Origin of the sequence: Bartonella eidoli, from assembly GCF_036576145.1 — a bacterium.
Lineage (GTDB): Bacteria > Pseudomonadota > Alphaproteobacteria > Rhizobiales > Rhizobiaceae > Bartonella.
Map to the genome: position 1 here is coordinate 165,121 of NZ_JBAFWX010000003.1, position 57,671 is coordinate 222,791.

The 57,671-nt window shown below is 38.6% G+C and carries 51 protein-coding genes and 2 pseudogenes (1 of these 53 running past the window's edge); 20 read left to right on the plus strand and 33 right to left on the minus strand.

From position 1 onward, the window contains the following. From V5N68_RS03270 to V5N68_RS03310, 9 genes and pseudogenes are all read right to left on the minus strand, one after another. A pseudogene (locus V5N68_RS03270) lies at window positions 1-715 on the minus strand (cell envelope biogenesis protein TolA); the annotation flags it as partial. Window positions 716-744: 29 nt separating this feature from the next. After that, window positions 745-1,197 carry a protein TolR gene (gene tolR / locus V5N68_RS03275; protein WP_332065754.1) on the minus strand — a complete coding sequence of 151 codons (453 nt, stop codon included), beginning with the start codon at window positions 1,195-1,197 and terminating at the stop codon, window positions 745-747. Window positions 1,198-1,209: 12 nt separating this feature from the next. Further along, entirely contained in the window at window positions 1,210-1,923 is a 714-nt protein-coding gene (gene tolQ, locus V5N68_RS03280) for a protein TolQ (protein ID WP_332065755.1), read from the minus strand. A gap of 138 nt (window positions 1,924-2,061) precedes the next feature. Further along, window positions 2,062-2,499, minus strand: coding sequence for a tol-pal system-associated acyl-CoA thioesterase (gene ybgC / locus V5N68_RS03285; RefSeq protein WP_332065821.1), 438 nt, complete (start codon window positions 2,497-2,499; stop codon window positions 2,062-2,064). A 139-nt stretch (window positions 2,500-2,638) separates the two neighbouring features. Beyond that, entirely contained in the window at window positions 2,639-3,730 is a 1,092-nt protein-coding gene (gene ruvB, locus V5N68_RS03290; RefSeq protein WP_332065756.1) for a Holliday junction branch migration DNA helicase RuvB, read from the minus strand. Between the two features lie 2 nt (window positions 3,731-3,732). After that, window positions 3,733-4,368 (minus strand): Holliday junction branch migration protein RuvA, encoded by a 636-nt coding sequence (ruvA, locus tag V5N68_RS03295; protein WP_332065757.1) that lies wholly within the window; start codon window positions 4,366-4,368, stop codon window positions 3,733-3,735. Then, on the minus strand, window positions 4,365-4,874 hold the full coding sequence (ruvC, locus tag V5N68_RS03300) for a crossover junction endodeoxyribonuclease RuvC (RefSeq protein ID WP_332065758.1): 510 nt from the start codon (window positions 4,872-4,874) through the stop codon (window positions 4,365-4,367). The genes ruvA and ruvC overlap by 4 nt, the downstream gene beginning before the upstream one ends. A gap of 189 nt (window positions 4,875-5,063) precedes the next feature. Further along, window positions 5,064-5,588 (minus strand): DUF1465 family protein, encoded by a 525-nt coding sequence (locus tag V5N68_RS03305; RefSeq protein WP_332065759.1) that lies wholly within the window; start codon window positions 5,586-5,588, stop codon window positions 5,064-5,066. A 177-nt stretch (window positions 5,589-5,765) separates the two neighbouring features. Further along, a complete protein-coding gene (locus V5N68_RS03310) occupies window positions 5,766-6,908 on the minus strand; it encodes an OpgC family protein (RefSeq protein ID WP_332065760.1) in 1,143 nt (380 codons plus the stop codon). Between the two features lie 91 nt (window positions 6,909-6,999). On the opposite strand from V5N68_RS03310, the gene V5N68_RS03315 reads away from it, so the two are divergent. The 4 genes from V5N68_RS03315 to V5N68_RS03330 all read left to right on the plus strand — a co-directional run bounded on the left by V5N68_RS03315 (window position 7,000) and on the right by V5N68_RS03330 (window position 10,288). Continuing rightward, window positions 7,000-7,674 carry a thiamine phosphate synthase gene (locus V5N68_RS03315; RefSeq protein WP_332065761.1) on the plus strand — a complete coding sequence of 225 codons (675 nt, stop codon included), beginning with the start codon at window positions 7,000-7,002 and terminating at the stop codon, window positions 7,672-7,674. Then, on the plus strand, window positions 7,671-8,717 hold the full coding sequence (locus tag V5N68_RS03320; RefSeq protein ID WP_332065762.1) for a tetratricopeptide repeat protein: 1,047 nt from the start codon (window positions 7,671-7,673) through the stop codon (window positions 8,715-8,717). Before V5N68_RS03315 ends, V5N68_RS03320 begins: the two co-directional genes overlap by 4 nt. 198 nt (window positions 8,718-8,915) lie before the next feature. Continuing rightward, window positions 8,916-9,485 carry an elongation factor P gene (efp, locus tag V5N68_RS03325; RefSeq protein WP_332065763.1) on the plus strand — a complete coding sequence of 190 codons (570 nt, stop codon included), beginning with the start codon at window positions 8,916-8,918 and terminating at the stop codon, window positions 9,483-9,485. Window positions 9,486-9,496: 11 nt separating this feature from the next. Further along, entirely contained in the window at window positions 9,497-10,288 is a 792-nt protein-coding gene (locus V5N68_RS03330) for an inositol monophosphatase family protein (protein WP_332065764.1), read from the plus strand. A 119-nt stretch (window positions 10,289-10,407) separates the two neighbouring features. On the opposite strand, the gene V5N68_RS03335 is transcribed toward V5N68_RS03330, so the two are convergent. Beyond that, the gene (locus V5N68_RS03335) at window positions 10,408-12,198 is read right to left on the minus strand and encodes an ABC transporter transmembrane domain-containing protein (RefSeq protein ID WP_332065765.1); all 1,791 of its coding nucleotides are present in this window, start codon (window positions 12,196-12,198) and stop codon (window positions 10,408-10,410) included. A gap of 194 nt (window positions 12,199-12,392) precedes the next feature. Between V5N68_RS03335 and rpmE the strand changes: the two genes are divergently transcribed. After that, on the plus strand, window positions 12,393-12,614 hold the full coding sequence (gene rpmE / locus V5N68_RS03340; protein WP_332065766.1) for a 50S ribosomal protein L31: 222 nt from the start codon (window positions 12,393-12,395) through the stop codon (window positions 12,612-12,614). A gap of 628 nt (window positions 12,615-13,242) precedes the next feature. Here rpmE and V5N68_RS03345 read toward each other — a convergent pair. The 4 genes from V5N68_RS03345 to tkt all read right to left on the minus strand — a co-directional run bounded on the left by V5N68_RS03345 (window position 13,243) and on the right by tkt (window position 18,826). After that, complete coding sequence (locus V5N68_RS03345) at window positions 13,243-14,277, minus strand: class I fructose-bisphosphate aldolase (protein WP_332065767.1); 1,035 nt, start codon at window positions 14,275-14,277, stop codon at window positions 13,243-13,245. Between the two features lie 98 nt (window positions 14,278-14,375). Beyond that, a complete protein-coding gene (locus V5N68_RS03350) occupies window positions 14,376-15,572 on the minus strand; it encodes a phosphoglycerate kinase (protein ID WP_332065822.1) in 1,197 nt (398 codons plus the stop codon). 243 nt (window positions 15,573-15,815) lie between these two features. Further along, window positions 15,816-16,823, minus strand: a complete 1,008-nt coding sequence (gene gap, locus V5N68_RS03355) for a type I glyceraldehyde-3-phosphate dehydrogenase (RefSeq protein ID WP_332065768.1) — start codon at window positions 16,821-16,823, stop codon at window positions 15,816-15,818. Next, the gene (gene tkt / locus V5N68_RS03360) at window positions 16,820-18,826 is read right to left on the minus strand and encodes a transketolase (RefSeq protein WP_332065769.1); all 2,007 of its coding nucleotides are present in this window, start codon (window positions 18,824-18,826) and stop codon (window positions 16,820-16,822) included. Before tkt ends, gap begins: the two co-directional genes overlap by 4 nt. Window positions 18,827-19,116: 290 nt before the next feature. On the opposite strand from tkt, the gene V5N68_RS03365 reads away from it, so the two are divergent. Both V5N68_RS03365 and V5N68_RS03370 read left to right on the plus strand, forming a co-directional pair. After that, window positions 19,117-19,392, plus strand: a complete 276-nt coding sequence (locus V5N68_RS03365) for a DUF4164 domain-containing protein (RefSeq protein WP_332065770.1) — start codon at window positions 19,117-19,119, stop codon at window positions 19,390-19,392. A 15-nt stretch (window positions 19,393-19,407) separates the two neighbouring features. Further along, window positions 19,408-19,788 carry a cell division protein ZapA gene (locus V5N68_RS03370; protein ID WP_332065771.1) on the plus strand — a complete coding sequence of 127 codons (381 nt, stop codon included), beginning with the start codon at window positions 19,408-19,410 and terminating at the stop codon, window positions 19,786-19,788. A gap of 110 nt (window positions 19,789-19,898) precedes the next feature. On the opposite strand, the gene pyk is transcribed toward V5N68_RS03370, so the two are convergent. Then, complete coding sequence (gene pyk / locus V5N68_RS03375; RefSeq protein WP_332065772.1) at window positions 19,899-21,335, minus strand: pyruvate kinase; 1,437 nt, start codon at window positions 21,333-21,335, stop codon at window positions 19,899-19,901. Beyond that, the gene (locus V5N68_RS03380; protein WP_332065773.1) at window positions 21,332-21,826 is read right to left on the minus strand and encodes a DUF1036 domain-containing protein; all 495 of its coding nucleotides are present in this window, start codon (window positions 21,824-21,826) and stop codon (window positions 21,332-21,334) included. The genes pyk and V5N68_RS03380 overlap by 4 nt, the downstream gene beginning before the upstream one ends. A gap of 271 nt (window positions 21,827-22,097) precedes the next feature. Here V5N68_RS03380 and V5N68_RS03385 point away from each other — a divergent pair, with 271 nt between their 5' ends. Next, window positions 22,098-22,355: a DUF2312 domain-containing protein gene (locus tag V5N68_RS03385; protein ID WP_332065774.1), complete on the plus strand. Its 258-nt coding sequence runs from the start codon at window positions 22,098-22,100 to the stop codon at window positions 22,353-22,355. Here the strand turns inward: V5N68_RS03385 and V5N68_RS03390 are convergent. The 3 genes and pseudogenes from V5N68_RS03390 to V5N68_RS03400 all read right to left on the minus strand — a co-directional run bounded on the left by V5N68_RS03390 (window position 22,352) and on the right by V5N68_RS03400 (window position 25,366). After that, the gene (locus V5N68_RS03390; RefSeq protein ID WP_332065823.1) at window positions 22,352-24,184 is read right to left on the minus strand and encodes an ABC-F family ATP-binding cassette domain-containing protein; all 1,833 of its coding nucleotides are present in this window, start codon (window positions 24,182-24,184) and stop codon (window positions 22,352-22,354) included. The two genes, V5N68_RS03385 and V5N68_RS03390, sit on opposite strands and share 4 nt — an antisense overlap. A gap of 68 nt (window positions 24,185-24,252) precedes the next feature. After that, a pseudogene (locus V5N68_RS03395) lies at window positions 24,253-24,633 on the minus strand (YMGG-like glycine zipper-containing protein); the annotation flags it as partial. A gap of 97 nt (window positions 24,634-24,730) precedes the next feature. After that, window positions 24,731-25,366, minus strand: a complete 636-nt coding sequence (locus V5N68_RS03400; protein WP_332065775.1) for a thiamine diphosphokinase — start codon at window positions 25,364-25,366, stop codon at window positions 24,731-24,733. A gap of 184 nt (window positions 25,367-25,550) precedes the next feature. On the opposite strand from V5N68_RS03400, the gene V5N68_RS03405 reads away from it, so the two are divergent. Further along, window positions 25,551-27,047, plus strand: a complete 1,497-nt coding sequence (locus V5N68_RS03405; RefSeq protein WP_332065776.1) for a M48 family metalloprotease — start codon at window positions 25,551-25,553, stop codon at window positions 27,045-27,047. Between the two features lie 334 nt (window positions 27,048-27,381). Here the strand turns inward: V5N68_RS03405 and V5N68_RS03410 are convergent, their stop codons facing one another. Then, window positions 27,382-28,293: an RNA polymerase factor sigma-32 gene (locus V5N68_RS03410; RefSeq protein WP_332065777.1), complete on the minus strand. Its 912-nt coding sequence runs from the start codon at window positions 28,291-28,293 to the stop codon at window positions 27,382-27,384. A 593-nt stretch (window positions 28,294-28,886) separates the two neighbouring features. Here V5N68_RS03410 and V5N68_RS03415 point away from each other — a divergent pair. From V5N68_RS03415 to V5N68_RS03425, 3 genes are all read left to right on the plus strand, one after another. Next, a complete protein-coding gene (locus tag V5N68_RS03415) occupies window positions 28,887-30,410 on the plus strand; it encodes a hypothetical protein (protein WP_332065778.1) in 1,524 nt (507 codons plus the stop codon). A gap of 60 nt (window positions 30,411-30,470) precedes the next feature. Further along, window positions 30,471-30,809 (plus strand): ferredoxin FdxA, encoded by a 339-nt coding sequence (fdxA, locus tag V5N68_RS03420; protein ID WP_332065779.1) that lies wholly within the window; start codon window positions 30,471-30,473, stop codon window positions 30,807-30,809. A 299-nt stretch (window positions 30,810-31,108) separates the two neighbouring features. Then, on the plus strand, window positions 31,109-31,696 hold the full coding sequence (locus V5N68_RS03425; RefSeq protein ID WP_332065780.1) for a CarD family transcriptional regulator: 588 nt from the start codon (window positions 31,109-31,111) through the stop codon (window positions 31,694-31,696). A 452-nt stretch (window positions 31,697-32,148) separates the two neighbouring features. Here V5N68_RS03425 and rpmF read toward each other — a convergent pair whose 3' ends face one another. Continuing rightward, window positions 32,149-32,328: a 50S ribosomal protein L32 gene (gene rpmF / locus V5N68_RS03430; protein WP_332065781.1), complete on the minus strand. Its 180-nt coding sequence runs from the start codon at window positions 32,326-32,328 to the stop codon at window positions 32,149-32,151. A gap of 287 nt (window positions 32,329-32,615) precedes the next feature. On the opposite strand from rpmF, the gene V5N68_RS03435 reads away from it, so the two are divergent. Next, the gene (locus tag V5N68_RS03435; RefSeq protein ID WP_332065782.1) at window positions 32,616-33,518 is read left to right on the plus strand and encodes a polyprenyl synthetase family protein; all 903 of its coding nucleotides are present in this window, start codon (window positions 32,616-32,618) and stop codon (window positions 33,516-33,518) included. A 66-nt stretch (window positions 33,519-33,584) separates the two neighbouring features. Here the strand turns inward: V5N68_RS03435 and ispG are convergent, their stop codons facing one another. Next, a complete protein-coding gene (ispG, locus tag V5N68_RS03440; RefSeq protein ID WP_332065824.1) occupies window positions 33,585-34,826 on the minus strand; it encodes a flavodoxin-dependent (E)-4-hydroxy-3-methylbut-2-enyl-diphosphate synthase in 1,242 nt (413 codons plus the stop codon). A gap of 239 nt (window positions 34,827-35,065) precedes the next feature. Between ispG and V5N68_RS03445 the strand changes: the two genes are divergently transcribed. Then, a complete protein-coding gene (locus V5N68_RS03445; protein ID WP_332065783.1) occupies window positions 35,066-35,350 on the plus strand; it encodes a hypothetical protein in 285 nt (94 codons plus the stop codon). Window positions 35,351-35,578: 228 nt separating this feature from the next. Here the strand turns inward: V5N68_RS03445 and V5N68_RS03450 are convergent, their stop codons facing one another. From V5N68_RS03450 to V5N68_RS03485, 8 genes are all read right to left on the minus strand, one after another. Then, window positions 35,579-36,589, minus strand: a complete 1,011-nt coding sequence (locus tag V5N68_RS03450; RefSeq protein WP_332065784.1) for an HlyD family secretion protein — start codon at window positions 36,587-36,589, stop codon at window positions 35,579-35,581. A 2-nt stretch (window positions 36,590-36,591) separates the two neighbouring features. Continuing rightward, window positions 36,592-38,244, minus strand: coding sequence for an MFS transporter (locus V5N68_RS03455; RefSeq protein ID WP_332065785.1), 1,653 nt, complete (start codon window positions 38,242-38,244; stop codon window positions 36,592-36,594). A gap of 23 nt (window positions 38,245-38,267) precedes the next feature. Then, window positions 38,268-38,684: a F0F1 ATP synthase subunit delta/epsilon gene (locus tag V5N68_RS03460; RefSeq protein WP_332065786.1), complete on the minus strand. Its 417-nt coding sequence runs from the start codon at window positions 38,682-38,684 to the stop codon at window positions 38,268-38,270. Between the two features lie 53 nt (window positions 38,685-38,737). Beyond that, window positions 38,738-40,318, minus strand: a complete 1,581-nt coding sequence (atpD, locus tag V5N68_RS03465; RefSeq protein ID WP_332065787.1) for a F0F1 ATP synthase subunit beta — start codon at window positions 40,316-40,318, stop codon at window positions 38,738-38,740. Between the two features lie 19 nt (window positions 40,319-40,337). After that, the gene (locus tag V5N68_RS03470; RefSeq protein WP_332065788.1) at window positions 40,338-41,249 is read right to left on the minus strand and encodes a F0F1 ATP synthase subunit gamma; all 912 of its coding nucleotides are present in this window, start codon (window positions 41,247-41,249) and stop codon (window positions 40,338-40,340) included. 20 nt (window positions 41,250-41,269) lie between these two features. Beyond that, window positions 41,270-42,805, minus strand: a complete 1,536-nt coding sequence (atpA, locus tag V5N68_RS03475) for a F0F1 ATP synthase subunit alpha (RefSeq protein ID WP_332065789.1) — start codon at window positions 42,803-42,805, stop codon at window positions 41,270-41,272. Next, the gene (atpH, locus tag V5N68_RS03480) at window positions 42,805-43,389 is read right to left on the minus strand and encodes an ATP synthase F1 subunit delta (protein ID WP_332065790.1); all 585 of its coding nucleotides are present in this window, start codon (window positions 43,387-43,389) and stop codon (window positions 42,805-42,807) included. Before atpH ends, atpA begins: the two co-directional genes overlap by 1 nt. A 373-nt stretch (window positions 43,390-43,762) precedes the next feature. Further along, window positions 43,763-45,952, minus strand: a complete 2,190-nt coding sequence (locus V5N68_RS03485; RefSeq protein ID WP_332065791.1) for a primosomal protein N' — start codon at window positions 45,950-45,952, stop codon at window positions 43,763-43,765. A 341-nt stretch (window positions 45,953-46,293) separates the two neighbouring features. Here V5N68_RS03485 and fsa point away from each other — a divergent pair, with 341 nt between their 5' ends. Then, window positions 46,294-46,947, plus strand: a complete 654-nt coding sequence (gene fsa, locus V5N68_RS03490) for a fructose-6-phosphate aldolase (RefSeq protein WP_332065792.1) — start codon at window positions 46,294-46,296, stop codon at window positions 46,945-46,947. Here fsa and V5N68_RS03495 read toward each other — a convergent pair. Both V5N68_RS03495 and leuS read right to left on the minus strand, forming a co-directional pair. After that, window positions 46,944-47,525, minus strand: coding sequence for a hypothetical protein (locus tag V5N68_RS03495; RefSeq protein ID WP_332065793.1), 582 nt, complete (start codon window positions 47,523-47,525; stop codon window positions 46,944-46,946). The genes fsa and V5N68_RS03495 overlap by 4 nt on opposite strands. Then, complete coding sequence (gene leuS / locus V5N68_RS03500) at window positions 47,512-50,136, minus strand: leucine--tRNA ligase (protein WP_332065794.1); 2,625 nt, start codon at window positions 50,134-50,136, stop codon at window positions 47,512-47,514. Before leuS ends, V5N68_RS03495 begins: the two co-directional genes overlap by 14 nt. Window positions 50,137-50,296: 160 nt before the next feature. On the opposite strand from leuS, the gene V5N68_RS03505 reads away from it, so the two are divergent. From V5N68_RS03505 to V5N68_RS03525, 5 genes are all read left to right on the plus strand, one after another. Beyond that, window positions 50,297-50,989 (plus strand): YggS family pyridoxal phosphate-dependent enzyme, encoded by a 693-nt coding sequence (locus tag V5N68_RS03505; RefSeq protein WP_332065795.1) that lies wholly within the window; start codon window positions 50,297-50,299, stop codon window positions 50,987-50,989. Between the two features lie 220 nt (window positions 50,990-51,209). Beyond that, entirely contained in the window at window positions 51,210-53,168 is a 1,959-nt protein-coding gene (gene acs / locus V5N68_RS03510) for an acetate--CoA ligase (RefSeq protein ID WP_332065796.1), read from the plus strand. 180 nt (window positions 53,169-53,348) lie between these two features. Further along, window positions 53,349-54,008 carry a cell division ATP-binding protein FtsE gene (ftsE, locus tag V5N68_RS03515; RefSeq protein WP_332065797.1) on the plus strand — a complete coding sequence of 220 codons (660 nt, stop codon included), beginning with the start codon at window positions 53,349-53,351 and terminating at the stop codon, window positions 54,006-54,008. Continuing rightward, window positions 54,001-54,954: a cell division protein FtsX gene (locus V5N68_RS03520; protein ID WP_332065798.1), complete on the plus strand. Its 954-nt coding sequence runs from the start codon at window positions 54,001-54,003 to the stop codon at window positions 54,952-54,954. Before ftsE ends, V5N68_RS03520 begins: the two co-directional genes overlap by 8 nt. 3 nt (window positions 54,955-54,957) lie before the next feature. Next, window positions 54,958-55,644 (plus strand): YdcF family protein, encoded by a 687-nt coding sequence (locus V5N68_RS03525; RefSeq protein WP_332065799.1) that lies wholly within the window; start codon window positions 54,958-54,960, stop codon window positions 55,642-55,644. Between the two features lie 506 nt (window positions 55,645-56,150). On the opposite strand, the gene V5N68_RS03530 is transcribed toward V5N68_RS03525, so the two are convergent. Further along, window positions 56,151-57,671, minus strand: partial view of a MacB family efflux pump subunit gene (locus V5N68_RS03530; protein WP_332065800.1) — the 3' portion only. Its footprint extends 465 nt past the window's final position; only the last 1,521 of its 1,986 coding nucleotides appear in the window; its start codon lies off the right edge, out of view — the gene reads right to left on this strand; the stop codon is at window positions 56,151-56,153.

The following is a 57,671-nucleotide window of genomic DNA, read 5'->3' on the forward strand; positions in this document are numbered from 1 at the left end:
CTGGAGTGACCTCTTGGGGATCATCTTGTGGGACTTCTATCATCTCCTCTGGCGTGATCTCTTGAGGAACATCCTGGGAAGTTTCTGGAGACACCTCTGGAGTGACCTCTTGGGGATCATCTTGTGGGACTTCTATCATCTCCTCTGGCGTGATCTCTTGAGGAACATCCTGGGAAGTTTCTGGAGACACCTCTGGAGTGACCTCTTGGGGATCATCTTGTGGAACTTCTATCATCTCCTCTGGCGTGATCTCTTGAGGAACATCCTGGGAAGTTTCTGGAGACGCCTCTGGGATGACCTCTTGGGGATCATCTTGTGGAACTTCTTCTACAGGCTTTTCTGTATTTACTTCCAATGCATTTTCTTTTCCCGATGGCGTAGGCGTTATCTCAACGTAACGCATTTTTTCCTCTGGCTTTAAAGGCGCAAGACTATCTACCTTTCCATCTCCAAAATTCTGGGCATCATCTTCTTCTTGCGGTTTTATAGTTGGTTTTACTGCAGAAATATCATTAACATGAGCACCCAATGTCCCTTGTTGTAAAGAAAGGTCTTGATCAAGAGGAGCAAGTGCAACCGAAATAGCTTCTAAAGACTGTTGCTGTAAAGAAACGGGATGCGTAAAATGAATAACTGCAAAGCCAAGAAAAATCGCATGTACCACAAGGGATAAAAGCAGCCCCCGTTTCATACCATGATGAGAATCTTTGTCCATTTCTATACCTTGCGTTTTTCACCTTATAGTCACTGTGCCAAGCTAGCCAAAGCAACTTGTGAAAAACCTGCTTTTTGAATATCAGCAAGCAGCTGTAATACACGTTGATATTCGACCGTTTTGGCAGCACGCACAAAAATGCGCTGTTTTTTTCGAGCAGGATTGATAGCCAATTCTGCTTTGAGTTGTGCAATCAAAGCCTCAGGCGTATCGTAATAATCTTGATCAATAGCTAAGCGTCCTTGTTCATCAAGAGAAACCGTAAGTGGAGGTCTATCCATTGGCACAGCCCCAGCGTGACTATGAGGCAAATCAAGAGGAACACCATTAACCAAAAGAGGAGCAGAAACCATAAAAATAATCAATAAAACCAACATCACATCAACAAAAGGTGTTACATTAATTTCACTCATTAATTTGCTATGTGAATGATGCCGGTTTCGTTTATTTTTTCGAGGAGAAGAAGCAACAGAAAAACCCATAAATACTCTCCTTTATGATGATGAATGAGGTGTTCGTATTTCATCAATACGGCGTGACATAATTGTTAAAAACTCATCAGAAAAGCTTTCTATTTGCGCTATGATCCGAGTACTTTCATGAACCAACTTATTGTATGCAATCACTGCCGGGATTGCTGCAAATAATCCGATAGCAGTAGCCAAAAGAGCCTCTGCAATACCTGGAGCAACAATCGCCAACGAAGTATTTTGAGATGCCGCAATAGAAAGAAACGAGCTCATAATACCAATAACTGTTCCAAAAAGTCCAATAAAAGGGCCTGCTGATCCCAGTGTAGCTAGAAAGCCTAATTTTGCTTCTATTTTTGCACTTTCACGCCCTAAAGCAAGCTCCATAGCCTTCTCAATTCTACTCTGCAAACTGATTGAGGTATGGATTCCTTTAGCAAAGGATTTTTTCCACTCCCCCATTGCAGCTATAAAAACTGTTGATATGCTACTTGTTTGCTGATTTTTATATGCCGCATAAATATCATCCAAAGATCTTCCAGACCAAAATATACGTTCAAATTCTTTTATATCACGTTGTATTTTTCTATAAGTAAATATTTTATCAAAAATAATTGCCCAACTCCATATAGAAGCCACAAGTAATCCAATCATAACAGCTTTAACAATCCAATTAGCTTGCATAAACAAACCTAACACTCCTATGGTTTCTGGATTTGTCAGTTCTACGTGCGGCATAACTTTATCCCTCTAAATGAAAAACTTATCTATTTAAATTGAACCAAACAGCTAATATCTTACAGTTTTCAAATAAAAACAAACTTAAATCTGTTTACAAACGAACCATACAATCTTATTTTTTAATTGATATTACCATTAAGCAAGAACTTTTGAAAAATTTTTAGGCAAACGTCGCGGTCTCCCTTCCTCATTAATAAGAGCAATTTGAACTTTTGCAGTTACCAACATTTTATTATCATGAAGAATATATTGATCCATTAAAAAACGTGCCCCTTTAACACAATTAATCCGAGTTTTAATTGTTAAAAGATTATCAATTTGTGCAGGCTTTAAAAAATGCACTTCCATATGACGCACAACAAAAAATAGTTTTTCCGCTTGAGAATCTTCCGAAAACATATTGTTATTAAAGCCAATATCCCTCAAAAACTCTGAACGCCCTCGTTCAAAAAACTCTAGATAGCGCGCATGATATACTATACCTGAAAAGTCTGTATCAGCAACATAAACGCGTGCTTGAACATCGGAAACATGACCTGTAACGTCGCTTTCGAAAGGAGTTTCTCCAATCATCTGCCATCCCATAAATTTGTTTATATCATTGGATTATCTTTTATACTAAGCAATTGAGCGCGTTTTTGTGTTAAAATCGTGAAGATTGCAACACAAAAATAAATAGACTTCACTTTTAGTGCAAAACTATTTCAATATTTCAATCATCTACTTCATCCCATAACATTGTTTGTACTGGTACATTATCTTCTGCATCAGCCATTTGGGTTCGTTTTTGGGCAGTTGTTGCCACTGGAGGACAAAGCCCTAAATGAGCCCAAACTTTTTCTGTAATGGTTCTCCCACGAGCAGTTCGTTGAATAAAACCTTGTTGTAGCAGATAGGGTTCAATAATATCTTCAATCGCGTCACGAGGCTCTGATAAAGCTGCAGCAATCGTTTCAATTCCCACCGGTCCACCTAAAAACGTTTCAGCAATCAACAATAAATAGCGACGGTCAAGTGGATCAAGTCCTAAATGATCAACCTCGAGACGAGAAAGTGCTTCATCTGCAATGCCGCGATCAATTTTCTCCACGCGTTTAACCAAAGCAAAATCACAAACACGACGTAAAAGCCGCCCAGCGATCCGTGGCGTACCGCGTGCACGACGTGCAATTTCATGTGCTCCATCACCACTAATCTGTACAGAAAAAAGGCGTGCATTGCGTTGAACAATATATTCCAATTCCTCTATCGTATAAAAATTTAAGCGAATTGGAATACCAAAACGATCCCGTAATGGTGTCGTTAAAAGACCCAAACGTGTGGTTGCAGCAACCAATGTAAACTTTGCTAAGTCAATTTTAACAGAACGTGCCGCTGGTCCTTCTCCAATGATAAGATCGAGCTGATAATCTTCCATAGCAGGGTAAAGAATTTCTTCAACGGCTGGACTTAAACGATGAATTTCATCAATAAAAAGAACATCACGTTCTTCTAGATTTGTTAAAAGTGCCGCCAGATCTCCTGCCTTAGCAATAACAGGACCTGAAGTAGAGCGAAAATTCACTCCTAATTCTTTAGCCATAATCTGTGAAAGAGTTGTTTTTCCTAAACCAGGAGGTCCCACGAACAAAACATGATCTAACGCTTCTTGACGCGCTTTTGCAGCTTCAATGAATATTTTTAAATTTGCCCGCGCAACTTCTTGACCAATAAAGTCATCAAGTAACTGTGGCCTTAAGGAACGATCGGGATCATTAGGAAGGGGGACACTACCGAGAAGGCGTTGTTCTTCATCTTTATACATTTTTACCCTGAATTAAGTGGGAGAGAAAGCAATTTAAGACTATGGCGAATAAGCAATGCCGAAGAAAGAGTCTCCCCCTCCAAAGCATTAACTGCTGTTGCAATAGCACCAGCTGCTTGATCACGATCAAAACCAAGCTTTATCAAAGCTGACAGCGCATCATTGACCGGTTGATTTGTTTCTTCCCTCGCAAGAGCAGGAGAAGGAGCAGGAGAAGAAATCGTATTTTTACTGAATTTAGGAACTTTACTTTTCAGTTCTCTTACAATTCTCTCGCTAACTTTTTTTCCAACACCTGGTGCGCGGCTAATCATAGCAACATCATTTAATGAAATGGCTTGGGCCAGCTCATCCGGAGATAAAATGCCCAAGATTGTCAAAGCAACTTTGGCGCCCACACCTGGGACGTTTTGCAAAAGACAAAACCACTCCTGTTCAGCTTTCACAGAAAAACCAAAAAGGCGAATAACGTCTTCACGCACATGTGTTTCAATAAATAAACTTAGCGTTTCACCAAGAGTTGGGAGTGTAGAATGAAGCCGATTAGAAATAAAAACCATATAGCCTACACCCTGAACATTCAAAATAATATGATCATTAAAAATATGCTCAAGAGTACCTGTTAGTTTTCCGATCATGCCAAAATACCTGAACGAGAATATAGACCAGTGCGATGGGATGAATGACAAAGAGCAAGTGCAAGAGCATCAGCTGCATCACTGCTATCAAATTTAGCACGTGGAAGAAGAACTTTCACCATCATATGAATTTGTTCTTTATCTCCATGCCCAACACCAATAACGGACTTTTTTACTTTGTTTGGAGCATATTCAAAAACTGGAAGATTTGCTTGTGCTGGAACCAGAAGAGCAATAGCTCGTGCTTGACCGAGCTTTAAAGTTGCCATCGCATCTTTATTAACAAAGACATTTTCTACAGAAGCCTCATTGGGCATAAATTGATGCAAAACCCCTGAAAGTCCTTGATACAGTTGATATAATCTTGAAGACAAATCACACCGTGCATCAGACAAAACAGTCCCTGCCGCAACAAATTGAAGACGACTACCAGAAAGATCAATAACGCCCCACCCTGTCCGCCGTAATCCGGGATCAATGCCTATAATACGAATCGTCTCTGCCATGAATATAAGTTTATGTTATTTTTTTAGATTTGAATAGATACCGGTGTAAGCTTCTAGGATAGAGGAAAAAACGATACAAAGGAATAGGATAAATATAACATGAAAACAATGACAAAAATCGGCTTTATATGAAAAAGGCTACAAAAGCAGAAGAAATAAAAAAAGAGAAAAAACGGAATTTGCAATTTTTTAAGAACGCTGAAAAGCAGTTTTAAGCAATTCGATTTGTTTTCCCACTGGATTATCATCATCCAAAGCACGGGAAGATATGCGCTCTTTACCATAGTTCATGTAGTGCATCCGCTCCTCTAAACGAAGTGACCGAGCTACAAAATAGCGAAAAACTTCTGGCAACTCTTCCCAATGAGCGCTTTTTAATTTTAAGGTTGGTGTATGAAGCGATACTTTTGCGATTTCTTTCTTTATCTGTTCTGGTGCCATTTCTCCTTCACGCTCTGCACGCAGAAGAAGAAGTTGAGAAGCTATCTGCATCAACCGCGTACTTAAATACATTGCTTCTTTGGCATAGATTGCAGAACTTTCTGCTGAAAGAGAACGCGCAGCCAATTTTCCTTCTGTATCAATATATACTGCTGTTTCTTCAATGAGAGTCATCGTCTCTTCATAAAGGCGATTGAACGCATTTTCAAAAGCATCGTGCTCGATCATGATAATGGGCTCATCTTCATCATATGGATGTTTATGTGCGCTCACGCTATTACACTCCAATTATCAGCACAAAAATCATAACATTCAACGAATAAAACAGAAAAAAGTTTCTTTTCCCGCTGCGTAAATCGTTTTTTCAAAATTGAATGCCCCTTTTAAAGCTCTTAAAATTTCTGTGCAATCTGCTTTTTATACTAAGGTTAATGCGTTTATCGAATAGCATTACGAACAAATTCGTTTTTTTGAAGAAAACTGATAAGAAAATCGACGTCTTTCACAATAATAAGCAACACAAAACTGTCCCACAATACCACTTATAATCAATATACTATCGAAAAAAAATGTCCCTGTCATCACTGTTTTTAAAACTTGTCCAAACATCGCAAAAATAGTTCCAGCCATAAAAACTGGTAAACTGTGTCGACCTAAAATTACTAAGGGATGTCGCTGTGAAACACGAAAAAAATTATGCAAACAAGGTAAGCAAAGAATGATAGACGATAAAGCAATAATATGGAGAAGACGAGGAAGACTTAGAAAAGTCTTATTAAAATTAATCAATGGAGAAGACCACTGCATCCAACCCAAAATACCCCACCAACTTAAACGAACCCATAACAGTGCAAGAACAAGATAACACACTGAAAAAATAACCAAAAGAGGCTTAAAAGCGATTGTATTTCCTTGTTGAAGAGATAAAGTGCTAGTTAGCCCTATAACAAAAAGAAATTGCCACGATAAAGGGTTAAAAAACCACTTCCCTGATAATGGATAAGAAGGTGGAGCAATTTTATAAAGTCCACATATGAGATAAAGCGTAAACGAACCCAACAGCAACAACTCCTTCTGTTTGCAAGCCAAATAAAGCAAAAAGGGAGAAAAAATCATGAGCACAATATAAAGTGGAAGAATATTATTATAACCTAATTGATGACCAAAACTTAAAGTGCTCGCAAAGGCCATAAAAGGTCGTTTTACAAATAATTCGATGTTATTCATCGATACAAGTTTTTCTACATGCCATAATAAAAAAGCTCCGATAAAAATGCTCAGGGTAACAAAAGTAGTAAAAAGATGTGCGCCATAAAGCTGACAAGCCCTCCTCCAAAGTTTACATACAATAAAGGTGAAAGATTGCCGATGTAAATGAGTATTATAACTAAGACCTAGCGAAACACCGGACAGTAAAACAAACACTTCTGATGAATCAGAGAAACCAAAGTTTTTATGTGTTATATATTCGTATACAGTTCCAGGAATATGATTAATGAAAATCGTTAATAAAGCGAGAGAACGGAAAACATCAATACATGTATTACGGCTAGAAAGGTGTGTATCATGATCTAAAACACCATGGTATCTCATAAATAGACCCCCGTCAGTCATAAAAGAGTATAGCATAGTTTAAAAAACGTTTAATAGGATTATCTTTATCTTTAAGAGTCAAGGATTTTATATGACACAGAAAAAAAATAAACCGGTTGATCCTTATGTATCTCCTCAATTAATTTTGACATTAGATGTTCGACGTACTTTAGATTCGACCTGCTTTCGCCAAATTCTACAAACGAAATCTTTTGCATGTGTTATTCTTTACGACTCTGGAGATGATGCAGCTTTTTTACAAAAACGAGCACAAATTTACGCTGAGGATATTCAGAGTAATGAGGCTGCACTTGTAATCTCTGGAGAAAACCGGATTGCTGAACGAATAAAAGCCGATGGCTTTCACCTAGAAGGAGATATTAGTGCCCTTGAAAACCTGAAAAATCAAAAAAAAGAACAAAAAATAAGAGGCTTTGGAAATGTGCGTAATCGCCATTATGCCATGGTTGCAGCAGAAGCTGGCACCGATTATCTGCTATTTGGAAAATTAGGTGCTGATAAAAAACCACATCCTCACGCCCGCAACATTCAATTAGCGCAGTGGTGGGCAGAAATTATGGAAATCCCCGCAGTTATCCAAGCAGGAAGCGATTTTGCAACCTTTGATGAAGTCCTGCAAACTGGATGTGAATTTATTGCAATTGAAGAAATCATTTTTTCTCATGATGCCCCTTTAGTCATGCTTAATAGAATAAAAGAAAAATGCAAAAATTTTCCCTTGCTGATGGAGAAAACACATCCATGATAAAGAAAGATGTTAAAAAACCACTCATTTTGGGTGTTGTTTTGTTGATGACAATTTGTGCAAATTCCACTGGCAACGCCGAAGATATCTCAAATTTTGAACGCTCTTTCAATACCATTCAAGATCCAAGCAGTAATGACAGGCCTTTTCAACCTTTAAAAGCTGGAGAATATGATAAAGCCTATGATTATTACGTCCAAGGCTATTATTTGAAAGCTTTCCGTGAAGCCCTAAAACGTGCCGAACAAAATGACCCTATCGCCCAAACATTGGTTGCGCAACTTTATATGGAAGGATGCGCCGTTCCCATTGATGGAGCACGTGCAGCTTTGTGGTTTGGACGTGCTGCAAAACAAGGAGAACCAAAAGCGCAACTGCGTTATGGTCTTATGTTGTTTGATGGCCATTTTATTGCACAAAATCAAGAACTCGGTGAAGAGTTTATTCGCAAATCAGCAGAAGCTGGTGTAAAAGAAGCTTATTTTTATTATGGACAATTATTTCTTTACAAAGCTGAACGTGAAAAACAAGCTTTGGCAGGTGTTTCCTCCCCCAATCGTGATAGCGAAGCGGCAGAACAGGCACTAAAATGGTTCTTAAAAGGGACAGCCCTTGGTGATGCTGAAGCAGCTTTTGCTGCTGCAAAAATCCTTTCCTTAGGAACTATGACACGACCAAAAGATGATCGTAATGCACGCAGGCTCCTAGAAATCGCAGCCCACAATAAACACCCTATGGCTCAAATTATTTTAGCGCAATGGCTTGTACAAGGGCGTGGAGGAGAACCTGATTTTCAACGCGCATTTCATTTACTTCTTCCCAATGCCATTAACATGATTACACCAGCACAGATTTTTCTTGCGAGACTTTATCGAGATGGAATTGGAACACAAGGTAATATTGTAATGGCTGCGGCATGGTATATGGTTGCAAAACAAGAAGACACACAAATACCTGATCTTGAAATTATGCTCCAAGGTATGGATAATGCACAGTTAGAAGAAGCGCGCAAAGAAGCGATCAAACTCCTCCCCGTTCTTTAAACGCACCTTTATCTTGAAAAAATCTTAAAAGGGCTTGCGTTAAAATAGTTTTTATGATCTTGCCAAGAATTAAAAATGCTAAGATACAAAAATATTATTTTAAGGCTTTTTTAACTTTTTTCTCTACAAAGACAATAAAAATTTCTTTACAAAAACAATAAGAGAGCTTTTTGTAAGAACAGAATTGGACAATAAATTATGAAAATTAATGGTAATGAAATTCGACCTGGTAATGTTCTAGAGCATCAGGGAAGCTTGTGGGTAGCAGTTAAATGCAATGCCGTAAAACCAGGAAAAGGTGGTGCATTTAATCAAGTTGAAATGAAAAATTTAATTGATGGTACAAAGCTTAATGAACGATTTCGCGCAGCTGAAACTGTTGAAAGAGTGCGCCTTGAACAAAAGGACTTTACGTTCCTTTATCAACAAGGAGATGCTTTGATTTTTATGGATTCACAGTCCTATGAACAGCTTGAATTACAAAAAGATTTTGTCGGTGAGCGCGCTGCTTTTTTACAAGACGGCATGACAGTCACTGTTGAACTTTATCAAGAAAAACCTATTGGCATATCATTGCCCGATCAGGTTAGTGTAACCATTTCTGAAGCTGATCCTGCTATAAAAGGGCAGACAGTTACATCTTCTTATAAACCAGCAATTCTTGAAAATGGTATCCGTATTCTCGTACCACCTTTTATTAATGCCGGTGAACGTATTATTGTTGACACCAATGAATTAACTTATTTACGCCGTGCAAATGATAAATAAAGGGATAAAATATGGCCCATTCTGCAATCATCAATGTTATGGTACAAGCTGCAATGAAAGCTGGCCGCTCTTTGGTGCGCGATTACGGAGAAGTGCAAAATTTACAAGTCTCTTTGAAAGGACCTGCCAATTATGTCAGCCAAGCAGATCGCAAATCTGAGAAAATTATTTTTAATGAATTAAGTAAAGCACGACCAAAATTTGGTTTTTTAATGGAAGAATCTGAGGAAATCGTTGGTGAAGATTCTCAACATCGTTTTATTGTAGATCCTTTAGACGGAACAACAAACTTTTTACATGGCATTCCTTTTTTTGCTGTTTCCATTGCCTTAGAAAGTCAAGGACAAATCGTTGCGGGTGTAATCTATAATCCTATTGGTGATGAACTATTTACCGCTGAACGCGGTGGTGGTGCTTTTTTAAACGACCGACGCTGCCGCGTTTCTGCAAGAAAAAAACTAGAGGATTGCGTCATTGCTACAGGAATACCCGATTTAAGCCAACCCAACCAAGGAGCATATCTTGTTGAATTACACAATGTAATGGCTACCGTTGCCGGTATCCGATCTTTTGGCGCTGCTGCTCTTGATTTAGCTTATGTTGCAGCAGGACGCACAGATGGATTTTGGGATGATAATCTTCAAATTTGGGATATGGCTGCTGGAATACTGATCGTTCGCGAAGCGGGTGGTTTTGTTACTGATAAAGAAGGGACTCACAATATATTTCGCAAAAAAAATATCATTGCTGGCAATGAGCATATTCACATCAAATTAGAAAAAGCACTCAAAAAAGGAGTTTGACCTCAAAAAAACCACAACCCGACTTTAAAAGGACAAAAAATATTATTTTTTGCAATTTTTCCAATCATCACTGATTAATCAGTGATGATATTTTTTATTCGTCAATGTTATTCATCAACTTACTTAAGCGAAAACTGTAATTTTGCCAAGTGCGCATAAACCCCATTTTTATCGACAAGTTCCGCATGTGTCCCTTCTTCCACAAGAACACCTTTATCCATGACAAGAATGCGATCTGCCTTTAAAATCGTTGCTAAGCGATGAGCAATAACCAATGTTGTTCGATTTTTCATCAACCCCTCTAGTGCTTCTTGTACCAGCTTTTCACTACTTGCATCTAAAGCTGATGTTGCTTCATCAAGCAACAAAAGAGGAGCATTTTTTAAAATTGCCCGAGCAATACCAATACGTTGTTTTTGCCCACCAGAAAGCATAATACCACGTTCTCCTACTTTTGTATTAAAGCCCTCTGGTAAAGACTCTATAAATTCAAATGCATTTGCGGTTTTAGCTGCGGTAATGATTTGCTCCTCACTAACATTTTCAGTTCCAAAAATAATATTATCACGTAATGTCCCATCAAAAATGACAGCCTCTTGTGGAACATAAGAAATTGAGCTTCGTAAATCTTGAAGGGAAAGGTGATCAATCTCAATACCATCAAATCGGATTTTACCTTTCATCGGATCATAAAAACGAAGAAGTAAGGAAAAGATAGTGCTTTTCCCTGCACCTGAAGCACCAACAAACGCAACAGTTTCACCCGCTTTGATAGAAAAAGAAAGAGAGCGTAAAATCTTTTCATCTGGTCGCGTAGGATAGTTAAAATTAACTTTATCAAAGACGATGGATCCTCGAACAGGTTGTGGCAAGGCTGCAGGAGCTTTAGGAGAAACAATAGTAGGCTTTTCTTGTAATAATTCAGAAAGCCGTTCAGCAGCACCCATAGCCTGTATTAACTCAGCACCCAGTTCTGATAATTGTGCAAAAGTTGAAGCTCCAAAAACTGCATAGAGAATAAATTGGCCTAATGTTCCCCCAGACATAGTTCCATTCAAAACATCATGGGATCCAATCCATAAAACAACAACAACGCTGCCAAAAACCAGAAAAATTGCAAAACCAGTCAGCAAAGAACGTAAAATTATGGAAGACCGCGCTGTTTGAAAGGCACGTTCAACTAACTCTGAAAAACGTGCAGAAATTTGTTTTTCAGCAGTAAAAGCTTGAACGATACGCATAGCGCTTACTTGTTCAGTCGCTAAAGCATTTGCATCAGCTAAACGATCTTGCGCAGCGCGTGTGCGGGAACGAACCTTACGTCCAAAAATAATTAATGGAATAGCAACACAGGGAATAGCCAGCAAAACAAGTAAAGATAATTTCGCATTGGTGATGACCATCATAATAATCGCTCCGATCACCACAATCAAATGACGTAAAGCGGTAGAAACTGTTGATCCAACAGCTGATTTTATCTGGGTCGTATCTGTTAAAAGTCGTGAAACAATTTCCCCAGAATGAGACTGATCAAAAAAAGCAGGAGAAAGTTGCATAATATGTCTGAAAATATCACGCCGTAAGTCTGTAACAATGCGTTCACCCAAAGTAATAACACAATAATAACGACAAGAAGAAGAGAGCGCCAAAAGTAAAGCTAATACAAATAAAATAAAAAAATAAAAATTAATATGTCCATGACTCGAGGTAGAAAAGCCATGATCTAGCATTTGACGAATAGCAATAGGTAAAGCCAACGTCGCAAAAGCAGCAACAAATAAAGCAAAACAGGCAAAAATAATGAGCCAACGATAACGCATAAAATAAGGGGTAAAACTCGAGAGCGAAGAGAATGAACGCTTCTTATAAGAAAGTTTTTCAGATTTTTCTGAGTAATGAGATAGCTTCATAAAATTTTTCTCACTATATTATAAATTAAGTTATTAAATCCCTATATAACAATGTATTTTGAACACTTGTTTTTTTATGCGTGCTCCGTTATAGAATGGATATTCAGTTAACTTATCAAAAAGATGAGAGAAGCGCACTTAAAAAATAAAATATGCATTATTTCGTTTTATTATAAAGTAAAAGGTTTGGCCGTATGAAAGCGAATATTCATCCTGACTACCACAAAATTACCGTTGTTATGACGGATGGTACTCAATATACAACGCGTTCCACTTGGGGAAAAGAAGGAGATACCCTTAATTTAGACATTGATCCTAAAACACATCCTGCATGGATCGGCGGATCTCAAACACTGGTAGACCGTGGAGGACGTGTTTCGAAGTTTAAGAATCGTTTCGGGAATCTCGGCATTTAATATCTACCTTTTCGGTATTTAATATCTGCTTTTAATATAAAGAGTTCATAAACTGATAGAAAAGTAAATGGGCTAAGTTGGCAAGCGTCTTTTAAAGTTATAATATAATAAGAACAGGACTTTTTGTAACTTTATAACATATGTTAAATTAACAAGCCTTTCTTTGCAACCACGTTAACGTTTTACAGTGGTTGCTTATTTCTTTTAAAAATCATTTACAAATACTATATTATTAAGTGCATATCCTTCAAAGCTACAACCATAAAGCCTTATGATCCAGCTTGGTCACCATTGCTTAGTAAAAAGTAAAAAAAACTTTTAAATAAAATCAATGGATTACAGAGAATCATATCAAAATAATTATGCGTTTATTTATAAAATGGCAGTTCAGTTAATTTATCAATCGCTGGCTTTTATCATTACCCTTTTACCAAATGGCCCATAGGAGGAATTCTCGATCATTGGCTCCTTCTTAAGGTAAGATCATTTTCTTCAGCCAGCGACGAAATAATTTTCATAGGTCTATAGAATAAACCCATCAAATGATTTGATATGATATTGGCATATATATATTTATTTACATATAAATCATATACAATCGTTTTTGAATACAACTACCCCTTATCATTTAAGGGTACACTTCTTCCTTTTCTTTTCTCCATTGTCCCAAAGAAGCCAGATGGTTCATTCGTGCACGATGCGCAAAAGCCTTTTGTGCAATAGCCATATTTTCGTGTTTTCCACCCCATGCTTTTAATGCAGCAGCCTGCAATGCTCTTCCATAGGAAAATGTTAATTTCCAAGGGAATGTTCCCAAAGCGTTCATAGCTGACAAATGAGCTGTTGCTTCTTCATCAGACTGTCCTCCAGAAAGAAAAGCAATTCCAGGCACAGCTGCAGGAACAGTCTCTTTAAGAACGCGAACCGTTTTTTCAGCAACTTCTTCAACAGAAGCAACCCGTGCATTTTTTCCATCAATTACCATATTTGGTTTCAAAATCATGCCCTCTAAAAGAACACGCGCTCCCGATAATTCTTTAAACACAGTGCTTAAAACAGTTTTTGTAACCTCAAAGCAACGCATAATTGAATGCTGACACGATTGCCCATCCATCAACACTTCTGGCTCTACAATTGGCACGATTCCTGCTTCCTGACACAAGGCCGCATAGCGCGCTAATGCTTGTGCATTTTGTCTTATTGCGCCTCTTGTTGGCAGAGCATGTGCATCATCAATGACAATCACTGCCCGCCATTTAGCAAAACGTGCCCCTAAAGCATAATAATCTCTTAAACGATCACGAAGACCATCTAAGCCTTCTGTAATCATTTCATGAGGAAAAGCCGCCAAAGATTTAGCTCCAGTATCAACTTTAATCCCTGGCAAAGCACCCATATCACGAATAATATCTGTCAACATTTGTCCGGTAGAAGCTTTCTGACGAATGGTTTCATCAAATAAAATAACACCAGAAATTGCGCTTTCCATTGCTTCTTTTGTTGTAAAAAGCATTTCACGGTAAGAACGGCGACTGTCTTCACTCGATTCAATACCAATGCTTTCAAACCGCTTCCCAATCGTTGCAGTACTTTCATCGGCTGCCAAAATACCTTTGCCTGCACAAACCAAAGCAAGTGCAATATCTTCAAGACGTTTACTCATAAAAAATTCCTCTTTTTTATCTTAATTTTCAAACGCCGGTAATGCACCAGCATAGCTTCTATAAGAAATAGAATATGACTATTCTTTAAATCTACCCTTTATGAATTCTGCATAAGAGCGAGGATACCTGGAAGCGCTTTCCCCTCCATCCATTCCAAAAAAGCTCCTCCTGCAGTTGAAAGATAAGTAAAATCATTGGCAACACCAGCATAGTTAAGTGCAAAAACAGTATCTCCTCCTCCGGCGATCGACACCAATTGTCCTTTTTTACTGCGCTGTGCTGCATGACGTGCGACCGCAACCGTTCCCTGATCAAAAGGAGGCATTTCGAAAACGCCAATAGGCCCATTCCACACCAGAGTAGCAGCTTCATCAATCACGTCATTAATACGCTCAACAGAGCGCCCACCAATATCGAAAATCATTCCATCATCAGGAATATCCATAATATCATAGAGATGATATGGCGTATTTTTTTCAAAACGAAATCCAACGACTGCATCCACTGGTAACAAGAGTGTACATTTGCATTTTTTTGCTTTTTCCATAATCTTTAGTGTGGTCTCTATCAAAGCATGCTCACACACAGACTTGCCAACACAAACACCTTGTGCAGCTAAGAAACTGTTTGCCATACCACCCCCAATCACCAAATGATCAACCTTTTCAACCAAATGATCGAGTACAAAAAGCTTACTTGAAACCTTAGCACCTCCAACAATAGCGACCACTGGTCGTATTGGATTACCAAGTCCTTTTTCCAATGCCTGTAATTCACCTTGAAGAGAACGTCCTGCATAAGAAGGCAATAAATGGGTTATCCCCTCTACTGAAGCATGAGCACGATGAGAAACTGAAAAAGCATCATTGACATAAAGATCAGCATTATGCACCAAAGCTTCAGCAAAAGAACGATCATTTTTTTCTTCACCCGAATAAAAGCGAACATTTTCAAGCAGCAAGATGGAACCATTTTGCAACTTATCAACCGCCATCTGGACTGACGCACCAATACAATCAGGGATAAAAGAAACTGGATGATTGGTTATTTTTTCTAAAGGTTCGATAATAGGATGCAAAGAAAACTCCAATTCTACCTTTCCTTTAGGACGACCACAATGTGAAAGAAGAATAATCTTAGCACCACGTCTTTGCAGCTCCATTATTGTTTCTTTATGCCGCTCAATACGCGTCTGATCACATACCTTACCTTGCGACATTGGAACATTAAAATCCACCCGCAAGATAACACGTTTTCCAGCAACATCCACATCATCCAGTGTACGAAAACCCATCACTGCTCCCTTTTCACTTTCTATCGTTTCAAACAACTGCACCTTTTCTATTTTCTCTTCATCTAAAACGAAAGAAATCTGCTATACTATATCTCTTAGCAAAAATTGTTAAACCTCGCCTTCTCAAGCTGCATGTTTTTGTGCCTTACCTGGAGGAAAACCGCCTTACTGTTTTTACAAAATATCATATTCAGGTTTCTTTAATTCCCAAAACTTTCTTCTTAAATTGCCAAAACTTTTTTCTTAAATTGTTTGAGCAAAAACCAACGCAGTATCAACCATACGATTTGAAAAGCCCCATTCATTATCATACCAAACCAAAACACGACAGAATTTACCATCAATGACCTTCGTTTGCTCATTATGGACAATAGCTGAATGCGGATTATGATTAAAATCACAACTCACAAGCTTTTCTTCGGTATAATCCAAAACTCCCTTGAGTTCTCCCCGTGCAGCCGTTCCAATAACCGCGTTAATTTCTTCAATTGTTGTAGAATTCTTAGCTGTAAATGTAAAATCAACAACAGAAACATTAGGGGTTGGAACACGGATTGACACACCATCAAGCACATCCCTTAACTCTGGCAAAACCAGCCCCACAGCTTTCACAGCCCCTGTTGAGGTAGGGATCATAGAAAGAGCTGCGGCACGAGAACGATAAAGATCGCGATGCATTGTATCCAAAACAGGTTGATCCCCTGTATAAGAATGGATCGTTGTCATAAAGCCTCTTTCAATCCCAATCGTATTGTGCAGTACCTGCGCAACAGGTGCCAAACAATTTGTTGTGCAAGAAGCATTTGAAACAACCAGGTGCTGTTTGCTTAAAGATTGGTGATTAACCCCATAAACCACTGTTAGATCTGCACCTTGAGAAGGAGCCGAAACAAGAACGCGCTTTGCTCCTGCTTCTAGATGAGCACTGGCTTTATCACGCGAAGTAAAAACACCTGTACACTCTAAAACAATATCAATATTCAAATCTTTCCACGGCAATTTTGTTGGATTCTTCTCTGCTGTCACTTTTATCAAGCGCTTTTCGACCTCAATTGCTTCACCGACAACTTTAACCGTTGCAGGGAACCGCCCATGAACTGAATCATAGCGCAACAAATGAGCATTTGTTTCCACTGCTCCTAAATCATTAATTGCTACGATTTCGATATCTTTTCGACCACTTTCCACAACAGCGCGCAAAATATTGCGTCCAATTCTTCCAAATCCATTAATTGCAACGCGAACAGTCATTTTACATTTTCCTTACTAGTTTTCTTAAGCTCATTTTCAACGGCAGCTACCACATTCTCACAAGTGATACCAAAATGTGTATAGAGTGCATCAATTGTTCCACTCATCCCAAATCCATTCATGCCAATAAATATACCTTCACAACCAATGAAACGATCCCATCCTTGTCGCACAGCAGCTTCGATTGCGATTTTAATAGGTGCATTACCAATTAAAGCACGCTGATACGAAAGAGACTGTTGATCAAATAGTTCAAAACAAGGCACAGAAACCACACGTGTTGGAATGTCATTTGCTTCTAATACGGCATGAGCCTTCACGGCAATTTGCAATTCTGAACCAGAAGCAAACAAAGTCACTTTAGCATCATCACTGGCTGTTAATAACTCATAAGCACCCAGCATGCATAAATTTTCTTCCTCATATTCTTGACGCAAAAGCGGTAAATTTTGTCTGCTTAAAGCCAAAGTAGAAGGTGTTTTGCGTGATTTTAAAGCCAATTGCCAACATTCTACTGTCTCCACAGCGTCAGCGGGTCTAAAAACGAAATGATTAGGCATCGCACGCAAAGAAGCCAAGTGCTCTACTGGTTGATGAGTAGGCCCATCTTCTCCAAGACCGATTGAATCATGTGTCATAACATAAATGACCCGCAACCCCATGAGAGAAGACAAACGCATTGCAGGACGCATATAGTCAGAAAAGCATAAGAAAGTTCCTCCGTAAGGAATAAAGCCTCCATAAAGAGCAAGACCATTCATGACCGCTCCCATAGCATGCTCACGAATTCCATAATGGAGATAACGCCCTGAAAAATCATCAGCGGAAATAGCTTTCATCTGAGAGCTTTTTGTATTATTGGATCCGGTTAAATCAGCGGAACCACCGATCGTTTCTACAACGAGTTCATTAATAACTTCGAGAGCCATTTCAGACGCTTTGCGCGTAGCAACAACAGGACAATCTTCCACCAATTTCTTTTTATAAGTATCAATTGTGTTATCCAATCTCCCGACAAGATCACCCCGCATCAATCTTTCAAACTCCACCCTCTCTGACACAGGGGAATTAGCTAATTTTTCTTCCCATTTCTGACGTTTTTTAGCAGAATTTAGGCCTGCTAAACGCCAATTATCAAGAATATCAGCGGGAACAACAAAGGGCTCTGCACTCCACCCTAAGGAAATACGTGTTACAGCAATTTCCCGTGGTCCTAAAGGTGCACCATGAGCTTTACTGGTTCCTGCTTTATTTGGCGCACCAAATCCAATAATTGTTTTACAGGCGATCAAAGTTGGTTTGTCGCAATCGCGTGCAGCTTCAATAGCTCGTGCTATTGCTGCTTGATCATGCCCATCCACTCTTATTGTATTCCAACCAGAAGCCCTAAAACGCGCTATCTGATCAGTACTGTCAACAAGAGAAATATCTCCATCAATTGAAATATTATTATCGTCCCACAGCACAATGAGCTTACTTAATTTAAAATGACCAGCGAGTGAAATTGCTTCTTGAGAAATCCCTTCCATCAAGCATCCATCACCGACCAGCGCATAGGTATAATGATCCACTAGATCACCAAAGCGCGCGTTATGCAAGCGCTCTCCAAGAGCCATGCCCACAGCATTAGCCAGCCCTTGCCCGAGTGGCCCGGTGGTTGTTTCCACCCCTGCAACATGCCCATATTCTGGATGACCCGCAACCTTTGATCCAATTTGGCGAAAATTTTTAATATCATCAAGGGTAATATCTTCATAACCAGAGAGATACAATAATGCATAAAGCAACATAGAGCCATGCCCAGCTGATAACACAAAGCGATCACGGTTTGGCCAAAAAGGATTTTTAGGATCATGAGCAAAGAACTTGGTAAAAAGAACAGTAGCAATATCAGCTGCTCCCATTGGTAAACCAGGATGGCCAGAATTTGCTTTTTCAATCGCATCAATCGCAAGAAAACGGATAGCATTGGCCATCTGATTTTGTTGTTCAGTATTTGTCATGAATGATAGACCATTTTATTAAACTCATTATTTTTTACGTTTCTTAAGTTTCTCAAGAATACTATTCAATTTTAGCGTGTATTTTTTGTGACCAATTAAGTAATCGTTCTCACAAATTCTCTACACATATACCATTTATGCCAACAATATTAAAAAATCCAGCTTTTAATTAACATGTGTCCCCTGCTTTGCTTGCCAAAATAGCTTACATACTTAAAAATAAAAGAAATGATTCGTTTTTGCATCAAGGGCTGATATAAAGGTATAATCATCCAAAGGATATAATCGCCATGAACCAAGAGACTACGGTTCTACCATATGCCTTAGAGCAACTAGAAAAGGCACTCAGAACTCTAGAGATCGCTGTTATAAACCGTAACGCTGTTATTGATAAAAACAACGAATGGGAAGAAGAAATTCAACAAATGAACGCTGATCGTAGCCGTCTTGCCCAAGAACTCGATAAAACTGAAGCTCATATTGAGCGGCTAGAGGAAGTAAATAAAGAGGTTTCCAAACGATTAATTAAAGCGATGGAAACGATTCGTATAGTTATTGATAGATAAAAAAGGTTTAAATGCATGGAAACCGTTTCCGTCACAATTGATAGCAAAATTTATCGTATTGCTTGTGATAAAGGACAGGAACATCATCTTATAAGGCTTGCAGCTCAATTAGATAAATATATCGCACATCTGAAGGAAAATTTTGGTGAAATTGGTGATAATCGTTTATCGATTATGGCTGGCATTATGATTATCGATGAAATGGAAGAAATAAAACAAGAAAATAAAAAATTACAAGAAAATTATAATGCTCTCTTACGACAACATCATGAAAGAGATCGCACCATGAGCAAAATTATGCGAGACACAACTGAAAGAATTGAAAAGCTCACTCAACAATTACTCAAAGACAATCAACAAAACACAGAAGACCTTTCAGAGAAAGAAAATCTCTAAACACACTTTTTTTTGAAAAAAATTCTATATTCCCGGGATAATCATAAACAACATATCTATTTAAAAGCTAAATGCCTTTTAAATATTATAAAGGATATATGAGCATTTTATTAAGCACTTTTTGTTCCATCATGAGAAACAGAAGCGATACGCAATAAATTCGTAGCACCAGGTGTTCCAAAGGGGATTCCAGCGGTAACAATAAACTGATCTCCTCCATGACAAAACCCCTCTTGAAAAGCAATTGCTGCCGCCCGATCAACCATATCATCCAAATCCTTTGCATCTTCAGTGACAACACAATAAAGCCCCCAAACTAAAGACAAACGCCGCGCTGTTTCAACAATGGGTGATAAAGCAATAATTGGTCTATTGGGACGCTCACGGGATGCACGTATCCCTGTTGTACCGGAAGCAGTGTAAGCAATAATAACTGCCAATTTAAGTGTTGCAGCGATCTGGCGCGCAGCAAGAGAAATTGCATCTGTTCCTGTTGACTCTGGTATAGGGTGTTGCGCACAAACTATAGCTGCATAAGTAGGGTCTTGTTCAATTTGATGTGCGATCCTATTCATCATCAGAACAGCTTCTTCAGGATAAAGACCAGATGCTGATTCAGCAGATAACATCACTGCATCAGTTCCTGCATAAACTGCTGTCGCTACATCTGACACTTCTGCCCGTGTGGGGATAGGTGATGTAATCATTGATTCAAGCATTTGTGTAGCAACAACGACAGGCTTTCCCGCTAAACGACACGCTTTTATGACTTCCATCTGAATAGCAGGAACTCTCTCCAAAGGCATTTCTACACCGAGGTCTCCCCGTGCAATCATAATGCCATCTGAAACATTAATAATCTTTTCTATATGCTCCAAAGCTTGAGGTTTTTCGATTTTAGCCATTAAAGCTACTTTGTTTTTCATTAACTGACGCACCGCTATAATGTCTTCCGGACGCTGAATAAAAGAAAGAGCAACCCAATCAACTGGTTGTTCCAAAACAGCCTGCAAATCATCCTGATCTTTTGGTGTCATGGGACCAAAAGGTAAAATTGTATCAGGGAAACTAACCCCCTTTCGATCAGAAATATGGGTTCCAGAAATAACACGACATTGAATGAAATGACTATCGCATACTTCTGCACGTAATTCTAGCTTTCCATCATTAATCAACAATCGATCTCCCGGCTTAACAGCTGTGAAAACATCCTTATGCGGGAAGAAAACACGCTGTGCATCACCAGGAACATCATGGTCATCTAATGTAAAGCTTTGCCCGACTTCCAAATCCTCTTGCCCTTTAGCAAAGCAACCAACGCGCAATTTTGGTCCCTGTATATCGACCAAAATACCGATTGGCCGACGAACAGTTTTTTCGACATTTCGTATACGTTTTACCAAACAACGCATTGTCTCATGATCAAGATGGCTCATATTAAGACGAAAAACATCCGCCCCAGCTGTAAAAAGCTTTTCGATCATCATAACTGAAGAAGAAGAAGGACCGAGGGTAGCAATAATTTTGACCTTACGTGCACAATTCACGGTGGGGAAACTCCTGGAAAAGCAGAAGGATGAAAAACCGAATCATTGAACAAAGACTTATCAGTCAACTGTACCATCCAGCTGATTTGATTTCCTGTATCAATTTCTTTAAATCCCGCCTTTTGAAACCCCCTTGCAAAACAATCATGAACTCCTTGAATAGTAAATTGACTATCTTTCACACACATCGTTATAGGACCTGGCCAGCTATTCTTTTTGTGAGACCCTTCAGCATAAAGATAATAGAACCGAGAAGAAAGCGCCCCATCAACTAAAGTTTTACATCCTGCATCTGGGATCACCCACCAACCTTCACTTACCCAACCTGACAATGTACGATAACCCAAAGCAACACCAACAGAGTGTTGCGTGTTATTACAAACACGAAAGTCAGCTTTTGCAAAATGCACAAATAAAAATAAGGACAAAGTGCTCAAAAGAAACAGCCCTAACCTTTTTTGCAATAACCATCTTTGTCTTTTGGCAATCACAAAATTACCTTTCTCTATGTATTCTACAAAAATAAATTATCTATCTCTTTATTTTTAAATTTAAAAGACCCTTTATACAGAGGATACATTTTCGCTTTTTCTGTTTTTTATTTCTTTTTTGTCAATGTGCATAGCATAAAATTTTACAAAATATTTAAAGTCAATTTGTAAAAAATAACACAATTTAGTTTATTTTCTGTTTTTCAGGTATCCGTAACACCAGTTTATCGTCAGAAAAACAGCTTAAAACATAGAGTCTGGAGAAAATATAATGGACACAGTGACGGATCAAACACATGCTATCTCTGCAAATCAACTACGTGCTTTTATAGAGCGTATTGAACGGCTAGAAGAAGAAAAAAAAACCATTTCTGATGATATTAAAGAAGTTTACACTGAACTTAAAGGGTCTGGTTTTGACAGTAAAGCCGTTCGCAATATTATACGCCTGCGTAAAAAGGAAGACCATGAACGGTTAGAAGAAGAGGCAATCCTCCAACTTTATAAAAATGCACTCGGCATGAATTAAGCCGAATGCATTTTTTGTTCCATTTCTTCGCGTAAAAGTTCAAGCTCTAACCACTCTTCTTCTTTTTGGGCGCAAGAATTTTTCTTCTCTTCCAGCGCTGTCGATAAACGCTCAAAACGATCTTTATCGCAGCAATACAGTGCTGGATCAGAGAGCTCTTTTTCGATTTTTTGAATTTCGTTCTGCAAAGCTGCAATTTGTTCAGGCAATTTTTTCAGCGCATAAACTTGATTGTAGGACAATTTTCGTATCGTTTTTTTACCTCGAGATGAGACATTTTTTATATGATCCCGCCGCTCACGAGTCTTGGATAACTCTTTACGTTCTAACGATACCTCTTTCCTGCCTTGTACTGCCAGCATATCGCTATAACCTCCAGCGTATAAAGCCCACAGACCATTGCCTTGAGGCGCCAATATATGAGTCGCCGTTCGATCCAAAAAATCCCTATCATGACTGACTAACAATACTGTCCCATCGAAATCAGCAATAAACTCTTGGAGCAAGTCCAATGTTTCCATATCTAAATCATTTGTTGGCTCATCTAACACAAAAAAATTTGCAGGCTGTGAAAGAAGTCGAGCAAGTATCAAGCGAGCTCTTTCTCCACCAGACAACTCTTTGATTGGTGTGCGCCTTTGCTCTGGCAAAAACAAAAAGTCCTTCATATAAGAAGTGACATGCCGCTCTTGCCCATTTATCAAGAGAGTATCACCCCTCCCACCAGTTAAGTACTGCGCTAAAGTTTCTTCTTCATTTAAAATACGTTGCTGATCAAGAAATGCCATGGATAAATTATATCCATGCTTAAGTGTTCCACTATCAACAGATTTCTGCCCGATAAGGATGGAAAGTAATGTTGTTTTTCCAATACCATTAGGACCAACCAGACCAATTCTATCACCACGTTGGATCCGCAAAGATAAATCTTTTACAATGATGCGCTCATCACCATAAGCTTTTGAAATTTTCTTAGCCTCAAGCACTAATTGACCAGATCTTTGACTTTTAGCCGCTTCTAAAAACGCACTTCCGGGTGACTGTTTATAATTTTTTTGTGTCTGTCGGAGTTCTTTTAACGCATCCAAACGCCGCACATTACGTTTACGCCGAGCGGTCACTCCATAACGCAACCATTGCTCTTCACGTTCGATTTGTCGACCCAATTTATGCTGATTTTGTGCTTCTTCTTCAAGCACCTTATCACGCCAACTCTCAAATTCAGAAAAACGCTTCTCTAACCGTATAGCTGTCCCCCGATCAAGCCATATTATTGAATGCGCAACATTTTCTAAAAATCTTCGATCATGAGAAACCACAACTATTGCCGAATGCAAAGAACGTAAAACACCTTCAAGCCATTCAATTGTTGGTAAATCCAAGTGATTTGTTGGTTCATCTAAGAGAAGAACATCTGGTTTTACTGCAATTGCCCGTAATAATGAAACACGGCGCTTTTCTCCTCCAGAAAGCGTTTCCAGTTTTTCATATCCAGAAAAACCGATATCTCTGAGAAGCGTATTTACCCATTGCACATCTGGAACATCACTTAAACCAGCTTCCACATATGTACGCACATCCTCAGCTCCTGTACAGTCAGGATTTTGCGATACATAACGAACAATCCCCCCAGGGTGACGAAAAATCTCCCCTTCACTGGGTTCTGTCATCCCTGCGGCGATTTTTAAAAGCGTCGATTTACCACATCCGTTACGACCCACCAGCGCAATACGCGCTCCCTGCTCTACAGATAAGCAAATGTTATTGAGCAAATGTGTTTTTCCAAAACTTAGAAAAACACGATCAAGCCGCAGCACTGGCACTGTAATCAACGTCGATAACAAGGTGCCTTATACAATACACCTCCTCTGCCCTGATAAGTGCACAATTCTGGCGTCTGCGGAGCTTGAGAACAAGGTGCTTGATACAAGCGCCCACGACCACTACGATAACTGCATAATTCTGGCGCCCGAGGAGCTTGAGAACAAGGTGCTTGATACAAGCGCCCACGACCGCTACGATAACTGCATAACTGTGACTGCTGGGCCATCTGCCTTTTTTGATTAGCCGCAACCCCAGCCACTGAACCTGTAAGAGCTCCAATTGCTGCACCAGCAAGTGCCGCATCAGGAGTGCTTCCAATTGCTGTTCCTGCCAAGGCCCCTATTGCTGCTCCCCCAGTACCATACCGTGCAACTCTCTGTTCACTGACAGAACAACCGACCAAACTGACACTTACAGCTGAAACAGCTGTTATTTTTAAAATTGATTTTAACATATGAAAACCTTTCTTCTTTTAAAGATCAAAATATATCATTCATGTCAGCACTTATTAACCCCCCCCCCTTACCTTACCCGAACATAGCAAAAGAGCTTCACAGAATAGGTACAGACGCCAACAATATAGCTTTTCCAGAACTTAAATGACAAGAAAAGGTTCCACAAATACGATTAGAAAGTGTTAAAGAAGACCCAAAAGATACATTTTTACTCTCAATTGGCCATTTTACCCCTGACAAAGTTAATCCTTGTAAATCAGAAAAACCAATAATGCTAAAAAGGCAGTCATCAGGCAAATCACATACAAAAGGTTTTGGCAAGACTGGCCACCCTTCTTCACAACCATTGGTTAATAATACTGAAATGCCTTTTTCTGCCATCACGAGTGCTTGCGTCATATGAGAAAGAATATGATCGTTTCTGTCTCCTCCAAAAGCACCACATAAAATGAGCCGTTTAGCACCATTTTGTAGAGCTTTTTCACACGCCAGCGCGCAATCAGTCTTATCTTTATCTGAAGGGAAAACTTCACGAGGCACATCTTTATATTGGCACATTAAATCCTGATCAGATGAATCAAAATCACCCAACCATAATTCAGGCACAACATTCAATGCAGCAGCATGACGCATTCCGCCATCGGCTGCAATGACCCTACTATTTTGAATTTGGGAACGCAAACGATCTGTAATACAGAGCTCCCCATTTAACAATATTGTAAATGTTGTCATGCTATATCATGCCTTTCACATCGTAATAGTTTTTCCATTTATTCATAAAGAATAGCTTCCATTTATTTATAAAGAACAGCCATGCTATAGCTAAAGGAATATTTCTAAAAAACTTCTTCATTGCAAAGAGTATAAAAATACGCATAAGATTTGCAAAGAATATAATCAATAAAAGGGGTATACAGTGATCCAAGGAATCAGATTTTTTCAGCAAAGATTTCTTTCCTACATTAGGATCTATCAGGCCTCTCTCATAGGTTTAGCATTTTTTCTTTCTTCCTGTCATAGTACTCTTTCTCCTCATCATACATCTTCCGCTTTACACTCTTCTGAAAGAAGCAAACAACACGCCGAAAATAATGCGTACGATACATTAGGAGCAAGACAACACCCACGTATTTTAAAAATATATGGCGGTGCCTATAAGAATCCAAAGCTTGAAAAGATGTTAGCAAAAATTGTGCATAAACTGACTTCTGCTTCAAAAAATTTTCATCAAACTTATTATGTCACAACTTTGGATTCAGAAAGTGTTAATGCATTTGCTCTCCCAGGTGGTTACATTTATGTAACACGAGGAATGCTGGCGCTCGCCAATGATTCTTCAGAGGTTGCTGCAGTTTTAGCACATGAAATAGCACACATTATCGCCAATCATGGTATTTTGCGCCTGCAAAAAAAAGCAGAGCTCAAACTCAAAAATCGTAACGATACAAATATACTATCACCTTCCAGCACAAACTACCAAGACACGATAAAAAATGAAAAACAACTCGCACAATTTTCACGTAATCAGGAACTACAAGCTGACTCAATTGCGATCGAATTGCTCAACCGCGCTGGATATGATCCATTTGCATCACCCCGTTTTTTACAGTCACTTGAGGCCTATAATGCTTTTTGCAATAGCTCCAGCGACACAAATACTTCGTTAGATTTTTTAGCAACACACCCCACAACCCCTGAGCGAATTCATCTTGCAATAAAAAAAGCCCTTAAAATCAGTAAACCTAACACGGGAATGAGAGATCGTGACGGTTTCTTAAATAGCATTGACGGTACAATTTTTGGTGGTAGCTCTGATAAAGGTTATATTCGAGAAAACCAGTTTATTCATCCGAAATTAGGTATAAGCTTTTCTTTTCCAAATGGTTTTAAAATAACGAATTCGTCTGATGCTGTTTTAGCCAGTAATCCCGATAAAATTGCAATTCGTTTTGATGCAGTGCCATTTTCTTCTAATATATCCGTAAGCGACTATTTGAAAAGCGGATGGATTTCAGGATTAGATGAATCGTCTGTTCATCCAATCATGATACAAGGCTTGTATGGCGCCCATGCCCATGCTTTCAATGAACAATGGCAATTTAACGTGGTCGTCATTTTGTTTAATAACCACGCCTTCCGCTTTCTCACTGCGGCTCCTCATAATTCCCCAAACTTTGAAGCTGTTGCCAAAAGCACTGTTCAAAGTTTTCGTCCTCTTTCATCTTTACAGTTAAGCAGGCTAAAACCTTTAAGAATACATGTCATACGCATTAAAAAAGCAGAAAGCGTTGCAAACCTTTCTAATAAAATGCAAGGGACAGCCCATAAAGAAAAGTTATTTCGCATTATTAATGCACTTCCACCAAACCAAACGTTACATGCAGGCACACGTATTAAAATTATCTCGCAATAAGTGGTTGAACTTTCTTGAATTTTTAACTCTCAATAACAAGAATACATGTAAAAGCAGAAAGCGTTGCAAACCTTTCTAATAAAGTGCAAGGGATCCCATAAAGAAAAGTTATTTTGCATTATTAATGCACTTCCACCAACCTAAACGTTACATGCAGGCACACATATTAAAATTATCTCGCAATAAGTGTTGAACTTTCTTGAATTTTTAACTCTCAATCATTTGCTAAAACTGATGCAATTGCACTTCAACAAAAACAGATATATTGCATATCACCCCCCTATGCAAACACATATTTCAATTTTATTTTTCGCTAAATTCTTTTAAAAAGCTTTTACACTTCATATGCTTCTAACGGATTAGCACTAAGCAACGCCGAACGTAGCTTTTGCAAAGCCCGCGCTTCAATTTGCCGCACTCTCTCTTTAGAAATTCCCAACTTCTCACCCAGAACTTCTAAAGTAGCACTCTCTTCATTTAAGCGACGAAAACGAATAATTTCAAGTTCCCGTTCATTGAGAATCTCTAGAGCATCATAAAGCCATTGCATCCGGCGTTGGCTGTCAATTGCTTGCTCGATTAAAGCATCTGGAAGGGGGTTCTCATCCACGAGAGCATCCATTTTAGCAACAGAACCGTCGTTACTCTCAGAGATAGAAACACTCAATGAATTATCAGAACCAGAGAAACGGAAATCCATCGTTTCAACGTCACGAACTGAAACACCAAGCTTATCAGCAATCGTACGAAAAATATCTTGTTTTGTCAAAGCGCTATCATCTTGTACCAATTTAGCCCGCAACCGACGAAGGTTAAAGAAAAGGGCTTTTTGAGAAGAACTTGTTCCTCCTCTAACAATTGACCAATTTCTTAAAATATAATCTTGAATAGAAGCGCGTACCCACCATGTTGCGTAAGTTGAAAACCGAACCTCTCTGTCAGGCTCAAAACGTGCTGCAGCTTCTAGTAGCCCTACATATCCTTCTTGTACTAAATCTCCCAATGGCATTTTGAAACGTTTAAAGCGATTTGCAATCGCAATGACCAAACGCATATGAGCAGCTGCAATTTGATGCATAGCATCATCATCACGCTTATCTTTCCATCGCAGAGCTAAATCATACTCTTTTTGCCGCTCAAGATAAGGCGCTTGCATAGCAGAACGCATCATCTCACGTCCTAAGCTTTTGTCTGCATCGCCATAATTTTTGCCATTTTTATATACAGCACTTACAAGATTACTCATAATAACCCCTTGCGATTTTAATTACCAAACCGATTTGGTAACAACACACCACCGTTATCAAAAAAACTAAAAGTTGTTTATTTAGTACACACTACTTTAACGTGTATTTTTATAATCGCAATTGTTTTTTTACTGTAATCACAAAAATTACTACTTTAAGATGTAAATTTACTGGTGCAATGGGTATAATATGGGGAAATATTCTAAGAATTGTTGTAATAAATTTTTCTATTATCTTTTTCAAGAATAAACAAAAGATCAATATTATCAATAAATTAGTATTTTTTATTTAGCAATCATCCCATTTATCCTTTAAATCAGCAATATATTAAATAAATCGTATGCTCACAATTTTCTAACGCAACCTAAAAGTGTGTATGGTATAAAAAGCATTAAAATTGAAGAAAAAAGAAATAATTAAAGTTAAATTAGTCTAAACAAAACAAAATTGGTCTACAGAAGCGTCAAAAAAACAACAAGAGTGATTGAAGCAAGTAGAACAAACGTGCTAAAGGAGCAGCACAATTACTTAATTGTTACTTACTTGTCAGCAATAAGCTTTTACGGGTGCAATACTAAGAAAGAAAATGATCATGGATAGCAAGATTATTCAACAGAATGATATTCTTCAGGATGACGCTCTTATTGAAAAACATGGAAATGGTAAGTTTGAAGGTTTTCGTTTTTATCCCAACAAAAGCAGTACCGATCAAACAATTGATACGCAAAATTTAGCAAACGACGAAAATCTAATTCTTGCCTTTGTTAAACGTGCAACACGTTTTTGTGCTTCTGCAAATGGAGATTTTACACTCAGTTCTGATGGTATCGTACGCTGGACTGGTCAACCCGTAGGAAAATTGATCGCAACAGAAGAGTTTTTAAGCCCAAGAGCCATTCTTTTAGCGGATACACAATTAACGGGAGAAGCCCACGATAAAGTCGTCAAAAGATTAGAACGTTTCATCACTTTCCATTTTGAAACCGCTTTAAAACCATTGTTTGACTTACGCAATGCCGATAGCTTAACAGATTCAACAAAAGGCCTCGCCCAAAAACTCATAAACTCATTAGGAATCGTTCCTCGTCGAGAAGTCGCTGACACGGTCAAAAATCTTGACCAATTATCACGGGCGGTGCTGCGGCGGTTAGGTGTTCGGTTTGGTGCATTCCATATCTATGTTGCAGCAATGCTTAAACCGGCTCCCGTCCAAGCCATTATGCTTTTATGGAATCTTCAAAATGAAGGCCATGATCAAACAGGATTAAATGAGATTCTTGCCGCTTTGTCTGCTGGGCGAACCTCTTTAGTTGTTGATCCAGCTTACAACCCCCGATTTTATCAGCTAGCTGGTTACCGGATATTAGGCCGCCGTGCTGTTCGGGTTGATATTTTAGAGCGCCTTGCTAATCTTATTCGCTCTGCGGTTAACTGGAAACCAGGAACAGAACCAAAACCTGATGGAGCGTATGATGGAAAAAGCTTTTTTTCTACTCCCACAATGATGTCTATTCTTGGGGCCAATGGAACCGATATGGAAGAAATTCTTAAAGGCCTTGGATACCAATCACATCCTTGTAGCAGTGCTGTTTTTGATCAAAATCTTCTTCAAAGTAAATCCTCTATTCACATATATCCAATAGAAAAAAGCATTCCAGAAGCAGAATGTGTTGGCGACCAATGGCAAACAATAAATGCATCAAAAGTTACTGAAAAAGATAAAGCTTTACATAGTGTTATTGAGAAACAACCTAATTCTGCGAATTGTTTACCTTCCGCTGAGCCTGTAGGCAATTTTGCTAAACAAAAACACAATATCCCAGAAAATAAGGTTATTTTACTCTGGCGTTATAATCATCAAACTCATCATCACTCTCACAAAAACCGTGATAAGTCTGAACAAGGATGGAAAAATAAACACAAGAAAACCTTTAAAAGGGAGAGAAATGCCAATGAAAATACTCCCGCTAAAACTGAATCACGTGCCAATTATAAATCGAGCAAAAAAAACCATAAACATCTAAATAATAAATCATCTCAGAAAGAGAAACAGCTTAACCTTGATTCACCTTTTGCCAAACTAATGGAGTTGCGTAATCAACTTACAAAAAAATAATAAAGATGTGCCTACACACTTTCCTATAAAGATTACTAGAGTGAAAAATGGAGGTTGATCTTGGCCTATGTAGTCACCGACAATTGTATTGCCTGTAAATATACTGATTGTGTTGAAGTTTGTCCTGTTGATTGTTTTTATGAAGGTGAAAACATGCTTGTTATTCATCCGGATGAATGCATAGATTGTGGTGTATGCGAACCAGAGTGCCCAGCAGAAGCCATTAAACCAGATACAGAGCCAGGGTTAGAAAAATGGCAAGAACTTAATCTACATTATGCAACAAAATGGCCTAATTTAACTATTCGCAAAGACCCTCTTCCTCAAGCCAAAGAAATGGATGGCGTACCAAATAAATTAGACAAGTATTTTTCAGAAAGTCCAGGAAGTGGTGAATAATAATTGTATATTCATATACCATTCAAAACTTCAAATCTTGTTGTACAAAGATAAAAAATTCTAAGCGAAATGATTGATTTTTTTAATTCGTAGTGTTAATGTTGCTTTGAGACAATTATCTTTCTAAGTATTTTTTCTTTGCTTTTTAGTTATAAAGCGGGGTGTTTTTTTATATTTAAAAGTACTCAACTTTTATGCTCACTAGATTAATGTAATATACTTGGTCAAAGAATATTAAGCGTTTAGGCTTTTAGCTTGTTTTTTTGCGCATTTATTGGTCATAAAGGGAGTAAACTAAAATGGCATCCCAATATAGCACTTCTTCTTCTGATACTAAGGGATTTTCTACCCTTGAATATATTGTCTATCCTACCCACGGAGTAGGACAAATTATAGCAATCGAAGATCAAGAAGTTGCAGGACATAAATTAAAGCTTTTCGTTATTCACTTTGCTAAAGATAAAATGGATGTTAAAGTACCAGTTGCAAAAGCAATTTCTGTTGGAATGCGTAAACTATCTGCAGTTGGTTCTGTTGAGAGAGCATTAAAAATTTTGCAAGGCAAAGCACGTGTTAAACGAACCATGTGGTCGCGTCGCGCTCAAGAATATGATGCTAAAATCAATTCAGGAGATCTCATTTGTATTGCAGAAGTTGTGCGCGATCTTTTTCGTTCTGATATGCAGCCTGAGCAATCTTATTCTGAACGTCAGCTCTATACTGCTGCGCTTGAACGGATGGCTCGTGAAATTGCTGTTATCAATAGTCTTTCTGAAACAGAAACCATCAATCTCATAGAGATGCACCTTTCTAACAGATCGAAACGTGAATTTAAAACGGAAATAAAAGATTCTAGTGCAAACAGTAATTCTATTTGTGCAGCATAGTGAGCAATAAGAAGTATTCATCATAAGAAAAAACCAGTATATAACTGGTTTTTTCTAGTAATTCTTGTCATATAGAAGAACATTTATAAAAATCATCCAGGTTTTGCCTATAAAATAGGCCGATGAAATTAAGTTTAGCCTCTGTCATAAATTTTAATGCTGCTGAAATAAAATATCATCTAGTTATTAAAAACCTAATAAAGCGGCACGGATATCCTCCGCATCCCCTGCACAAAGATTCGCCAAGCTCCTTTAAAGGATCGCCTTACCATCTCTCAAAATAATAAATAACTCCATCAATAATTTGCATATATGGTCAAAAATTTAATACAAAAATAAAGACCAGATGTGAACTCACATGGAAAGAAATATACCTTCCCCTTGCAGCTGACACTGGTCTATGACACTGATGGAAAATATCTACCTGCTACTTTGCAAATAGATAAAAACTTTTAATCTTTAGCAGGCAAGACTGAACGCCCGCGATACATTCCAGTTTTTAAATTAATGTGATGAGGACGACGCAATTCACCAGAATCTTTATCCTCGATATAAGTCGGCGCCTTAAGGGAATCAGCCGAACGACGCATACCCCGTTTTGATGGAGAAGTTTTTCGTTTAGGTACAGCCATAAATAGACACTCCAAATACACTAGAAAAGATAGGTAGCATCAAAATGACACAGCCCTTATCAATAAACATCAGAAAACTCAACCTATTCTATACACTGATTAAACCCTTTTGACTAGACTCTCATTTAATTTTTTGTTTGTCTGCAATATAAACCTCTCTCCACCCTATATATATGAAACAATAAAAATTAAAGTCTGTGCAAATTGAGTAAAATAAGCAAAAATCATAGCTTTATGCTATAAACCTTAAAATTTGATTTTATAAAAGAACACAAGGGGAAGCAGAGATGCATGAATTTACTACCTTTCTTGCACAACATGCTCACAGTATTGAAGAACAACTTGATAAGCTGTTAAATAATAAAGTTCAAAATGGTGAAATCGCTCGCCCTGAAATATTGATTAAAGCTATGCGCCATGGCACCCTAAATGGCGGTAAACGACTACGCCCCTTTCTTGTTATTCAAAGTGCCGCACTTTTTGACATACCTGCCAAACACGCTCTCAATGTTGCAGTCGCTTTAGAATGTGTTCACTGTTACTCTCTTATTCATGATGATCTTCCTGCTATGGATAATGACACACTCCGCCGCGGACAACCAACAGTCCACGTAGCATTTGATGAAGCAACAGCAATTTTAGCAGGCAATGCTCTTTTAACATTTGCCTTTGAAATTATTGCACATAAAGCATGTGAACTTTCTTTTGAAACCAGAATAAATCTGATCACAGCTCTTGCGAAATCAGCAGGAGTCGGAGGAATGCTTGGTGGACAAATACTCGATCTTGAAGCTGAAAAGAAACCACAAGATATCAACAGCATTATTACTCTACAACGCATGAAAACAGCTGCTCTTATGAGCTTTGCGTGCCAAGCCGGAGCAATTATTGGCAATGCTTCCAATACACTGACCCAAACACTTTCTGATTTTGGTACACACATTGGCCTTGCATTTCAACTATCAGATGACCTTCTTGATGTCACTGCCAGCACTGCAGTTTTAGGCAAAACAGCAGGCAAAGACGCCGCATCACACAAAGCTACTTTTGTCGACATGTATGGTATTAAAGAAACACAAAAAAAACGAGATGAACTTATCGCTAAAGCAGAAGAACTGTTACTCCCTTTTGGAGAAAAAGCCAAAGCTCTCCACCAAGCTAGCCGTTTTATAGCTACACGTGAGAACTAAACCACTCTTCTATTTTCTTTCTCCCATCACGATAGATATCGTAAGGTTACAAAATATTTTTTTGTTTTACCCCTGTCCAAAACGCGTATGAATATAATCTCCCAATATTTTTTCAAATTCCTCCGCGATATGATCACCACGTAAGGTTTTTACCTTTTTTCCATCCACGAAAACGGGCGCTGCTGGACTTTCTCCTACCCCAGGTAATGATATCCCAATATCAGCATGCTTAGACTCCCCTGGCCCATTTACAATGCATCCCATCACTGCAACTTTCAACCCTTCAACACCAGGATATTTCTCACGCCACAATGGCATATTTTTATACAAATCCGATTCAATTTTTTGTGCCAATTGCTGAAAAACAGTCGAAGTCGTCCGACCACATCCAGGACAAGCAGCCACAACAGGCAAAAACTGTCTAAAGCCCATCACTTGCAAAAGTTCTTGACCAACTTTTACTTCCCTTGTCCGATCTCCGCCAGGCTCAGGTGTTAATGAAATCCGGATTGTATCTCCAATGCCCTGCTGCAATAAAATTCCTAAAGCGACAGAAGAAGCAACTATACCCTTTGTTCCCATCCCAGCTTCTGTCAATCCCAAATGGAGTGCATAATCACAACGCTCTGCCAAAGTGCTATAAACAGCGATGAGATCTTGTACGTTACTTACTTTAGCAGACAGAATAATTTTATCACGTCCCAGCCCTATTTCTTCAGCAAAGTAAGCAGACTTAAGAGCAGACTGAACAACAGCTTCACGCATCACTTCAGCTACAGATACAGGGCTCTTTTGCTTAGCATTCTCATCCATTAGTTGTGTCAACAACACATTATCAAGTGATCCCCAATTTACACCAATTCTAATAGGCTTATTATAGCGACAAGCAAACTCTATAATTTCTGCGAACTGACGATCTTTTTTTACACCAAAACCAACATTTCCGGGATTAATCCGATATTTTGCAAGTGCTTCAGCACATGCAGAATGCTCTGATAAAAGCTTGTGACCTATATAATGAAAGTCTCCTACCAAAGGAACAGCAATCCTTAATTGTTGCAATCGTTCCTGTATTTTAGGCACAGCAGCAGCAGCTTCATCACGGTCAACAGTTATCCGAACCAGTTGCGAACCCGCCCTCCAAAGAGCAGCGATTTGAGTAACTGTTGCAGCAATATCAGCAGTATCTGTATTTGTCATCGATTGAACAACAATTGGGCTATCTCCACCAACAACCACATTGCCAACCGTAACAGCGACAGATCGACGCCGTTTTAAAGGTTTAGATAAATAATACACTCTGCTTATAAAATCCTTCAATTCTTAAAAACTATGCACTCGAATTATTACTATAGCAACGCTTATCAAAGTAAAACCCGAAAAAAATTTATTAAAGAATTTCATTACTTAAGAAAAAATCTTTTATTTCCATTCCTGGTCAACACACGACACAATCAATGCAACCTTTCAATTTTAAAACCATTATACCAAAACCAAACATAATTCCAACTTCCATCAAACAGTATACGATATGAAGGAGTTTCAAGATGCGTCTATTTTCAACCCATTCTCAAAATGGTAAAATTAAAAAAGGCATTACACAATTTAAAAATGAAATCACCCCAAGAAGAAATTGGCATTTTCATAATAATCAACTTGATAATATATCTGACATGTTTAACAACTGGCTACAAAAAAGCTGCCACGCACTTTCTCACTTAGGTCAACATGGAATAGAACTGAAAAAAAAAGCAAAAGCAAACCCTAAAAAAACTATCGCATTGGCTACAAGTATCGCTTTAGCTGGTTTTTTATTAACACGTAAAAATTAAAATATTCCAATCACACAATATCTCTAATGTCTAAGCCCGCTTTGATGCGGGCACCTCCTATGCTTTTTAAATATCATAGGAGATATTCTCCTCTTTTTTGATCAAGACAAATAATTAAAACAGTATTGTAAAACATTCATCAAAACAAACCAAACAAAGTCTTCTAAAGTTAACACCCATTTACTATAAGCAAATGGCATAAAAACAAAATTAAACAAAATCAAAAACTTAACCTCCAAAAACGTGTTTAGAAGTATCTACATAAGTGACCACAGACATACCAGGAATGAGTTTTTCAGTATCGGCTTGCCCAGGATCTAAAACGATACGAACAGAAATACGTTGAGCAATTTTTATAAAATTACCGATTGCAGTATCTGTTTTTAACAATGCAAACTCTGACCCCGTTGCAGGCGCAAAACGATCAACTCTCCCTGTTAATTTTTTATTCTTTAACGCATCAACAGAAAAAATAACAGGTTGCCCAACACGCATCTGATAAAGTTGAGTTTCCTTATAATTTGCAATAACCCAAATATCATCAGAAATAACCGATACTAATTGTGTACCAGGTAAAACATACTGTCCAACTCTCGCACCAACTAACCCAACATGCCCTGTTCTAGGAGACAGAATTTTCGTATGCTTCAAATTAAGTTTAGCCAACTCAACGCCAACCTTTGCTCCATCAACTTCTGACTGTAAGCTTTGCCGTTCAAGACCCAATTGTTTTTGCAACTGGCGCTTTGTTTCAAGTGAAGCCAATAATTGCGAAAGAGGGCGAGAAGCACCATCAAAACCCTGTTTTTTTTGTCCAGAAAGAGCATTAGAAAATGTCTGAGAACGTGCTAATTCAATTTCTGCTATATTAATTTCTCCCTGCAAAATTTGATCCTGTAACACAATACTTGCAAGTTTTGCATTTTTTGAATCAAGAACAGCTTGGGCCTGAGCAAGTTGTTGTTTAAAGAGAGAATCATCGAGTTCAAAGAGCAGCATTCCCTGTTCAACTTTTTGATAATCTTGAACATAAATCCGTGCAACCACACCAGCAATCTGTGGACTAACGAAAGTAACATTCCCCTTAATTGAAGCATTATCTGTCATTTGAATCGCGCTAACAAAAGGAGGTAACTTCCAAGCCCATAAAATCAATAAAATACCAATAGCACCTGATAAGAGCGCAATAACTGTTCTATTTAGCCGAAATAATCTTATCACTTTTAATGCTTTGATCATTTTTACTCTCCTTTGTTAACATTACCTTGCTTTTTGAATGCTATCAAAGAACATGATTGCAGTAATATTTTTGCAAGAAAAATAACAAATACAACTGTTGCAATATAAAAATACAGGCGATAAACATCGTTATAAGCAAAGATATTTGCAGTTAACTTGAGTTTCTCAATGAGTTCAGCCAACCCGTATCCATCTTCCCCAAAACTATGTGGTACTGAAGCACCAGAAAGAGATGGAAATATGGTACTCATTTCACCTGAAACAAGAGGGTCTGTCACAACAATATTTTGCGTTAAACGCTCAAAATGCATGTGAGCAAAAAAAAGCTGTAAACTACCAAAAAATGCTGAACTCATTAACCCACCTGTCATCTGCGTCAGCAAAAAAATCGTAATAAAACTTAAAACATAACGAGGTCCTCGTTCACTAGAGACCATGAATCCTTTAAAAAGAGCCGGTGATAAAAAAAGCGTATAAGCAAAACCAATCAATCCTTGACTTAACATCATATCTTCCGGACGCGTTAACTGGCTCACATAACTGTCCAAATAAGATCCAAGAGCCAAACAGCTCAAGGAAGTCAGATAAAAATAATCCTCACGACCAGCACGTAAAAAAAAGACACAAATTCCTCCCCCTAAAATAATACCAAAAACAACAGCAAGATACATAGGCGCCATCTCGGAATTTAATAAGCCAAAAAGATTAAAAAATTGCGTTGCTAAATTTGAGTTTTCCAATAAAAGAACGCGAAAAACCAATAAGACGAGAACAGGCTGCAGCATTTCTCTACTAAAAAGCCAACGAAAATCAATTAATGGTTTTTCCCTATTAAATTCAATAATACTTGCAGTAACCAAGGACAAAATAACAACCACAAAACCCCAACCAATCCACGGAGCTTCATACCACCAATACATCGAGCCAACAGACATAATCACTGCATTCAACCCAAGACCAAGTGCAATGAGCCCATAACTTACCCAATCTAACTTCAATATAACTTTATTGCGTGCAACGGGAGTAAGGGGAAGAGCAAAGATGCACCCTAAACTAATAAGAACCAACCCCATTTCCAAAGCGGAAAGAGCGAAAAACCCACCATTTTCAAACAAATTAGGAGAAATTAAATGGGACAAAGGCGCTGCCAAATTTGCATTCATATAATTCAAACTAAGCCCAACAGTAAATTTTTTTGCCGGAGCAAAAGCCTCCATCATATAAAGCAGTGCAAGTGAAGCCAATGGTGCAGCAGCAATTCCAGCAAAAAAACGAATGATCAGCGCGGAACGCAAATCCGTTACAAATAACTGTAAAACACAGACCAATAAGAACCCAAGGATTGATAACTCAGCAAAAGCACGAAGACCAAAATGATAGCGAATTTTAATTAACATAATCGCAACACTTACATTTGGAGCCATATAGACAGCAACCAACCACGCAGTTTCAGCCATGGTTGCATGAAAATCTCCAGTAAGTTGTATAATGTTAGATTGAACAATATTCGCCCCTATCCCATAGGCCCATTGCAAAACAAAGGAGGCGCAAATATAAACAAAACACTTCAGTAAAGGTCCAGCGAAAATACTACCAGGATTAGGGAAAGGTCCTGTATTTTTAGCAGACACAACCGCACTATTTTTACCGCTCATGTCGCTTCTTCCTAAGTGACCTATTATTCTTTCATCAAAGTACCATCGATATCTGTCAATTGACACAAAAATTCTTCTACTTTTTTATTTTTCTCACTACATGTTTTCCCTTCCAACGATGCGCGAACTTGCAAAATTTTTTGTTCTAACAAATTAAGAGAAAGATGATCAACAGAAACGATTTTTTCAGCCAAAAGAAAACAACCTGAGGAAGAAATATCAGCGATACCTCCACACACAGCAAATAATTTCTCACCTGAAGAAGAAAGAACGCGAACACCCCCAAGTATAATGCTTGCCACTAAAGATGCATGATGAGCCATAACCGTTAGATTTCCTGAGGCCGAAGGAAGAACAACAGACGTCACCTGACCTGAAAAAATGAGCTTTTCAGGTGATACAAGCTCAAACAAAAAATGTTCTACTTTATTGTTTTCCACAGCGGCCTCCACACAAGCCCAATAAAAAAATCTCTTACGCTAAAATTTTCCTCTTATGAAGAGGCTTCTGCAATGAGTCGCTTTCCTTTTTCAATGGCTTCATCAATTGAACCAACCATATAAAAAGCCGCCTCTGGCAAATCATCATAATCACCAGCGCAAAGCCCTTTAAAGCCTTTAATTGTATCTTCTAAAGGAACAAGTTTTCCAGGTGAACCAGTAAAAGCTTCAGCCACATGGAAAGGTTGCGAAAGAAACCGCTCAATTTTACGTGCTCGCCCTACCAATAACTTATCATCTTCAGAAAGCTCATCCATACCAAGAATAGCAATAATATCCTGCAATGACCTGTAGCGCTGTAAAATGGTTTGCACCTGATTTGCAACAGTATAATGCTCTTCACCCACAATCAATGGATCTAACATGCGTGAAAATGAATCGAGCGGATCAACTGCTGGATAAATACCCTTTTCAGCGATTGAACGGGAAAGAACCGTTGTAGCATCCAAATGGGCAAAAGATGTTGCAGGTGCGGGATCAGTTAAATCATCAGCAGGAACATAAATAGCCTGAACGGAAGTAATAGACCCTGTCTTTGTACTGGTAATACGCTCTTGTAAAGCTCCCATATCCGTTGCCAAAGTTGGCTGATACCCCACAGCAGAAGGGATACGGCCTAAAAGGGCCGACACTTCAGCTCCCGCTTGCGTAAAACGGAAAATATTATCTACGAAGAACAAAACGTCTTGGCCTTCATCACGAAAACTTTCTGCAATAGTCAGCCCTGAAAGAGCGACACGTGCACGAGCTCCTGGCGGTTCATTCATTTGCCCATAAACAAGTGCACATTTTGACCCTTCTGTTGAACCATTATTGTCTTTTGGATTTACATTCACACGGCTTTCGATCATTTCATAATAAAGATCATTTCCTTCACGTGTGCGCTCTCCAACACCAGCAAACACGGAGTATCCCCCATGAGCCTTTGCAATATTATTGATAAGTTCCATAATTAAAACAGTTTTACCAACACCAGCGCCCCCAAATAATCCAACTTTACCCCCCTTAGAATAAGGCGCTAACAAATCAACCACTTTAATTCCAGTAACAAGGATTTCTGATGCTGTTGACTGTTCAACATATTGAGGAGCTTCCTGATGAATAGAACGCTTTTTTTCTGTAGGGATCGGCCCTACATTATCAACGGGTTCTCCAATCACATTCATAATACGACCAAGAGTTGCTTCTCCAACAGGAACACTAATCTGTGTTCCGGTATCAAAGACTTTTTGACCACGCATAAGGCCATCTGTCGTATCCATAGCAATAGTACGAACTGTATTCTCACCTAGATGCTGCGCAACTTCCAACACCAATCGATTACCCAAATTTTCTGTTTCTAATGCATTAAGAATATTTGGCAACTCACCTTCAAACTGCACATCAACGACCGCACCAATTACTTGCTTAATTTCACCGACTGAACCTTCTTTCTTCGTATCTTTGAGAGAAGTAGAAGAATCTTTTACGCCAACCTGAGATTTTGAAGCATTTTTTTTCGCACCCGAGCGAACCGTTACTTTTTTTTCTTCAGCTTTTGGTGTTCCTTTGCTTGACGTCACTGCTTTCACCATCAATCCTTACCTTTTCAATTTAAAGCGCCTCCGCGCCCGCAATAATTTCGATCAATTCCGTAGTGATCTGCGCCTGACGCTGACGATTGTAAGTCACCGTCAATTTATTAATCATTTCACCAGCATTACGCGATGCATTATCCATAGCACTCATTTTTGCACCCATTTCACCAGCGACATTTTCAAGCAAAGCCCGAAAAATTTGTGCTGAAATATTGCGCGGCACAAGCTTATCTAAAAGAAAAGCTTCATCAGGTTCATAATCATAAACCATTGAATGTAAAGCATCACTTTTTTCTTCTTTTGGAGAGATACCAACATTTTCAGCATTTTTTTTCAAAGAAACTGTCGGGATCAAGCAAAGAGCCGTTGGACGCTGATTAATCACAGAAACGAACTCAGAATAAAACAGCGAACACACATCGAATGCCCCTTTATGGAATAAATCAATGATACGCTGACTGATCATTTCCGCCTCTGCAAAAGAAATTCTCTTAACAGAGCGCAAATCAATATGATCAATCATAAGCTCTCTGTAATGACGCAGTAAAAGATCTGCTCCCTTTTTACCCACAGTTAAAATTTTAACTACTTTTCCCTCTGCAAGCAACGTTTCAATTTGCTCACGAGCACGACGCACAATCTGTACATTAAAAGCACCACACAAACCACGTTCAGCAGTACAAACCACTAAAAGATGCACATCATCTCGACCAGTTCCACGCATTAATAGGGGGGTATCAACTGCATCAACATCGGCTGCAACATTAGACAAAATCGCAGCCATTCTCTGAGCATAAGGTCGGGCAGATTCAGCAGCCTCTTGCGCACGGTATAACCTTGCCGCAGCAACCATCTGCATAGCTCTCGTAATTTTCTGTGTTGCTTTAACCGAGGCAATACGGTCTCTAAGATCCTTCAATGACGCCATTTAAGCATTCCATCAATTCATCACGAAAAATTTTTCGCATAAGTATTAAGGACAGCAATCAATTTCTCTTTAATTGCATCTGTTAACTGCTTTTGCTCAGCAATTTCCCGCAAGATATCTTGGTAGTCACTGCGTAAAAGAACCAAAAGGCCCTGCTCAAACCGACCAACATCGGAAACAGCCAACGCATCAAGATAACCATTCACACCAGCAAAGATAACAACCACCTGCTCTTCTGTTTTTAAAGGAGAAAATTGTGGCTGCTTCAAAAGCTCAGTCAAACGCGCACCACGATTTAAAAGATGTTGCGTTGCCGCATCCAAATCTGAACCAAATTGCGCAAAAGATGCCATTTCACGATATTGAGCCAATTCACCTTTAATTGAACCTGCAACTTGCTTCATCGCTTTAATTTGTGCGGCAGAACCAACACGTGATACAGAAAGACCAACATTCACAGCAGGACGAATTCCCTGATAAAACAAATTAGTTTCTAAAAAAATCTGCCCATCAGTGATCGAAATCACATTTGTGGGAATATAAGCAGAAACATCATTTGCTTGCGTTTCAATGACCGGCAAAGCCGTCAAAGACCCAGAACCATTCTCAGCATTAAGCTTTGCAGCACGTTCTAAGAGACGTGAATGAAGATAGAAAACATCTCCTGGATAAGCTTCACGACCAGGAGGACGACGAAGCAAGAGTGACATTTGACGATAAGCAACCGCTTGTTTTGAAAGATCATCATAACCAATTAAAGCGTGTTGACCATTATCACGAAAATACTCTCCCATCGCACAACCAGCGAGAGGTGCTATAAACTGCATTGGAGCAGGATCAGAAGCTGTAGCAGCTACAACAATTGAATATTCAAGCGCTCCACGCTCTTCCAAAACTTTAACAAAATGCGCAACTGTTGAACGTTTTTGACCAATAGCAACATAAATACAATACACTTTATCCTGATCGCTTCCAGCTCCTTTTTCATGAAAAGGCTTCTGATTTAAGAACGTATCAAGTAAAATCGCTGTTTTTCCTGTTTGACGGTCACCAATAACCAATTCACGCTGCCCACGTCCAATAGGAATAAGCGCATCAATAGCCTTCAGCCCTGTTGACATCGACTCATGCACTGACTGACGAGGAATAATCCCTGGAGCTTTAACATCAACACGGCGACGTTCTTCTGCCTTAATAGGCCCCTTACCGTCTATGGGATTTCCCAAGGCATCAACAACACGACCAAGAAGCCCTGGACCCACAGGAACATCTACAATGGCGCCCAATCTTTTGACACAATCGCCTTCGCGAATATCACGATCCGAACCAAAAATCACAACACCGACATTATCGACTTCTAGGTTCAAAGCCATACCGCGTACGCCATTTGAAAAAGAAACCATCTCACCTGCCTGGACATTATCCAGACCATAAACGCGAGCAATACCATCACCCACAGATAAAACCCAACCAATTTCCGAAACCTCAGCCTTTTGATCAAAGTTTCTGATTTTTTCTTTTAAAATTTGTGAAATTTCAGACGGTCTAATATCCATCAGCTGACCTCTTTTTTCAATGCAAGCTTAAGCGAAGATAATTGCGCCACAAGAGACGTATCAATCTGAAATGACCCTAAGCGAACAATCAGTCCACCAAGAATGTTCGGATCAACAGAAATACATAACAAAACTTTTCCCTCAACCACACCTTCCAAAGCCACACGCAATTCCTCTTCTTGATTGGGACTTAATGCACGCGCAGAAATAATCTGCGCAGGAATCTCCCGACGAGACAAAGCAATACGACGCTGAAAAGCATGTAAAATACCAGACAAAGCACAAAGACGACGATTTACAGCAATAACACACAAAAAATTGCGTATAACCCGCTCAGTATCTTCATCAGCAAACTCAAGACTGTCGCAAATAGAATGTATCACATCAACCTGCTCTTTCACTGAAGAGAATGGGTTTTGTACAAAGCGCTTTAGATCCTCATCGTGATCCAACATAGTCAAGAAAAGTTCTACTGCTTTTTCAATATCTTCAGCAAGCTTATCTTCTTGTACTAAATCAAACAGCGCCTGTGCGTAGCGTTGATCTACCAACGGCAGCGGTATAAGAGAAAATGAACCTGACACGGAATACCGCCTCTTTTCCTTGAGCGACTCTCTGATAATCATCAGATAAAACGAATTAAACGTCCAACGTTTTAAGAATTTTATTCTTAAAACCCAGAACAGAAAACTTTATAGCTTCTAGCATAGACGCGATTGACTCGCAACACCGCAAATCGATGCTTTCCCAAAATTATAATAAAAATTTTAAATACCCTTAAAAATGATAGCTCAGAATATAAATCAACACCACCATTTTTCTGTTTCTTCCCTTTTGATCCTTACCGATAAATTTTCAATATTCCCTACAAATGATCTGGGAATGAGTGATAATATCTCTTCTAGTTTCAAAATATTTTTTTAAAATAGAAGTATTCATATTGTATTTTGGTTGTTTTCAGAAAAAATTTTGTGGATCAATATCAATTTGAATCCGAACTGAACGAGGTATTTTAGGAGTCTTTTCAAGAATGGCACGAATAAAGCCCTGCATATCACAAGAGCGCTTCCCTTGCAGTAAAAGTCGAAAACGATAACGCCCACGCACAAGAGCCATCTGTGCTTCTGCAGGCCCCATCACAGAAATATCTGTATCTTGTGGTGCAACACGGCGTAATACACGCGCATAATATTTTGCATCTTGACGCTTTTCTGAAGACACAATCAAAGAAGCAAGCCGCCCATAAGGTGGTAAATGATATTTCTGGCGCATACCAAGCTCATGCGTATAAAAATCCCCATGTTTTTGCGAAAGCAAAGCTTGTATCACTGGATGATCGGATTGATAGGTTTGCAATAATCCTAAACTCTCTAACCCCATACGCCCTGCTCTCCCTGTAACCTGAGACAAAAGCTGAAAAGTGCGTTCACTTGCACGTAAATCACCGTTCGCAAGACCAAGATCAGCATCAATGACCCCCACTAGGGATAAGCCAGGAAAATGATGTCCCTTAGCAACTAACTGAGTCCCAATAATAATATCCACATCTCCATTTGCAATAGCTTCCAATTCTCTTCTAAGCTGACTAATCCCACCTTTAAGGTCAGTCGATAAAATTAGAAGTCGCGCCTGTGGAAAGAGAATTTCCACTTCCTCAGCAATTCTTTCTACCCCTGGCCCACAGGCCACAAGATGATCTAAAGTCCCACATTGAGGACATACTTCTGGGATCGGCTGATGATAACCACAATGATGGCATTTTAGCTGACCTTGCGAACGATGCTCCACCAACCAACTTGAACAATCTGTACAATGGAAACGATATCCACAAACTCTGCACAAAATTAAAGGCGCATAGCCACGACGATTAAGAAAAAGAAGCGCCTGTTCTCCCTTATCAAGGGTTTGTACTAAAGCCTTTTCAAGAACAGAAGAAATAAAACGCCCTTTTTGTATAACTTCCTTACGCATATCAACCACTTGTAATTGTGGCAGCGCCACCTCCTTAAAACGCGACGGCAAATTTATCCGCTGATAGCGCCCCCATAACACATTTGCTTGACTTTCAATCGAAGGTGTAGCTGAAGATAAAATAACAGGAAAATGCTCAAAATACCCTCTTGTAACCGCCATATCACGTGCATGATAAAAAATGCGCTCCTCCTGCTTATAAGCACTATCATGCTCCTCATCGACAACAATTAAACCTAGATCTTGAAAGGGTAAAAAAAGTGCCGAACGCGCTCCCGCAACAACCCGTACCCGCCCTTCTATCACTTGTCTCCACACACACTCACGACGACGTGGAGATAAATCTGAATGCCACTCTGCCGCAGATGCTCCAAAGCGAGCATAAAAACGATCTAAAAATTGCTGTGTTAAAGCAATTTCAGGCAATAAAATCAAAACTTGTTTGCCACATGTTAACGCTTGAGCAATCGCTTCGAAATAAACTTCTGTCTTTCCTGATCCCGTAACACCATCAAGCAGAAAAACTTGAAATTGAAAAGATAAAACACCTTTCCGCAACACTTCTGCTGCTGCGCCCTGCGTTCCTTCTAATACAGGAGGACAAAAATCAGGATCGGGCATCGCAACAAGATCAGGCGCTGGGATCATAACATCTTCAAAAATCCCTAGTGATTTTAATCCATCAACAACAGAAGCAGAAACACCTGCCGCATGAGAAAGACCAGAACGTGTCCACACTACTTCATCACGCACTAACTCCAAAACCCGTAATCGTGCTGGTGTTAAACGTTCAACATCTCCCCCACAATAACGCAACCCAGGTATCTGCGCTTCCGGTTCTAAAGCTGCCGAAACACACAAAACCAACCGCGCAACAAGACCAACAGGAGCCATTGTATAACGGCTGACAAAATGTAAAAATGCTATCATCTCTTTCTTTAACGGAGGGCAATCAAAAACATGAAGGATAGAATGTAACTTTTTCCCCGCAGGAAAAGCCATTTTCCCATCTTTCTGTTTTCCAACATCAACTACAAAACCACAAACTTCACGTCCCATTACTGGAACACGAACAAAAGAGCCGACCTTTACCTCCATAAAAGATGGAACTTGATAACTATAAGCCTGAGAAACAGGAAGGGGCACCAAAACCGAAACAATTTTTTTTTCTGTCACGCTTTATTCCACCTTCTGTATCAATCCCTTACCAAACCCTTTTATAGAAAACATAACCCTTGTACTTTACTCATCAATTTTTTTGTGAATTTGTGAAAAAACTTATGATCTACTACTCTATCGTTTTCAGACATATCATATTCAATATTGGCATCATAAAAAATTCGCTTTATATTGCATTCTAACATTCAATTTTTTTCGCTTATAATTCACCGACGATTCAAACACACTTATCCTTCTCCTTTTTTTGCAATCAATAGGACTGCATAAAGAGCATCATACAGAAAAGATGAAACATCAGAGATTTTATAAAAACGCTTTTAAAACCAAGGAGATTTAAAATGAAATTTTTTGTGGATAGTGCTCATATTGAAGATATCCGTGAATTACAAAATTTAGGATTAATCGATGGTGTCACCACAAATCCCTCCCTCATTTTAAAAGCGGGACGCAATATTTTCGATGTTACAAAAGAAATTTGCGCCCTTGTTAATGGCCCTATTTCTATCGAAGTTGCAGCAATTGAATTTAAAAATATCATGAAAGAAGCGGCTATTTTAGCAAAAATTTCTGAAAATATTTGTATCAAGCTTCCTCTAACATTTAATGGATTAAAAGCATGTAAAGCTCTTACAGAACAAGGGGTACAAACAAATGTCACACTCTGTTTTTCTGCGACTCAGGCCTTATTAGCAGCAAAAGCAGGCGCAACATTTATTTCACCTTTTATCGGTAGAATAGAAGACTACGGAATGAATGGCAGTAAATTAATCCATGAAATCCGCACAATTTATAACAATTATGGCTTTAAAACACAGATTTTAGCGGCATCAATCCGCACCATAAATCATGTCAAAGAAGCGGCACTAAATGGTGCAGACGTTGCAACTATACCACCTAAAATCCTAAAATCTCTCATCCAACACCCTTTAACCGATCAAGGTTTAGAAATATTCCTAAATGATTGGAAAAAAACTGGACAAAATATTGCTTAACGCTTCAAAAAATCTCTTGAAAGCAGGAGAAAAATCCGTTCAGCCAATTCCTCAGCTGCACGTTTTTTCGCATTTTCTTCTGCCTGCAATGTTGCATATTCCTGTCTAAGCCGTTCAAAAGACACATTGGCAGCCCCCACTCCTTTTGAAATAGGAACACCTTTCATATCTTGTAAGGTATAAAAAGCTCTACTTATTACAGTTCCAAGAGAAGAACGCCCCCCTTTTTCTTTATCAAGTTCTACCTGCACAGATGACCGTATGAGCACAAATGTTCGCAATGCTAATTTATATGCTGGAACAGAAGGGGTACTCCCATTACCATATAAAAGAAATAGTAAATGATTGCGCACCATTTGGCCAAAATGATCTGAAGGTTCTTCAATGATAATTTGTGCAAATTTTTTATAAAGCCCTAAACTATTTGTTCCTGAACGCTGACTATAGGAAGCAGAATCCATAACTGTTGAAGAACTGGGCACCGACACCTCACGGTAAAGCGGCTCGACCGTGCACCCACTTAAAAATGTAAATAAGAAAAAGAAAAGAGAAAAAATACAATTTTTAAAAAACAACATTAACGATCCTTTTGGGAACAATAATCATTTTTTTAATTGATTTCTCAGCCAAATGCACCTGCATAAAATCAAGAGCCAAAACAACTTCCTTTATCATCTCCTCATTAGCCGTTGCTGCAACGGTTACTTCACCACGTTTTTTACCATTAATCTGTACCGGTAAAGTATAGAAATCATCAATAATTAATGCGGTATCATAAATAGGCCAAGACTGTTCAGAAATTAATTTTCTTCCCCCTAAAGCGGCATGACATTCTTCTGCTAAATGGGGGATCATGGGTGCAATCATAGCGATAAAGAAGTCTATTGCTTGACGCAAAGATGCTTTAATTTCATCTTCAAGACTTTCCACATTGTTTAACAATGGTGCTATCACATTCAAGAATTCATAAAGACGCGCAATTGCTCGATTAAACGCAAGCTTTTCCAAATCATCTTCCACAGCGCAAAGTGTCCGATGCACCATTTTTGAAAGTTCCAAAGCCTTACCCTGTTTCCCCACACACGGCACTACTTCTTTTAAAACTGGAGCACTCGAAGACACACAACGCCAAACACGCTGTACAAAACGATACGCTCCCTCAACACCAGATTCCGTCCAGATCACATCTCGATCAGGAGGAGAATCTGATAACACAAACCAACGCACAGTATCTGCTCCATAAGATGCAATAATATCATCAGGATCAACAACATTCTTTTTCGATTTTGACATTTTTTCAATCGAACCAATTGTTACTTCACTTTGATCAGTCAATTTATAGGCATGGCGTTGACCATCTTTTTCAACAATTGAAATTTCTACTGGTGAAACCCATCCCTTATCATCTCTATAGGTTTCATGGACAACCATCCCTTGAGTAAAAAGCCCCTTAAAAGGCTCATCCCCCGACACATAACCAGCTATTTTCATGGCACGCATAAAAAAACGAGCATAGAGCAAATGTAAAATTGCGTGTTCAATTCCACCGATATATTGATGTACAGGCAACCATTGAGCTGAAATACTTTTGTCAACTGGTTCTTGTGCCCAAGGTGCCGTAAAGCGCGCATAATACCACGAAGAGTCAACAAACGTATCCATTGTATCGGTCTCACGTTTGGCTGATTGACCACAAGAAGGACAAGAAACGGCTTGCCATGTTTCATGACGTGTAAGAGGATTGCCAAGCTGATCAAAAGTCACATCATCAGGCAATACAACAGGTAAATCGGCACGTGGAACAGGAACTATCCCACAAGATGAACAATGGATCATAGGAATCGGACATCCCCAATAACGTTGACGCGAAATACCCCAATCACGCAATCTAAACTGCACTGTTTTTCTTCCTTGCGGCTGACCATTTAGCACTTGTTTTTCAAGTTTTTCAGCAGCCACCTCAAAAGCCTGTTGTGGTGTTAAACCATCTAAAAAGCCTGAATTAATCATCACTCCATCACCGGTATAAGCCATTTGAGCAATGACAAAATTTTCTTCATCAATTCCATCTGGTAGAACGACTGGACGTACAGGAAGATTATATTTACGTGCAAAATCTAAATCCCTCTGATCATGAGCGGGACACCCAAAAATAGCCCCAGTTCCATAATCCATAAGAACAAAGTTAGCAATATAAACAGGAATATGCCATGTTGAATCAAAGGGATGAACAGCCAAAATCTGTGTGCGAAACCCTTGTTTTTCAGCTGTTTCAAGAGCCTCAGTTGTCACCCCACCACACCGGCAGTTTTCTATAAAAGTCCTGAGTTCTTCATTTTTTTGCGCCAAAGCTTGTGCAATGGGATGATCGACAGACAACGCCAAAAAAGAAGCCCCAAAAAGAGTATCAGGCCGTGTTGAATAACAGACAATTTCGTTAAATGTCTCACAAAGATCATCATCCATATTTTCTGTATCTAAAGCCCAACGGATCAATAAACCTTGTGACTTACCGATCCAATTTTTCTGCATAACGCGAACTTTTTCCGGCCACTGTTCAAGTTCTTCAAGCCCTTCCAATAAGTCTTCACTTAAATCACTAATTTTGAAAAACCATTGCGTCAATTCACGCTGTTCAATCAGTGCTCCAGAACGCCAACCCCGCCCATCAACAACCTGCTCATTCGCCAAAACAGTCTGATCAACAGGATCCCAATTGACCTTAGCCACTTTGCGTATAACTAACCCCTTTTGATATAAATCAAGGAAGAGCATTTGTTGGCGATGATAATAGTCCACATCGCAGGTTGCAAATTCACGTGACCAATCCAAAGAAAGTCCTAACTGCTTTAATTGTCCACGCATCACCTCAATATTTTGATAGGTCCAAATTTTAGGATGCACTCTATTTTGCATAGCAGCATTTTCAGCTGGCATACCAAAAGCATCCCACCCCATGGGATGAAGCACATTAAATCCCTTTGCACGTTTATAGCGTGCAACAACATCTCCCATCGCATAATTACGCACATGTCCCATATGAATGCGACCAGAAGGATAAGGAAACATTTCTAAAACATAATATTTCTCACGCTTATCCTCCTCAATGGTTTGAAAAGTTTTCTTTTCATCCCAAATTGCTTGCCATTTTTGTTCTTGGACACGTGGATTATAGCGTTCAGTTGTCATTCCCATGATACTCTATTTATAAAATTGAACCAAAAAGCTTGTTTTATGCTTCACCATGAATTAAGCCCATCGTCAAGGTTTTCAATAAATATTTTACTAAGTATTTCAAAGCTTTTACAAATAATTGCCAATTCTCAAGCAAAAAGGAAAGCACGAAAATATGAGTACGTTGCACACCACTTCTCACACAGCTTCCATTGAAGCATGGAAACAACTTCAAAAAGGCATTGCTAAAATATGCCAAGACATGTGCCGCCCTGTGGAAGAGGTTCAGCTTATCGCCGTTTCAAAAACTGTATCTGCAGATAACATTGTTCCCCTTTTGCAAGTAGGCCATTCTTCTTTTGCCGAAAACCGCGTACAAGAAGCTACTGAAAAATGGCCTCTTTTACGTCAACAGTTTGATTTTATAGAGCTTCATCTTATCGGCCCTTTACAATCCAACAAAACAGCACAAGCCGTTAAAATTTTTGATGTTATTCAAACTGTTGATCGTGAAAAAATAGCCGAATGCTTGGCCAAAGAAATGCAAAAACAAAAGAAATACCTTCCCTGCTATGTTCAAGTCAATATTGGATTAGAACCCCAAAAAAGTGGGATTGAACCGCAAGAAGTTATCCCTTTTATCTCCCAATGCAAAAATCAATATGGTCTTGATATTATTGGCCTTATGGCCATACCACCAGCGCACGAAAACCCTGGTCCCTACTTTGCACTTTTGGCAAAACTAGCAAAAAAAGCAAATTTACCTAAAATATCGATGGGAATGTCCAATGATTTTGAAATCGCTCTTCAATTTGGCTCTAATGTTCTTCGCATTGGTTCAGCTTTATTTGGAAAACGCTCCACTTGATTTCATTTTACGAACATCACTGAAACACCAACAAACAACATAAAATGCTTCTTAATATGCAATCAGCATAATACTTTATTCTGAAAATACTCATAAAAAGCATTGTAATTTAATCTAATTTAAAGACTAAATCTGTCATTTAAAGAGAAACTTGCGGAAGGAGAAGTATCAAAAACATTGTAGCTCATTTTTTTCAAACAATAAATTTAGGGAGGAAATTATGTCTGAAAAAATTTACTCAATACCAGAAAATATAAAAAAAAATGCTTTAATCGATGAAGAAACCTATCAACAATGGTATCAGGAAAGCATCAATAACCCAGAAAAATTCTGGGCTAAACATGGCCAACGCATTGAATGGTTCAAACCTTATACGAAAGTAAAAAATGCTTCATTTAACAATGATGTATCAATCAAATGGTATGAAGATGGAGTAACAAATGTCTCCTATAATTGTATTGACCGTCATTTAAAAAATGACAGTAATCACATCGCTCTAATTTGGGAGGGAGATAATCCTTATCATGATAAAAAAATAACCTATCATGAGCTTTATGAACATGTCTGTCGCTTTGCTAATATCTTAAAAGATCATGGCGTGAAAAAAGGCGACAGAGTGACTATTTACCTACCAATGATCCCCGAAGCAGCCTATGCTATGCTAGCATGCGCCCGCATTGGAGCCATTCATTCAGTTGTTTTTGCCGGTTTTTCTCCTGAAGCAATAGCAGGACGCCTTATTAATTGTGAATCGACCTTTATTATTACTGCCGATCAAGGGTTGCGTGGAGGAAAATTAATTCAGCTAAAAGATAATATTGATCATGCCATTTCCATAGCAGCACGCCACAATATATATGTCAATCAAGTCATGGTTATTAAACACACTGGCGGAGAAATCAATTGGATACAAGAACGTGACTTTTGGTATCATGAAGAAATGTCCCATGCAAAGCCTGATTGCCCACCAGAAAAAATGAATGCTGAAGACCCGCTTTTTATCCTTTATACCTCAGGTTCAACAGGCAAACCAAAAGGTGTTTTGCATACAACGGGCGGCTATCTTGTTTACGCATCAATGACGCATCAATATGTTTTTGATTCACACCCAGATGAAATTTACTGGTGCACTGCTGATATTGGTTGGATTACTGGTCATTCTTATTTGATTTATGGCCCCTTATGCAACGGTACTACAACGTTGATGTTTGAAGGGTCTCCAACCTTTCCTACCCCCAGCAGATTCTGGGAAATTGTTGATAAACACCAAGTCAATACGCTCTATACTGCACCAACTGCTATTCGCACCTTAATGGGTGCAGGAAACTCATTTGTTGAACGCTCACAAAGAACATCCTTACGTCTCCTTGGAACTGTGGGTGAACCTATTAACCCTGAAGCATGGGAATGGTTTTATCATACCGTTGGCAATAATCGCTGTCCCATTCTCGATACATGGTGGCAAACAGAAACAGGAGGACATATGATTACTCCGTTGCCCGGTGCAACAAAACTTAAAGCAGGATCAGCCACACATCCTTTTTTTGGTATTCAACCTCAAATAATTGATACACAAGGAAATGTTTTAGAAGGTGAAGCGGAAGGTAATCTCTGCATCATTGACTCATGGCCTGGTCAAATGCGCACCCTGTATAATGACCATGAGCGCTTTATTCAAACCTATTTTTCCACATATAAAGGAAAATATTTTACAGGCGATAGCTGTAAACGAGACAAGGATGGCTATTACTGGATTACAGGACGTGTTGATGACATTCTCAATGTATCTGGACACAGATTAGGAACAGCTGAAATTGAATCAGCTCTTGTTTCTTATCCTGATGTTTCAGAAGCTGCAGTTGTCGGTTACCCCCACCCCATTAAAGGACAAGGTATTTACAGTTTTGTTACTTTAATGGAAGGGATCACGCCCAATGAAGAGTTACATAACAACCTTATTCAACACGTTAAAAAAGAAATAGGATCTATCGTTATATTGGATAAAATTCAATTTAGTTCTCAGCTACCCAAAACACGATCAGGAAAAATTATGAGACGGATTTTGCGAAAAATTGCCGAAAATGATTTTGATAATTTAGGAGATATTTCAACCATTTCCGAACCGCAAATTATTGACGATCTTATTGCAAACCGCCAAAATAAAGAAAACATTTCTTAACGTACAACATAAATGGAACCTTTGGTGTTTTTGCTAGAATCGCTCTAACATTCCTGCTAAAATCACCAATAAAAACAAAAATAAAATAAAAAATGTAACACTAACTAAGAAACTGAAAAGTAATGACAGAAAAGTACCCTATAGTGTAATTCAATATAGCAGCAGAAGTGGTAACTAAAAGTGATTCATTTTGAAAACGTCGGTTTACGCTACGGGATGGGCCCTGAAATTTTACGTGATATTAGTTTTCATATTCCTCCAGGATCATTTCAGTTTTTAACTGGTGTCTCTGGAGCAGGTAAAACTTCGTTGATGCGTCTAATGTTTTTGGCACTCAAACCAACTCGAGGTCATATTGACTTATTTGGAACGGATACGGCATTGCTTAAACGAAAAGAGCTGCCTGCACTACGACAACGAATTGGGGTTGTTTTTCAAGATTTTCGTTTACTCAATCACATGACAACTTATGAAAATGTCTCTTTACCCTTACGAATTAAAGGACAAGAAGAAGCAACTTATCGCAGTGAAGTAGAAGATCTTTTACATTGGGTAGGGCTTGGAAATCATATTCATGTTTTACCTCCCGTTCTTTCCGGTGGAGAGAAACAAAGAGTAGCAATTGCCCGAGCACTCATTGACCAGCCAGAAATTCTTCTAGCTGATGAGCCAACAGGAAATGTTGATCCTCCTCTAGCAAAACGCTTATTACGTTTATTTATTGAATTAAACCGTTTTGGAACAGCTGTCATCATTGCCACCCATGATATCGCACTGATGGAACAAGTTGCAGCACGACGTATGATTCTTCATAACGGACGGATGAAAATTCATGAATAAATTTTTTTCAATTTTTTCAAGTAATAAAAAAACCACAACTGCTATTATTCCTAGCGATAACATTTCTGGGAAAGCATTAGTTGCAGTCATCGCAATTATGACATTTTTATCAAGCCTGACATTGGTTGGTGTTGATTTAGTACAAAATGCTGCCAACAATTGGAGCAGTCAAATTAGCTATGAAGCAACAATTCAAATACGCCCCGTCGAAAATGTTGATATAGAAAAAGCTCTTCGTGATGCTGTTAAATTGGTTAAAACATTTCATGGTGTACAAGATGCCACAATTGTTGACAAAAAATCCACGGAAAAATTACTCGAGCCATGGCTTGGAACAGGTTTAAACTTAAATGAATTACCACTTCCCCGCCTTATCATCGTAACACTTCAAGAAAATAAAAATGTTGATTTTTACGCAATAGATCAAACAATCAAAAAACAGATTCCAGGAGCTCATTTTGATAATCATCGTGTTTGGGTAAACCGTTTTACGAAAATGGCACATACAACTATTTTCATTGGCTTCTCAGTTTTAATACTGGTTTTAGGATCACTTATACTTACGGTTATTTTTGCTACATGCAATGCATTGTCAGAAAACTCTCATATTATCAATGTACTATATTTTCTCGGTACTGAAACACTTTTCATTGCTCGGCAATTTGACTGGCATTTTTTTAAAACGGCACTACGTGGCGCTATATATGGTAGTGCTACAAGTATATTCCTATTTTGTTCTTTCTCCTTTTGGATAAATTATAACCTCAGCAAAGTTGAAGCTAATCAAGTCACTGCCTTGTTTGGACATTTTTCCATAAGCTCAATCCCTTATGGCAAAATTATTGTGCTTATTCTTTTTGTTTCGTTCCTTACCATGCTTACGAATAGAATGACCATTCTGGCACAACTTAAAAATATCGACCAATGTGAAAACGGTTTGTTTTAATTCATGACCCATAACTCATACAATCTCAAAAAATCAAAAGAAAGTAATTTAGAACGTTCATTTCAAAAGCGAAGCATATTCAATATATGGCATCCTCGTTGCTTATTTTGCTACTTTCCACCGATAGCGATTTTTCTTTTAAGTATAACTTTCCTCTTTTGCGTTGGCTTCATTGTTTTTTCAGAAAAAACTGGGCAGCTTAAGCCACCACCCAACCCTTTACCCAAAGCAGATGCGATCATCGTCCTCACAGGTGGAGAAAACCGAATAAAAACAGGACTAACTCTTTTACAACAAGGACTTGGTTCACGTCTATTAATTAGTGGCGTAAATACAACAACCAGCCTTTCTAACCTCATTCGCATCAACCAGACTCATCAACTCAATCCCCAGTTTTTCACCTGTTGCATTGATATCGGCCATAAAGCCACCAATACAAAAGGAAATGCCGCAGAAAGCACTGATTGGATCAAAAAGAACCATTATAAGACAATTTATATCGTCACCCATGATTATCATATGTGGCGCTCTCTACGGGAGCTCAAATATTTAATGCCTCACATAAACTTTATTGCTTACCCAGTGAAAAACAATAACGCTAAAAGCTCAATACAACAAATCAATCAAATACGCATTCTTGCATTTGAATATATTAAAACTATTGGAGTTTATATTAGAACTACATTTTGATCTTGCTATTTATATTTCCCAGCCAGCCCCCTAGGAACATTTAAATTACGCGCCCACATATCGTTAACGACCGTAAATACCATGGCTCTGCGTAGCAAGGTCACTTTAATATTTCATTCTCTTCATACGAGTTTGATGTCGCTCATTTTTCTTTGAGAACAATTTCTTTCCATAATAAAAAATATTGCTTTCTCCTCAAGTGCAATCACCCCCACCCCCTTTTTACATAACAATTTTAAAGGAACAGAGCAAAATAAACACTTATCCACCATAACTCATTGGCTTTTTTCGAAATCAATGCTCTACATATTCCCTTTTTCGCAAGCTTTAAAAACTTATGATCTCATTAAGTTTCGTTCCCTATTTTCAAAGGTAACATTTAAATTTGATATAATAGTGTAATAGATTGATTAAAACGACACCGTCTCTTTCTCAGCCCTTTTTCATTATCTAACTCAAAATTCACTTCTCCCCCCAAGAGCAAGCTCACCTTATAATTGACAATATTAATCACGTGAGAGAGCTATCACAGGATCAAGTCGTGAAGCTTGACGCGCTGGCGAAAAACCAAAACACACCCCAATAGCAGTAGAAAAAACGAGAGACAGAATGATTGAATCAATCGTATACATTAAACGGATAGGCGCTTTAAAAAATACAAACAAACCACCAATTGAAAATCCGAAAAGAATACCTAAACCACCACCAATCACACAAACCAAAACAGCTTCGATTAAAAACTGTTGCAAAATATCGCTCTGACGCGCACCAACTGCCATACGCACTCCAATTTCATTGATACGCTCAGAAACTGTAACCAACATAATATTCATCACGCCAATCCCCCCTACAATTAACGAAATTGCTGCAATGGAAGACACTAAAAGCGTTAAAATATTCGTATTTTTAGTAATCTGCTCACGAAATGTTTCTGAATTTCTAATGAAAAAATCTTTGCTACCATGCCGAACGATTAAAAAATTTTCTATCATAGTCTCTGCTAAATGTGAATCAACCTCATCAACAACTTTAAGAGTAATCGCACGAACATTTGTCGTTCCTAGAAAACGCGTTTGCACCGTTGTATAGGGTAAATAAACTTGCAATGTATTTGATACATCACCTCCATTATTCTGTGGATTTACAACACCAATAATACGTACTGGAACTTGTCCTATGTGCACCACTTTCCCAATAGGGCTCTCATGACTCTTAGGAAAAAGAATAGAAATTGCTTCTTTTTCTATTACTAAATCAACTGCCCGATTATGGATACTTTTGTGATCAAACAACCGCCCTTCAACAGCTTTAAGTCCCTGTGTTTGAAAGAACTGTTCTCCTGCCCCTATAATTACAGCATTAACTTCAACTGTATCAGAACGTATTGTCGAACTTGTCGAAACCTGAGGTGTTACACCAGCAATATAAGATAATTTAGACAAAGCTTCTGCGTCCGCTTCAACCAAACTTGTTATTTTTTGTGATTGTGGATCAGAAAAACTTTTTCCGGGAAAAATAGTTAACGTATTCGTGCCTAAACTCTTAAAATTTTCCAAAATTGTTTCCCGTGCACCATTTCCTAAAGCCACCATAGCAATAATCGCACCAATACCGATAATAACCCCGAGCATTGTTAAAAAAGTTCGCATTCTGTGTGCATTCATTGCTAATAAAGCCATGACAAACGCCTCACGAAAACGCTCAAAAGAAGACGGAAAAAAACCAAATGACTGTTGATCTTTTAAATCCTGTTTTTGATCAAAAAGTTGACTACTCTTTCTTTTTTTTGCAGCCTTTGAAATATTATCGGCAATGATTTCTCCATCACTAATTTCAATAATACGTTCTGCCCTTTCAGCTACCTGCATATCATGTGTAACAATGATAATCGTGCGGCCTTCTTGATGAAGCTCATCCAAAATCCTCAAAACTTCCTGACCACTTTTTTTATCTAATGCACCCGTTGGCTCATCTGCAAGAATGACTTCGGCATTATTCATTAATGCACGAGCAATAGACACACGTTG

Coding starts and splice junctions, on each gene's coding strand:
- tolR (WP_332065754.1), bottom strand. CDS start 1,197: ATGGGTTTTTCTGTTGCTTCTTCTCCTCGAAAAAATAAACGAAACCGG.
- tolQ (WP_332065755.1), bottom strand. CDS start 1,923: ATGCCGCACGTAGAACTGACAAATCCAGAAACCATAGGAGTGTTAGGT.
- ybgC (WP_332065821.1), bottom strand. CDS start 2,499: ATGATTGGAGAAACTCCTTTCGAAAGCGACGTTACAGGTCATGTTTCC.
- ruvB (WP_332065756.1), bottom strand. CDS start 3,730: ATGTATAAAGATGAAGAACAACGCCTTCTCGGTAGTGTCCCCCTTCCT.
- ruvA (WP_332065757.1), bottom strand. CDS start 4,368: ATGATCGGAAAACTAACAGGTACTCTTGAGCATATTTTTAATGATCAT.
- ruvC (WP_332065758.1), bottom strand. CDS start 4,874: ATGGCAGAGACGATTCGTATTATAGGCATTGATCCCGGATTACGGCGG.
- V5N68_RS03310 (WP_332065760.1), bottom strand. CDS start 6,908: ATGAGATACCATGGTGTTTTAGATCATGATACACACCTTTCTAGCCGT.
- V5N68_RS03315 (WP_332065761.1), top strand. CDS start 7,000: ATGACACAGAAAAAAAATAAACCGGTTGATCCTTATGTATCTCCTCAA.
- V5N68_RS03320 (WP_332065762.1), top strand. CDS start 7,671: ATGATAAAGAAAGATGTTAAAAAACCACTCATTTTGGGTGTTGTTTTG.
- efp (WP_332065763.1), top strand. CDS start 8,916: ATGAAAATTAATGGTAATGAAATTCGACCTGGTAATGTTCTAGAGCAT.
- V5N68_RS03330 (WP_332065764.1), top strand. CDS start 9,497: ATGGCCCATTCTGCAATCATCAATGTTATGGTACAAGCTGCAATGAAA.
- V5N68_RS03335 (WP_332065765.1), bottom strand. CDS start 12,198: ATGAAGCTATCTCATTACTCAGAAAAATCTGAAAAACTTTCTTATAAG.
- rpmE (WP_332065766.1), top strand. CDS start 12,393: ATGAAAGCGAATATTCATCCTGACTACCACAAAATTACCGTTGTTATG.
- V5N68_RS03345 (WP_332065767.1), bottom strand. CDS start 14,277: ATGAGTAAACGTCTTGAAGATATTGCACTTGCTTTGGTTTGTGCAGGC.
- V5N68_RS03350 (WP_332065822.1), bottom strand. CDS start 15,572: ATGGGTTTTCGTACACTGGATGATGTGGATGTTGCTGGAAAACGTGTT.
- gap (WP_332065768.1), bottom strand. CDS start 16,823: ATGACTGTTCGCGTTGCAATTAATGGATTTGGAAGAATTGGACGCAAT.
- tkt (WP_332065769.1), bottom strand. CDS start 18,826: ATGACAAATACTGAACAACAAAATCAGATGGCCAATGCTATCCGTTTT.
- V5N68_RS03365 (WP_332065770.1), top strand. CDS start 19,117: ATGAACCAAGAGACTACGGTTCTACCATATGCCTTAGAGCAACTAGAA.
- V5N68_RS03370 (WP_332065771.1), top strand. CDS start 19,408: ATGGAAACCGTTTCCGTCACAATTGATAGCAAAATTTATCGTATTGCT.
- V5N68_RS03385 (WP_332065774.1), top strand. CDS start 22,098: ATGGACACAGTGACGGATCAAACACATGCTATCTCTGCAAATCAACTA.
- V5N68_RS03400 (WP_332065775.1), bottom strand. CDS start 25,366: ATGACAACATTTACAATATTGTTAAATGGGGAGCTCTGTATTACAGAT.
- V5N68_RS03410 (WP_332065777.1), bottom strand. CDS start 28,293: ATGAGTAATCTTGTAAGTGCTGTATATAAAAATGGCAAAAATTATGGC.
- V5N68_RS03415 (WP_332065778.1), top strand. CDS start 28,887: ATGGATAGCAAGATTATTCAACAGAATGATATTCTTCAGGATGACGCT.
- V5N68_RS03425 (WP_332065780.1), top strand. CDS start 31,109: ATGGCATCCCAATATAGCACTTCTTCTTCTGATACTAAGGGATTTTCT.
- rpmF (WP_332065781.1), bottom strand. CDS start 32,328: ATGGCTGTACCTAAACGAAAAACTTCTCCATCAAAACGGGGTATGCGT.
- V5N68_RS03435 (WP_332065782.1), top strand. CDS start 32,616: ATGCATGAATTTACTACCTTTCTTGCACAACATGCTCACAGTATTGAA.
- V5N68_RS03445 (WP_332065783.1), top strand. CDS start 35,066: ATGCGTCTATTTTCAACCCATTCTCAAAATGGTAAAATTAAAAAAGGC.
- V5N68_RS03450 (WP_332065784.1), bottom strand. CDS start 36,589: ATGATCAAAGCATTAAAAGTGATAAGATTATTTCGGCTAAATAGAACA.
- V5N68_RS03455 (WP_332065785.1), bottom strand. CDS start 38,244: ATGAGCGGTAAAAATAGTGCGGTTGTGTCTGCTAAAAATACAGGACCT.
- atpD (WP_332065787.1), bottom strand. CDS start 40,318: ATGGTGAAAGCAGTGACGTCAAGCAAAGGAACACCAAAAGCTGAAGAA.
- V5N68_RS03470 (WP_332065788.1), bottom strand. CDS start 41,249: ATGGCGTCATTGAAGGATCTTAGAGACCGTATTGCCTCGGTTAAAGCA.
- atpA (WP_332065789.1), bottom strand. CDS start 42,805: ATGGATATTAGACCGTCTGAAATTTCACAAATTTTAAAAGAAAAAATC.
- fsa (WP_332065792.1), top strand. CDS start 46,294: ATGAAATTTTTTGTGGATAGTGCTCATATTGAAGATATCCGTGAATTA.
- V5N68_RS03495 (WP_332065793.1), bottom strand. CDS start 47,525: ATGTTGTTTTTTAAAAATTGTATTTTTTCTCTTTTCTTTTTCTTATTT.
- leuS (WP_332065794.1), bottom strand. CDS start 50,136: ATGACAACTGAACGCTATAATCCACGTGTCCAAGAACAAAAATGGCAA.
- V5N68_RS03505 (WP_332065795.1), top strand. CDS start 50,297: ATGAGTACGTTGCACACCACTTCTCACACAGCTTCCATTGAAGCATGG.
- acs (WP_332065796.1), top strand. CDS start 51,210: ATGTCTGAAAAAATTTACTCAATACCAGAAAATATAAAAAAAAATGCT.
- V5N68_RS03520 (WP_332065798.1), top strand. CDS start 54,001: ATGAATAAATTTTTTTCAATTTTTTCAAGTAATAAAAAAACCACAACT.
- V5N68_RS03525 (WP_332065799.1), top strand. CDS start 54,958: ATGACCCATAACTCATACAATCTCAAAAAATCAAAAGAAAGTAATTTA.